The organism is Cupriavidus sp. 05L411, assembly GCF_056398045.1.
In genome coordinates this window covers 1-56,121 of sequence record NZ_JBFTOQ010000037.1, presented here as the reverse complement: position 1 = coordinate 56,121, position 56,121 = coordinate 1, and the positions used below count along the sequence as shown (strand labels likewise).

The 56,121-nt window shown below is 64.0% G+C and carries 54 protein-coding genes, 1 tRNA gene and 1 pseudogene (1 of these 56 only partly in view); 31 read left to right on the top strand and 25 right to left on the bottom strand.

Annotated features, from left to right (window positions below; all coding sequences use genetic code 11):
- From AC1DQR_RS30870 to AC1DQR_RS30850, 5 genes are all read left to right on the top strand, one after another.
- Positions 1-529, top strand: the 3' portion of a protein-coding gene (locus tag AC1DQR_RS30870) for an SDR family NAD(P)-dependent oxidoreductase (protein WP_416049510.1). 233 nt of this gene lie to the left of the window's left edge; the window shows 529 of its 762 coding nt (coding positions 234-762); its start codon lies off the left edge, out of view; its stop codon occupies positions 527-529.
- Positions 526-1,293, top strand: a complete 768-nt coding sequence (locus AC1DQR_RS30865) for an SDR family NAD(P)-dependent oxidoreductase (RefSeq protein WP_416049511.1) — start codon at positions 526-528, stop codon at positions 1,291-1,293. Before AC1DQR_RS30870 ends, AC1DQR_RS30865 begins: the two co-directional genes overlap by 4 nt.
- Before the next feature lie 33 nt (positions 1,294-1,326).
- Positions 1,327-2,460: a DUF5938 domain-containing protein gene (locus AC1DQR_RS30860; RefSeq protein ID WP_416049512.1), complete on the top strand. Its 1,134-nt coding sequence runs from the start codon at positions 1,327-1,329 to the stop codon at positions 2,458-2,460.
- Between the two features lie 15 nt (positions 2,461-2,475).
- Positions 2,476-4,362 (top strand): acyl-CoA synthetase, encoded by a 1,887-nt coding sequence (locus tag AC1DQR_RS30855; protein ID WP_416049513.1) that lies wholly within the window; start codon positions 2,476-2,478, stop codon positions 4,360-4,362.
- A 61-nt stretch (positions 4,363-4,423) separates the two neighbouring features.
- On the top strand, positions 4,424-7,201 hold the full coding sequence (locus AC1DQR_RS30850; protein ID WP_477134381.1) for a winged helix-turn-helix domain-containing protein: 2,778 nt from the start codon (positions 4,424-4,426) through the stop codon (positions 7,199-7,201).
- A 23-nt stretch (positions 7,202-7,224) separates the two neighbouring features.
- Here the strand turns inward: AC1DQR_RS30850 and AC1DQR_RS30845 are convergent, their stop codons facing one another.
- Positions 7,225-8,160, bottom strand: coding sequence for a LysR substrate-binding domain-containing protein (locus tag AC1DQR_RS30845; protein ID WP_416049515.1), 936 nt, complete (start codon positions 8,158-8,160; stop codon positions 7,225-7,227).
- 152 nt (positions 8,161-8,312) lie between these two features.
- Between AC1DQR_RS30845 and AC1DQR_RS30840 the strand changes: the two genes are divergently transcribed.
- Positions 8,313-9,134: an aminotransferase class IV family protein gene (locus AC1DQR_RS30840; RefSeq protein WP_416049516.1), complete on the top strand. Its 822-nt coding sequence runs from the start codon at positions 8,313-8,315 to the stop codon at positions 9,132-9,134.
- A gap of 107 nt (positions 9,135-9,241) precedes the next feature.
- Positions 9,242-9,934: a cytochrome b/b6 domain-containing protein gene (locus tag AC1DQR_RS30835; protein WP_416050377.1), complete on the top strand. Its 693-nt coding sequence runs from the start codon at positions 9,242-9,244 to the stop codon at positions 9,932-9,934.
- 29 nt (positions 9,935-9,963) lie between these two features.
- Here AC1DQR_RS30835 and AC1DQR_RS30830 read toward each other — a convergent pair whose 3' ends face one another.
- From AC1DQR_RS30830 to AC1DQR_RS30815, 4 genes are all read right to left on the bottom strand, one after another.
- On the bottom strand, positions 9,964-10,422 hold the full coding sequence (locus AC1DQR_RS30830) for a CHRD domain-containing protein (protein ID WP_477134380.1): 459 nt from the start codon (positions 10,420-10,422) through the stop codon (positions 9,964-9,966).
- A 289-nt stretch (positions 10,423-10,711) separates the two neighbouring features.
- Positions 10,712-11,734: a class I fructose-bisphosphate aldolase gene (locus AC1DQR_RS30825; RefSeq protein WP_477134379.1), complete on the bottom strand. Its 1,023-nt coding sequence runs from the start codon at positions 11,732-11,734 to the stop codon at positions 10,712-10,714.
- Between the two features lie 155 nt (positions 11,735-11,889).
- Positions 11,890-13,587, bottom strand: a complete 1,698-nt coding sequence (locus tag AC1DQR_RS30820; RefSeq protein ID WP_477134378.1) for an adenylate/guanylate cyclase domain-containing protein — start codon at positions 13,585-13,587, stop codon at positions 11,890-11,892.
- Between the two features lie 198 nt (positions 13,588-13,785).
- Positions 13,786-14,004, bottom strand: coding sequence for a hypothetical protein (locus AC1DQR_RS30815; RefSeq protein ID WP_416049520.1), 219 nt, complete (start codon positions 14,002-14,004; stop codon positions 13,786-13,788).
- A 376-nt stretch (positions 14,005-14,380) separates the two neighbouring features.
- Here AC1DQR_RS30815 and AC1DQR_RS30810 point away from each other — a divergent pair, with 376 nt between their 5' ends.
- The 6 genes from AC1DQR_RS30810 to AC1DQR_RS30785 all read left to right on the top strand — a co-directional run bounded on the left by AC1DQR_RS30810 (position 14,381) and on the right by AC1DQR_RS30785 (position 20,119).
- On the top strand, positions 14,381-14,725 hold the full coding sequence (locus AC1DQR_RS30810; protein ID WP_416049521.1) for a DUF4148 domain-containing protein: 345 nt from the start codon (positions 14,381-14,383) through the stop codon (positions 14,723-14,725).
- Between the two features lie 164 nt (positions 14,726-14,889).
- On the top strand, positions 14,890-15,429 hold the full coding sequence (locus tag AC1DQR_RS30805) for a sigma-70 family RNA polymerase sigma factor (protein ID WP_416049522.1): 540 nt from the start codon (positions 14,890-14,892) through the stop codon (positions 15,427-15,429).
- Positions 15,429-16,217, top strand: coding sequence for an anti-sigma factor family protein (locus tag AC1DQR_RS30800; protein ID WP_416049523.1), 789 nt, complete (start codon positions 15,429-15,431; stop codon positions 16,215-16,217). The genes AC1DQR_RS30805 and AC1DQR_RS30800 overlap by 1 nt, the downstream gene beginning before the upstream one ends.
- A 126-nt stretch (positions 16,218-16,343) precedes the next feature.
- Positions 16,344-17,288: a metallophosphoesterase family protein gene (locus AC1DQR_RS30795; protein WP_477134377.1), complete on the top strand. Its 945-nt coding sequence runs from the start codon at positions 16,344-16,346 to the stop codon at positions 17,286-17,288.
- 36 nt (positions 17,289-17,324) lie between these two features.
- Entirely contained in the window at positions 17,325-17,672 is a 348-nt protein-coding gene (locus AC1DQR_RS30790) for a cupredoxin domain-containing protein (protein ID WP_416049525.1), read from the top strand.
- A 239-nt stretch (positions 17,673-17,911) separates the two neighbouring features.
- Positions 17,912-20,119 (top strand): penicillin-binding protein 1A, encoded by a 2,208-nt coding sequence (locus tag AC1DQR_RS30785; protein ID WP_416050378.1) that lies wholly within the window; start codon positions 17,912-17,914, stop codon positions 20,117-20,119.
- A gap of 129 nt (positions 20,120-20,248) precedes the next feature.
- Here the strand turns inward: AC1DQR_RS30785 and AC1DQR_RS30780 are convergent, their stop codons facing one another.
- Positions 20,249-20,722 (bottom strand): aminoacyl-tRNA deacylase, encoded by a 474-nt coding sequence (locus AC1DQR_RS30780; protein ID WP_477134376.1) that lies wholly within the window; start codon positions 20,720-20,722, stop codon positions 20,249-20,251.
- Positions 20,723-21,005: 283 nt separating this feature from the next.
- Between AC1DQR_RS30780 and katG the strand changes: the two genes are divergently transcribed.
- Both katG and AC1DQR_RS30770 read left to right on the top strand, forming a co-directional pair.
- Positions 21,006-23,261, top strand: coding sequence for a catalase/peroxidase HPI (gene katG, locus AC1DQR_RS30775; protein ID WP_477134375.1), 2,256 nt, complete (start codon positions 21,006-21,008; stop codon positions 23,259-23,261).
- 166 nt (positions 23,262-23,427) lie between these two features.
- Positions 23,428-24,030: a cysteine hydrolase family protein gene (locus AC1DQR_RS30770; RefSeq protein WP_477134374.1), complete on the top strand. Its 603-nt coding sequence runs from the start codon at positions 23,428-23,430 to the stop codon at positions 24,028-24,030.
- Between the two features lie 248 nt (positions 24,031-24,278).
- Here AC1DQR_RS30770 and AC1DQR_RS30765 read toward each other — a convergent pair whose 3' ends face one another.
- The 4 genes from AC1DQR_RS30765 to AC1DQR_RS30750 all read right to left on the bottom strand — a co-directional run bounded on the left by AC1DQR_RS30765 (position 24,279) and on the right by AC1DQR_RS30750 (position 29,714).
- Positions 24,279-24,815, bottom strand: a complete 537-nt coding sequence (locus AC1DQR_RS30765) for a dihydrofolate reductase family protein (protein WP_477134373.1) — start codon at positions 24,813-24,815, stop codon at positions 24,279-24,281.
- Positions 24,816-25,414: 599 nt separating this feature from the next.
- Positions 25,415-26,995: an isocitrate lyase gene (locus tag AC1DQR_RS30760; protein WP_416049530.1), complete on the bottom strand. Its 1,581-nt coding sequence runs from the start codon at positions 26,993-26,995 to the stop codon at positions 25,415-25,417.
- A gap of 517 nt (positions 26,996-27,512) precedes the next feature.
- Positions 27,513-29,186, bottom strand: a complete 1,674-nt coding sequence (locus tag AC1DQR_RS30755; protein WP_416049531.1) for an ABC-F family ATP-binding cassette domain-containing protein — start codon at positions 29,184-29,186, stop codon at positions 27,513-27,515.
- Between the two features lie 147 nt (positions 29,187-29,333).
- Positions 29,334-29,714, bottom strand: coding sequence for a tautomerase family protein (locus AC1DQR_RS30750; protein ID WP_477134372.1), 381 nt, complete (start codon positions 29,712-29,714; stop codon positions 29,334-29,336).
- Between the two features lie 70 nt (positions 29,715-29,784).
- On the opposite strand from AC1DQR_RS30750, the pseudogene AC1DQR_RS30745 reads away from it, so the two are divergent.
- A pseudogene (locus tag AC1DQR_RS30745) lies at positions 29,785-30,519 on the top strand (LysR family transcriptional regulator); the annotation flags it as partial.
- A gap of 249 nt (positions 30,520-30,768) precedes the next feature.
- Positions 30,769-31,617: a DUF3626 domain-containing protein gene (locus tag AC1DQR_RS30740; RefSeq protein WP_477134371.1), complete on the top strand. Its 849-nt coding sequence runs from the start codon at positions 30,769-30,771 to the stop codon at positions 31,615-31,617.
- A gap of 34 nt (positions 31,618-31,651) precedes the next feature.
- Here AC1DQR_RS30740 and yfcF read toward each other — a convergent pair whose 3' ends face one another.
- Together yfcF and AC1DQR_RS30730 are read right to left on the bottom strand one after the other, a co-directional pair.
- Positions 31,652-32,284 carry a glutathione transferase gene (gene yfcF / locus AC1DQR_RS30735; protein ID WP_416049534.1) on the bottom strand — a complete coding sequence of 211 codons (633 nt, stop codon included), beginning with the start codon at positions 32,282-32,284 and terminating at the stop codon, positions 31,652-31,654.
- A 162-nt stretch (positions 32,285-32,446) separates the two neighbouring features.
- Positions 32,447-33,331 (bottom strand): LysR family transcriptional regulator, encoded by an 885-nt coding sequence (locus AC1DQR_RS30730; protein ID WP_416049535.1) that lies wholly within the window; start codon positions 33,329-33,331, stop codon positions 32,447-32,449.
- Positions 33,332-33,460: 129 nt separating this feature from the next.
- Here AC1DQR_RS30730 and argC point away from each other — a divergent pair, with 129 nt between their 5' ends.
- Positions 33,461-34,390 carry an N-acetyl-gamma-glutamyl-phosphate reductase gene (gene argC, locus AC1DQR_RS30725; RefSeq protein WP_477134370.1) on the top strand — a complete coding sequence of 310 codons (930 nt, stop codon included), beginning with the start codon at positions 33,461-33,463 and terminating at the stop codon, positions 34,388-34,390.
- Between the two features lie 147 nt (positions 34,391-34,537).
- Here argC and AC1DQR_RS30720 read toward each other — a convergent pair whose 3' ends face one another.
- Positions 34,538-34,825, bottom strand: a complete 288-nt coding sequence (locus AC1DQR_RS30720; RefSeq protein ID WP_477134369.1) for a hypothetical protein — start codon at positions 34,823-34,825, stop codon at positions 34,538-34,540.
- 376 nt (positions 34,826-35,201) lie between these two features.
- Between AC1DQR_RS30720 and AC1DQR_RS30715 the strand changes: the two genes are divergently transcribed.
- Positions 35,202-35,432: a hypothetical protein gene (locus AC1DQR_RS30715; RefSeq protein WP_183036705.1), complete on the top strand. Its 231-nt coding sequence runs from the start codon at positions 35,202-35,204 to the stop codon at positions 35,430-35,432.
- A 105-nt stretch (positions 35,433-35,537) separates the two neighbouring features.
- Here the strand turns inward: AC1DQR_RS30715 and AC1DQR_RS30710 are convergent, their stop codons facing one another.
- The 3 genes from AC1DQR_RS30710 to AC1DQR_RS30700 form a co-directional block, all read right to left on the bottom strand.
- On the bottom strand, positions 35,538-36,029 hold the full coding sequence (locus AC1DQR_RS30710; RefSeq protein WP_416049538.1) for a hypothetical protein: 492 nt from the start codon (positions 36,027-36,029) through the stop codon (positions 35,538-35,540).
- 104 nt (positions 36,030-36,133) lie between these two features.
- Positions 36,134-36,820 carry a Vgb family protein gene (locus AC1DQR_RS30705; RefSeq protein WP_477134368.1) on the bottom strand — a complete coding sequence of 229 codons (687 nt, stop codon included), beginning with the start codon at positions 36,818-36,820 and terminating at the stop codon, positions 36,134-36,136.
- 63 nt (positions 36,821-36,883) lie between these two features.
- Positions 36,884-38,104 carry a helix-turn-helix domain-containing protein gene (locus tag AC1DQR_RS30700; RefSeq protein ID WP_477134367.1) on the bottom strand — a complete coding sequence of 407 codons (1,221 nt, stop codon included), beginning with the start codon at positions 38,102-38,104 and terminating at the stop codon, positions 36,884-36,886.
- 147 nt (positions 38,105-38,251) lie between these two features.
- Here AC1DQR_RS30700 and AC1DQR_RS30695 point away from each other — a divergent pair, with 147 nt between their 5' ends.
- Complete coding sequence (locus AC1DQR_RS30695) at positions 38,252-39,016, top strand: DUF899 domain-containing protein (protein ID WP_477134384.1); 765 nt, start codon at positions 38,252-38,254, stop codon at positions 39,014-39,016.
- 53 nt (positions 39,017-39,069) lie between these two features.
- Positions 39,070-39,855, top strand: a complete 786-nt coding sequence (locus tag AC1DQR_RS30690; RefSeq protein WP_477134366.1) for a copper chaperone — start codon at positions 39,070-39,072, stop codon at positions 39,853-39,855.
- Positions 39,856-39,888: 33 nt separating this feature from the next.
- On the opposite strand, the gene AC1DQR_RS30685 is transcribed toward AC1DQR_RS30690, so the two are convergent.
- The 4 genes from AC1DQR_RS30685 to AC1DQR_RS30670 all read right to left on the bottom strand — a co-directional run bounded on the left by AC1DQR_RS30685 (position 39,889) and on the right by AC1DQR_RS30670 (position 44,354).
- On the bottom strand, positions 39,889-41,133 hold the full coding sequence (locus AC1DQR_RS30685; RefSeq protein WP_477134365.1) for a Bcr/CflA family multidrug efflux MFS transporter: 1,245 nt from the start codon (positions 41,131-41,133) through the stop codon (positions 39,889-39,891).
- 14 nt (positions 41,134-41,147) lie between these two features.
- On the bottom strand, positions 41,148-42,131 hold the full coding sequence (locus AC1DQR_RS30680) for an aldo/keto reductase (protein WP_477134364.1): 984 nt from the start codon (positions 42,129-42,131) through the stop codon (positions 41,148-41,150).
- A 53-nt stretch (positions 42,132-42,184) separates the two neighbouring features.
- On the bottom strand, positions 42,185-43,180 hold the full coding sequence (locus tag AC1DQR_RS30675; RefSeq protein ID WP_477134363.1) for an aldo/keto reductase: 996 nt from the start codon (positions 43,178-43,180) through the stop codon (positions 42,185-42,187).
- A gap of 280 nt (positions 43,181-43,460) precedes the next feature.
- Entirely contained in the window at positions 43,461-44,354 is an 894-nt protein-coding gene (locus tag AC1DQR_RS30670; protein WP_416049544.1) for a LysR family transcriptional regulator, read from the bottom strand.
- 161 nt (positions 44,355-44,515) lie between these two features.
- Between AC1DQR_RS30670 and AC1DQR_RS30665 the strand changes: the two genes are divergently transcribed.
- On the top strand, positions 44,516-44,896 hold the full coding sequence (locus AC1DQR_RS30665; protein ID WP_416049545.1) for a c-type cytochrome: 381 nt from the start codon (positions 44,516-44,518) through the stop codon (positions 44,894-44,896).
- A 97-nt stretch (positions 44,897-44,993) separates the two neighbouring features.
- Positions 44,994-45,368: a hypothetical protein gene (locus AC1DQR_RS30660; RefSeq protein ID WP_416049546.1), complete on the top strand. Its 375-nt coding sequence runs from the start codon at positions 44,994-44,996 to the stop codon at positions 45,366-45,368.
- A 62-nt stretch (positions 45,369-45,430) separates the two neighbouring features.
- On the opposite strand, the gene AC1DQR_RS30655 is transcribed toward AC1DQR_RS30660, so the two are convergent.
- Together AC1DQR_RS30655 and AC1DQR_RS30650 are read right to left on the bottom strand one after the other, a co-directional pair.
- On the bottom strand, positions 45,431-45,838 hold the full coding sequence (locus AC1DQR_RS30655) for a hypothetical protein (protein WP_416049547.1): 408 nt from the start codon (positions 45,836-45,838) through the stop codon (positions 45,431-45,433).
- Between the two features lie 142 nt (positions 45,839-45,980).
- Positions 45,981-46,067: transfer RNA gene (locus AC1DQR_RS30650), tRNA-Leu, on the bottom strand.
- A gap of 340 nt (positions 46,068-46,407) precedes the next feature.
- Here AC1DQR_RS30650 and AC1DQR_RS30645 point away from each other — a divergent pair.
- The 5 genes from AC1DQR_RS30645 to AC1DQR_RS30625 all read left to right on the top strand — a co-directional run bounded on the left by AC1DQR_RS30645 (position 46,408) and on the right by AC1DQR_RS30625 (position 50,942).
- Positions 46,408-46,758: a DUF1428 domain-containing protein gene (locus AC1DQR_RS30645; RefSeq protein WP_253929525.1), complete on the top strand. Its 351-nt coding sequence runs from the start codon at positions 46,408-46,410 to the stop codon at positions 46,756-46,758.
- A gap of 234 nt (positions 46,759-46,992) precedes the next feature.
- A complete protein-coding gene (locus tag AC1DQR_RS30640; RefSeq protein WP_477134362.1) occupies positions 46,993-48,033 on the top strand; it encodes a DUF1254 domain-containing protein in 1,041 nt (346 codons plus the stop codon).
- Positions 48,034-48,168: 135 nt separating this feature from the next.
- A complete protein-coding gene (locus tag AC1DQR_RS30635) occupies positions 48,169-49,467 on the top strand; it encodes a TAXI family TRAP transporter solute-binding subunit (RefSeq protein WP_477134361.1) in 1,299 nt (432 codons plus the stop codon).
- A 103-nt stretch (positions 49,468-49,570) separates the two neighbouring features.
- On the top strand, positions 49,571-50,146 hold the full coding sequence (locus AC1DQR_RS30630) for a TetR/AcrR family transcriptional regulator (RefSeq protein WP_477134360.1): 576 nt from the start codon (positions 49,571-49,573) through the stop codon (positions 50,144-50,146).
- Between the two features lie 100 nt (positions 50,147-50,246).
- The gene (locus AC1DQR_RS30625) at positions 50,247-50,942 is read left to right on the top strand and encodes a pentapeptide repeat-containing protein (protein WP_416049549.1); all 696 of its coding nucleotides are present in this window, start codon (positions 50,247-50,249) and stop codon (positions 50,940-50,942) included.
- A gap of 70 nt (positions 50,943-51,012) precedes the next feature.
- Here the strand turns inward: AC1DQR_RS30625 and AC1DQR_RS30620 are convergent, their stop codons facing one another.
- On the bottom strand, positions 51,013-51,354 hold the full coding sequence (locus AC1DQR_RS30620) for a hypothetical protein (RefSeq protein ID WP_416049550.1): 342 nt from the start codon (positions 51,352-51,354) through the stop codon (positions 51,013-51,015).
- Positions 51,355-51,487: 133 nt separating this feature from the next.
- A complete protein-coding gene (locus AC1DQR_RS30615) occupies positions 51,488-51,925 on the bottom strand; it encodes a YciI family protein (protein ID WP_416049551.1) in 438 nt (145 codons plus the stop codon).
- Between the two features lie 298 nt (positions 51,926-52,223).
- Between AC1DQR_RS30615 and AC1DQR_RS30610 the strand changes: the two genes are divergently transcribed.
- The 3 genes from AC1DQR_RS30610 (at position 52,224) to AC1DQR_RS30600 (ending at position 54,616) form a co-directional block, all read left to right on the top strand.
- A complete protein-coding gene (locus AC1DQR_RS30610; RefSeq protein WP_416049552.1) occupies positions 52,224-52,922 on the top strand; it encodes a DUF2076 domain-containing protein in 699 nt (232 codons plus the stop codon).
- 143 nt (positions 52,923-53,065) lie between these two features.
- The gene (gene pip, locus AC1DQR_RS30605; protein ID WP_416049553.1) at positions 53,066-54,022 is read left to right on the top strand and encodes a prolyl aminopeptidase; all 957 of its coding nucleotides are present in this window, start codon (positions 53,066-53,068) and stop codon (positions 54,020-54,022) included.
- Between the two features lie 213 nt (positions 54,023-54,235).
- Entirely contained in the window at positions 54,236-54,616 is a 381-nt protein-coding gene (locus tag AC1DQR_RS30600; RefSeq protein ID WP_043349146.1) for a RidA family protein, read from the top strand.
- Between the two features lie 89 nt (positions 54,617-54,705).
- On the opposite strand, the gene AC1DQR_RS30595 is transcribed toward AC1DQR_RS30600, so the two are convergent.
- Positions 54,706-55,074, bottom strand: coding sequence for a DUF1484 family protein (locus AC1DQR_RS30595; RefSeq protein ID WP_416049554.1), 369 nt, complete (start codon positions 55,072-55,074; stop codon positions 54,706-54,708).
- Positions 55,075-56,121: the final 1,047 nt, after the last annotated feature.

Here is a 56,121-nt window from a genome sequence, read left to right as displayed (position 1 = left end):
CGGCGGCCTCGACACGCTAGTCAACAACGCAGGCATCGAGATCGTCAAGCCGCTGTTCGAGCAGAGCGAGGAAGAGGTCGGCCGCATCATGGGCATCAACGTAATGGGCGTGTTCCTCGGTATGAAGCACTCGCTGGGCGCGCTCGCCGCCTCGGGCAAGGGTGCGGTGGTCAACATTTCGTCGCTGGCCGGCACCAACGGCGTGCCGCTGTTCGGCTCCTACGCGGCCTCGAAATCCGCCGTGATCCAGCTCACGCGCACGGCCGCGGCCGAGTTGCGCCCCGCCGGCATCCGCGTCAACGCGGTCTGCCCTGGCTTTGTCAGCACCGCGATGGTGGACCGGCTGATCCCCACCGTGGAAGCCATCGTCGGGGTGCCGTTCAGCGCGCTGGTCGCGGTGAAGCAATTGCGCCTCGGCACGCCGCGGGAAGTGGCCGAAATGACCGCGTTCCTTGCGTCCGACGCCGCCAGCTGGACCACCGGCTCCCACTACATCATGGACGGCGGGTTGTCTGCCGGATTGCTATGAGCAAGCGACTTCTCCAGGACAAGGTGGCGATCGTCACCGGCGCCGGCCGCGGGCTCGGCGAAGCCATCGCCCGCGCGTATGCGGCCGAAGGCGCCAAGGTCATCGTGTCGGACCGGGACCGGGCCGCGGCGCAGCGGGTCGCGGCCACGCTGCCTGGTGCCAGCGCCGTGGCCTGCGACGTTCGCGTGCCCGAGCAGGTCGAGGCCCTGGTTGCCGCCTGCGTGCAGCAACACGGCCGGCTCGACATCATGGTGCCCAACGCCGGCATCGCCGTGGTCGCCCCGCTTGCAACGCAAAGCTACGCGCAATGGCGCGAGGTCACCTCGACCAACCTCGACGGCGTCTTTCTCTGCATCCGCTATGCGGCGCCCGCCCTGATTGCGGCCGGCGGCGGCAGCATCATCACAATGGCGTCGGTCACGGCGAAGGCGGCCTGCGCGCTGATCGGCAGCTATGCCGCGGCCAAGGCCGGCGTGGTGTCGCTCACGCAGACGGCGGCGATCGAATTGCGCGAGAAGAATATCCGCGTCAATGCCATCCTGCCGGGCTTTGTCGACACAGAGCTGGTCAGCTCGCACCGGATCGAGTTCGAGCAGCAGTTGAACATCCCCGACTTCAACGCCGTCATCGCGCAGCGCCAGGGCCGCTACGGCACGCCAGAGGAAGTCGCCCAGCTCGCCGTATTCCTGGCCTCGGAGCGCTCGAGCTTCTCCAACGGCAGCGGCTTCGTCCTGGACGGCGGCGTGAGCTCGTCCCTGCTTTGAACGTCATCCCTTCAGGACTTCAGGAGCCATTCCATGAGCAACAACAAGAAACCGGTCGTCGTCTATGGCGCCAGCGGCTACACCGGCCGCCTGGTTTGCGAGTACCTGCGCGAGTACGGGATCCCCTTCATTGCGGCCGGGCGTAGCGCGGAAAAGCTCCACGCTGCCATGCAATCCAATGTGCCCGGTATCGAGACCGCCGACTACGAAGTTGTCGAGGTGCAGCACAACACGGAAGCGCTGACCGAGTTGTTCCGCGGCGCCAGCGTGGTGCTCAACACCGTCGGCCCGTTCGCGAAGTTCGGGCCGGAAGTGGTCCAGGCCTGCCTGGCCGCCAGGTGCCACTACACGGACACCACCGGCGAGCAGGACTGGCTGATCACGCTCGACGAACAGTACGGCGCGAAGTTCGCGCAAGCCGGGCTGCTGCTGTCGCCCGGCCTGGCACAGATGTACACCACCGGCGAGATCGCCGCGCAGCTGTGCCTGGAGATGCCGGGACTGGACACGCTGGACATCGCCGTGTTCTGGGGCGGCAGCCCGACCATCGCCTCGACCCAGACCATCCTGGTCAACGCGGCGACCTCCAAAGCCTTCCACCTGCAGCAGAACCGGTTCGTCGAGTGGCAGCCCGACGCGGGCCTCTACAACCTCGCGATCCCGGGCCAGCACGAGATGGCGCTGGCCCTGCCGTGGGGCGGCACTTCGCACCCGGTGTGGTTCAGGAAGGACCCGCGCGTGGCCAACGTCAAGGTGCTGGGCGGGGTGTTCAACAAGCCGCTGATGCTGGGCGTGCCGAAGATCGTCGAGGCCGCCCTCAAGGCCACCGAAGGCATGAACCCCGACGAGCGCTATGCCGCGCTGGCCCATACCGCGGCCGGCGTGATGAACAGCATGCCGCCGCGCGAGAACCCGCGCCTCAACAAGTCGGTCGACTCGGTGCATGCCTCGGGCCCGCTCGGACGCGCGCACTGCGTGATCTTTGGCAACTGCAACTACAAGCAGACCGGCATGCTGCAGGCGTATGCTGCCCATGCGCTGCTGCAGCAGGCGCCGAAACGGGTCGGCTTTGCCTCGGGCTGCCAGGCCTTCGGGCACCATGAGCTATTGGGCCAGTTGCGCAGCTTTGGCCTGGTGGCGAAGCCCGAACTGACCGTTCACCACTGAGGCGGGCCAGCACCCATGACCAAGGCTGTCTTGCCTCTGCGAAACCTGGCCGATATCGAGGCGTTGGAGCGGCTACCGATCGAGCGCCGGCTAGCGCAGCCGGTGTCGAGCTATGCCGCGCTGCGCCGCGTGGCCGCCGCCACGCCGCGCGCGCCAGCCCTCACCTTCGTGCCCTCGGGCGACCCCGCCGACGGCGAAGTACGTTACGACTACGCCGCGCTTGCCGAGCGCGTCACCCAGGCCGCCAATGCCTTCGCGAGCCTAGGCGTGGGCCGGCGCGACGTGGTCTCGTACCTGCTGCCCAACCTGCCCGAGACGCACTTCACGCTGTGGGGCGCCGAGGCCGTGGGCATCGTCAACCCCGTCAACCCGTTTCTCGAAGTCGACCACATGGCCGGCATCCTCAATGCGGCCGGCACGGTGGTGCTGGTGGCGCAGGGACGCCAGGACCAGGCCGGCATCTGGGAGAAGGTGGAGGCGCTGCGCAGCCAGGTGCCAAGCCTGCGCGCCGTGGCGCGTGTCGGCGGACTGGGCGCCTGCCCGCCCTGGGCGGTGGACTTCGATGCCCTGCTGGCCGCGCAACCCGCCGATGCGCTGATTGGCATGCCGCCGCAGGGCGATCACGTCGCCTCCTATTTCCACACCGGCGGCACCACCGGCACGCCCAAGCTGGCGCGGCGCACCCATTTCAACGAGGCCGCCAATGCCTGGGGCGTGGCCACCGCGGTGGCGATGAGCCCGGCGGATACGCTGCTCTGCGGCCTGCCGCTGTTCCACTCCAACGCGATGATGGTCACGGGCCTGGCGCCATTCAGCGTCGGTGCCCATGTGGTGCTGCTGTCGAGCGCGGGCTACCGCGACCCGCGCACCTTCGCGGCCTTCTGGCGCTCGGTGCAGCGCTACCGTGCGACGCTGTTCAGCGCGGTGCCGACCGTGCTCTCGGCGCTGCTCAATGTGCCGCGCGAGGGTGCCGACCTGAGTTCGCTGCGCTTTGCCATCTGCGGCGCGGCACCGCTCTCGCCCGAGCTGCTCCAGCGTTTCGAGGGCGCAACCGGCCTCAAGCTGCTCGAGGGCTACGGCATGACCGAAGCCACTTGCGTCAGCGCGCTGAACCCTCGCGACGGCGAGCGCGCGGTCGGCTCCATCGGACTGCGCATGCCCTACCAGCAGATGAAAGTCGCGCACCTGGGCGCCGATGGCGAGGTGCGGCGCGACGCCGCTGTCGACGAGATCGGGACCATCCTGCTGCGCGGGCCTTATGTGTTCTCCGGCTACGTAAAGGACAGCGACAACCACGGCGTCTGCCTCGCCGACGGCTGGCTCAACACCGGCGACCTCGGGCGCCAGGACGCACAAGGCTACTTCTGGCTCACGGGCAGGGCCAAGGACCTGATCATCCGCGGCGGCCACAACATCGACCCGGGCATGATAGAAGAAGGCCTGATGCGGCATCCGGCGGTCGAGCTTGCCGCCGCGGTCGGCAAGCCGGACGGCTATGCGGGCGAGCTGCCGATGGCCTATGTGACGCTGCGCAAGGGGCAGGCCTGCGAGGCCGCCGAACTGCTGGCCCATGCCCGCGCCACCATCGCCGAACGCGCCGCGGTGCCGGTCGACGTGGTGATCCTCGATACCATGCCGCTGACGGCCGTCAACAAGATCTTCAAGCCGAAGCTGCGCGAACTGGCGATCGCCAAGGCGCTGGCGGATACGCTGCAAAAGGTCTGCGGCGCCATCGCGGTGCAGGTGGATGTGCAGCCGCACGCGAAACACGGGATTGAATCGCATGTGGTCGCCCATCGCCCTGCCGGCGCGCGTGGCGTGGCCTTGATGCAGCTGGCCGAGGCCGAACTCGGACGCCTGCCACTGCACTGGCGCATCGAATGGCAGGAAGTGCCGGCATGAGCCCAGGTTGACGCCCAATATGGCAAACTGGGCCGCCAAAGATCGACCGGAGACAACCAGCATGGCGCAGCAACAGGCACGTGGAAGGCGGTCAGCCGAAACATCGGCTGCGGTGCTGGTCGAGGCCAAGCTGGCTCCGCCGCAACTCTCACCGCGCCTGCTGGCGCGCCCGCAACTCTCGAGCCTGCTGCATGCGGGCTTGGCACAGCGCCTGCTCAGCGTGACGGCACCGGCCGGCTACGGCAAGACCACGGCGCTGGCCCAGTTCGTCGCGCAGCTGGAGCCGCTCGGCATCACCACGGCCTGGCTCAGCCTCGACGCCGAGGATAACGACCCGCTGCGTTTCATGCGCTACCTCGCTGCGGCGCTGCACCATGCCGACGCGCGCCTGGGGCGCAACACGCTCGCGCAGGCCGATGGCGGCAACATGGCCTCGCTCGATGCGCTGGTGACATCGCTGCTGCACGATCTGCTCGGCCACGATCGCCGGCTGATACTGGTGCTCGACGACTTCCACCTGGTGCAGCACGAAGGCCTGCACCGCAAGCTGGAATGGCTGATCGCCCACCTCCCGCCGAACATCGGCCTGGTGCTGGCCAGCCGCACGCGGCTGCCACTTTCGGTGAGCCAGTTGCGATTGCGCGGCGAGCTGCTCGAACTCGATGCCGTGCATTTCGGTCTCGGCCTGGACGAGGCCGCCGACTTCGTCGGCCGCGTCAGCGGCACGCCGCTCGACCGCGCGCAAGTCCAGACGTTGCATGACCTCACCGAAGGCTGGATCGCCGGGTTGCAACTGGCATCCCTCGCGCTGCGCGGGTCCGACGACCGAAGGGCCTTCCTCGCGGATTTCTCGGGCACCGACCGCGACATCACCGACTACCTCGGCGAACAGGTGCTCGACAGCCTGCGGCCCGACCTGCGCGCGTTCCTCCTGCGCACGTCCGTGCTGGACCGCTTTTGCGCCGAGCTTTGCGACGAGGTGCTGGACCGCGACGACAGCCGCGCGATGCTGGCCGAAGTCCAGAGCCGCAACCTGTTCCTCTCGGGCCTGGACCGCTCGCGCACCTGGTTCCGCTACCACCACTTGTTCGCCGACTACCTGCGCGGCCGGGCGCGCGAGCTGCCTGGCGACGCCATGCTCGCGGTCCACCTGCGCGCCAGCGACTGGTTCCATCGCCACAAGCTGCCGCATGAGGCGGTGCGCCATGCGTTCGAGGCCCACGACCTGGAGCGCGCGGCCGACCTCGTGGCCTCGTTCTCGGGCGAGCTGGTGCAACACCGCGGCGAGCACGCCACCTTGCTGGGTTGGCTGACCCGCCTGCCGCAGGCGCTGGTGCATGCGCGGCCGAAGATCCGCACCGGGCATGCCTGGTCGCTGGTGCTCACGCGGCGCTACCCCGAGGCCGAACAGGAGCTGCGCGCACTCGAAGCCGCCTGCGCGGACAGCGGTGCGGTGGACGCTGCTGTGGACGATGGGGGCGCGCTGCGCAGCGTGATCGAGATGATCCGCTGCGTCTACTGGGCCCATACCGGCGAGCCGCTGCTTGCCAAGTCGCGCAGCGAAGCCTGGCTGCGGAGCTGGCCGCACGCCGACGCCTTCCTGACCGGCGTGGTCGCCAACGTGCTGGCAAGCGGTTGCTGCGAGTCCGATGCCTTCGAGCAGGGTATCCAGGCCCTTGCCGTGGCCAGGCGCGCATTCGAGGAATGCCGCGCCGACTACGGCCTGGCCTGGGCCTCGGCGCTGGCGATGATGATCGCCATGCGCCGCGGCGATCAGCACGAGGCGATGGCACAGGCGAAGGCCGGCATCGCCATCGTCGCGCGCAGCCTCGGTGTCGCGTCGTACGCGGGTTCGATGCTCACGCTGCTGGCCGCCGAAGTCTGCTACGAACAGAACGACCTGGCGCAAGCGCAGCGCTTCATCGACCAGGGCCTGCCCTTCATCGACGAGCACGGGCTGGTCGAGATGACCACGGCTGGCTACCTCACGCGCGCGCGGCTGCTGCGCCTGCGCGGCGAGCAAACGGCGGCCGATGCCTGCCTGCTTGAAGGCGAATCGCTGGGTCACCGGCTCAGGCTGCCGCGACTGTCGCTGATCCTGGCGGCTGAGCGCTGCACGCTGCGGCTGCAGGCTGGGGCGCCGGACGATGCGCTCAAGCTCGCCCAATCGTATGGCCTCGTCGCGCGTGGTGCGCAGACCACGCCGCTGCTGGCGGCCGCCGACGAGGACATCGTCTGCCTGATGCGGCTGCGCCTGCGTTTCGCGCACGGCGCCGGGCCCGGCCCCGGCCCATTCGGCGCGCTCAACGATGCCATCCGCCGCGCGCAGCGCGACGGCCATCAGGGCCAGCTGGCGCGCCTGCTGGCCCTCAAGGCGGTGCAGCAGCACCGCACGGGTGACCGGGCGCAGGCACTGCGTACGCTGGACGAGGCGTTGCAGCTTGCCGCGCAGCTGGGCTTGCTGCGCAGCTTGCTCGATGCCGATGCCACGCTGCTCGCCATGGTGGAGACCATGGCCGCGGGCCGCGATGCACTGCAGGGCGCCATCGATACGCGGGTGCCGCTTGGCTACCTGCAGCAGTTGCTCCAGGCGGCCGGCCGCAGCGTGACGGGCGTGCGAAGCGCGCCGCCCACGCCGGCCGGGACGATGGAGCTGACGGAGCGCGAACTGAAAATCCTGCGCCTGCTCAAGGCTGGCCTTGGCAACCGCGAACTGGCGCAAAGCCTGTTCGTGTCGGAAGCCACGGTCAAATGGCACCTGCACAACATCTTTGCCAAGCTCGGGGTGCGCAACCGCACGAGCGCGCTGGCGCGCGCGCAGGAGAACTCACTGCTCTGATCGGTGCTGCGCGCGCGCCGGCATCAGCCCGCATGACTGCCCTGAACAGGGTTAGCCGTCTCATGGCGCATCCATTGGCTGAACGCGAGGATGCGAGGATCCTGGCTGCTGCGCGCCGGATAGACGAGATGATAGGCATACGCCGGCGCGATGCTCACGCCAATCTCGAATAGCCGCACCAGGCGGCCCTGGGCCAGGTCATTGGCAATCATGGGCAGTTCCACGAGGCCAATGGCGGCGCCGTCGATCACGGCCTGCACGACATGGCTCGAATCGGCAAAGGCAACGCATCGGCTGTCGTCGAAATCGTCGACGCCGGCCGCGGCCATCCACATGCGCCAGTCGGGCCAGGCCATGCCGTCCACCGGGCAGTCGACATAGCACAGCGTGTGGCCAAGCAAGTCCCGCGGTGTTTGCAGCCGGGCACCGGCTTCGCGCAGTTTCGGGCTGCAGATCGGGACGACCAACGTGTCGAACAGCCGGTCCGAGCACGTGTCTTCATAGTGCCCGGCGCCAAAGCGGATCGCGATATCCACGTCGTCCGCGTCGAAGTCCCGTACCTGATCGGAAATATCGAATGTGAGCTCAAACGTCGGGTTGGCGGCCCTGAACCGCGCAAGCCGGGGCAGCAGCCAGTTGGTGGCGAACATCGCGCCTAGCGAGATGCGCAGATGCGCCGGTCCCCGCGCCATTCTCCGGGCCCGGCTGGCGGCCCGCTGCAAGGTGTCGAGCGCGTCGGCAGCCGCCTCGAACAGGACGGCGCCGGCGGGCGTCAGCTGGATGCTGCGGCTGGTGCGCGCGAACAGCGTGATGCCCAGCTGGTCCTCGATCTCCTTGATCTGGTAGCTGACGGCCGCCGGCGTCAACCCCACCTCCTGCGCCGCGCGCGTGAAGTTCAAGTGCCGCCCGGCTGCCTCGAAGGTCCTCAGGGCTCGTGTGCCCGGCAGCATTCGCTTCATTGATCTTCAAGCCCTTTTTAATGATCCGGCAAGAAATACTCGTTTCTCAAAGCTTGGTCAATAGCAGATAGTTGCGGCCAACCCTGCGCATGCAGGTGGGACGCGGCTTTCGCCAAGCCCATTGCACGCAGCTACCGGAGTCACAGCAACCCATGTCAGCTAGCCAGTCTTCTTTTATCGTTCAACGCAACGGCCTGCCGGCAACGCTCGCCGAGTTGGCACCCCTCGCCTTTGCGGGCTACGCGCATTTCACCGCGATGCAGGTACGCGGCGGCCGGGTCCGCGGGCTGGATTTCCATCTCGAGCGGCTCAGGGTTGCCTCGATGGCGTTGTTCGGCCGTGCCTTACCCGACGATCAGGTGCGTGCCTATCTGCGCGCGGCGCTGGCATTCGCGCCGGCGGATGTCTCGCTGGTGGCCACCGTGTACTCGCCGGCGGGTGAGTTCACCGTGGCCGGCGCGGATGTCGAGCCTGACGTGCTGGTGCGTACCGGGCCGCCCGCGTCCGGCCCACACGGCCCGTTGGGGTTGGCCACTGTCCCTCACGAGCGGGTGCTCCCCGCCCTGAAACACGTTGGCGAAGTGGCCAAGACGTATTTCCTGCGCCAGTCCGTGGGCAAGGGCTTCGACGATGCCGCTTTCGTTGACGCTCAGGGGCGGCTTAGCGAGGGGACCATCTGGAACCTGGTCTTTTGGGACAGAGAAGCGGAAACGGTGGTGTGGCCCGAGGCCGAGATGCTGGCAGGCACGACCATGGGTATCGTCCGCCGGCAACTGGATCGCCTCGGTGTGCGTCAACGCGTCCAGCCCGTGACGCTTGCCGATCTGCCTGGCCTGGCTGGCGCGGCGGTGATGAACTCCTGGACGCCGGGGGTGCCGGTGAGCCGGATCGGTTCCGCGCCCATGCCTGAGGCGCCGAGCTTCCTGGCGCTGCTTCACCGGGCTTATCAGATGGAGGAATCTGTCTTGCCGTGAGCCCGTGCCAACGATTGCCCATTGTCGCGGATTGCGGTTGAATGGCTCCAATGTAGCCAGTAGCCACCGTGGCAACAGAAGGAGAAGTCATGCGGGAGGGCTCAACAATGAAACCTGACGGCCAGGTCAAATCTCCGGGGCAAGCTGATCGTCGCCCCGTGCTGGTCTGGGACTTGCCGACGCGGTTGTTCCACTGGCTGGCGGTGGTGCTGGTAGCGGGAGCCTATGCGACCTGGCGGCTGAACTGGATGGACTGGCATGTCCGGATTGGCGAAACACTGCTCGCGCTGGTGCTTTTCCGGTTGCTTTGGGGCTGCTTCGGCAGCGAAACCGCACGCTTTCGCAGCTTTGTGGCCTCGCCCGCCGCTGCGTTCCGCCATCTGCGGCATGGGTTGCACCGCGAGGCCGACGTGCAAGTCGGCCACAACCCGGCGGGCGGGTGGATGGTGCTGCTGCTGCTCGCGTTGATGCTGGGCGAATCGCTCAGCGGGCTCTACATCAACAACGACATCGCGGACAAAGGGCCGCTCACCGAATGGGTGCCCGCATCGGTCGCCAATGCGATCACGGCGCTGCACACCATCCTGTGGGACGCGCTGCTAGCGGCGGTGGCGTTGCACATGCTGGCCATCGCGCTGTACGCGGTGGCCAAGGGCCACAACCTGCTGCTTCCCATGCTGACAGGCCGCAAGCCATTGCCGGCGCGCATCGCCACGCCGCGACTGGCATCCGCGCTGCTGGCGCTGCTTCTGCTGGGCGTTGGCGCCGCCGCGGCGGCGCTTCTCACGGCGTATCTCTGAGCTGCCCAGACCTGAGCGCAAGCGCCGCGTCAGTGGCTTTTAGGTGGCAGCACCTGGCCACGGATCTCGCCGGCGGGATGATCCTTGGTGTGCACGTTGATGTACATCTCGCCGGCAAGAAACTCTTGCGCGTCAGCCGGGGAGAGCGTGGCCTGGCCCTTGAGGGGACTGGTAACCGCAGCGCCCTTCCCGGACAGCCAGATTTTCACGCTCGCGTTCTTGCCGCTTGTGGCGGGCCCGTGGAAATGCGCCATGGTGGCCTCGCTGGGTAGGCCGCTCAGCGTGATTGCCCAGGTGACAACCCGTGTGCCGGGGTCGTAGGTGAGGTCGGCGGAACCGCTGCCCTTGGTCTCGACAGGAGGCACCTCCTGCGCGCCGCTGAGCGGCACGGTAAACGAGATTGGCGCCGCCTGCACCCAGGTCATTGACCCCGCCAAGGCGAGGCCGGAGAGCCACATGAGGTTCCGCCGCGATATTGAAACACGCATTTGATTGTCTCCTGTCCGGTATGGCACCGGTTGAACAGCGGCCGCCTGCTGTCGTTGCGTGGCGGCGAGAGTACCCGATGCCGGCGCTTCCGGCCGCCGGGTAAAGCTGTCAGCCGACCGGTCGCTGGCATGAGTCCGAGAAAAGAATAGACCCGGCTGTCTGCCAAATCCAGAACCGTGGTTGGCAGCCGGGCCTGCATGGCGCCGCGCGGCCGGGCGCTACTCGACTTCCTGCCGGAGCGCTTTTCCACGGTTTGAGCGCCCTGTCCTGGCCGCGCCTGCCGAATGCTCAGCCCCCAGCGGTCTCCAGCGCCGCTTCATATTGTCCCAGGCTGGCCAGGCCATTCAGCCGTGCGCGCTGCAGCAGGGCCCGTTGCGCTTGCGCCGCGTTAGCGGCCTCGCCGCGCCAGGCCAGCAGGGGCGGCTCCTGCAAGGCGCGCCCGTAGGAGAACGCCAGCCGCCAGGGCAACGGGGCGAGCCGGTTCATGGCATCGAGATTGGCGGTGGCCTCAGTGGGCGTTTGGCCGCCGGACAGGAAGAAGATGCCCGGCACCGCCGCGGGCACCGTGCGCTTGAGCACCTGCACGGTCTGCGTGGCAACCTCGGCCGGCGCCGCCTGCCCGGCCTCCTTGCCGGGGAGCACCATGCTGGGTTTCAACAGCATGTGTTCGAGCACTACCGCATGCTGGTGCAAGGCGTGAAAGACTTCATGCAGCACGGCCTCGGTGACCTCGGCGCAACGCGCCATGGCGTGCGCGCCATCCATCAGCACCTCGGGCTCGACGATCGGCACCACGCCCATCTCCTGGCAGATCGCGGCATAACGCGCCAGCGCCTGCGCATTGGCCTGGATGGCAAGCCGGCCGGGCAGTTTGTCGGACACGTTGTACACCGCGCGCCACTTGGCAAAGCGCGCGCCTTGCTGGCGATAGGCGGCAAGCCGCTTGGCCAGCCCGTCGAGGCCCTCGGTGATCTCGTCGCCGGGAGCGTGGGCGAGCGCGAGCTTGCCCTTGTCCACCTTGATGCCGGGCACGATGCCATGGCGCGCGGCGAGTTCCGGCAGCGGCGTGCCATCGCCGGCGCGCTGGCCCAGCGTTTCCTCGTACAGGATCACGCCGCTGATGTATTCACCAAGACCTGGTGTCGACAGGAGCAGGTTGCGCCACGCCCGGCGGCTTTCCTCGCTCGATTCCACACCGATGCGCTCGAACCGCTTGGCGATCGTCGCCCCGCTCTCGTCGGCGGCCAGCAGTCCTTTGCCCGCTTGAACCAGGGCATCCACGGTGGCTTGCAGTTCGCTTCGTGTGTCCATGATGCGGCTCCGTGAAGGTGGCATGGGAACAAGCATTAACGCATAAGCGCGATCGCGCAAGCGAGCCGGGGGGCGTGGCCAGTGCCGATGGTGGCCGACCGAACACTTCGCGCAGCTTGCCCTTGTCCTGCTCGAGCGCGGCGCGCAGGGCGTAGTCAGGCCCGAGGCATCTGTGCCGCCTTGGACAGCACACAAACGGGCACCGGGTCATCGCGGCCTCGCAGGCGTGCGGCAAGCTGCGGCAGGCCCGCGGCCGAAACGCCGGCTTGCTGGAAGACCTGTTCCGAGACGATGGCCTCGCAAGCCATCTCCTTAGTCAACTGCTCTAGTCTCGAGGCCACATTCAACGGGTCACCAATTGCCGTGAACGTAACGTGGTCACGAAAACCAATCTCGCCCATGACGGCCCGGCCGCAATGCAATCCGATGCCAAAGCGGATCGGCGTCTGCAACTGCTGCTTGAGCGCAGCGTTGAGCTCCTCAATATTGGCTGCAACCAGCGGCACTGCGCTGAGCGCCTGGCGACAGGCCTCGGCCGGCTCGCAGCGCAAGCCAAAGATCGCGAGCACCGCGTCCCCCAGGAACTGGTTTGGCAGACCGCCCGCCTGAACCACCGCGGCGCAGACCGCGCTGAGGAAGCGGCTGACCATGAACAGGCTGTCGTACGGCAATTGTGCCGCCGCGAGCTTTGTGGAATCCCGCATATCCACGAACATGAACGCCGCGAATCGCTCTTGCGGCATGACGTCCCGCTGGCGCCGCTGCAGGAAGGCTGCCGATGCGGCCGGCGGCACCAGTGGCCACACGGACAGATCATGGGTCGGCCGCAACTGGCAGGCGAGGCGCACTGTCCGCGGATCCGCGCCCAGCCGCTCCAGAACGCGACGCTCCGCCTCCGCCGGCGCGGGCAGCGGCATGGCACTAAGCACACGCACCCGGCACAACGTGCATCGGGCACGGCCACCGCAGGTGCTGGCATGGGGCACCCCGGCCATGCGGCTAGCCTCCAGCACCGAGAATCCGAGCGGCGCGAATACCTTTCGCCCGTCCGGATACAGAACGCAGAGCCGCCCGGCCCGGCGCTCCCGCACCGTGCGCACCAGCCGCGCTGCGAGCACCAGCAGCAGCGCGCCACCATCGAAGAGCAAAAAGTCGTTGCGCAGCTCGGCGAGCCAGAGGTTTTGCAACCCCGTTCCGATGATCGTGGTCCGGGTCGCCGCGGCGCGCCAGACGGGATCCTGCGCGAGCGCGATCACTTCCCGTCCGCCCTGCAAGAAGCCGAGCAGCGCGAGCACCGGGATCAGCACGGCGACGCTCAGCAGCACGCTCCGCCACGCCCCAAACCATGGTTTCAAGCGCAACCAGAACCAGATGCCGTAACACCCATGCAGCCAGGCGACCACCAATAGCATCAGCTGCACGCGGCCGAAGAACGGTGAGTCGATCCAGAACGCATACAGCAACTGCGCGTAACCCTTGTTCAGGCCGAACGCGGCGAAGGCGATCCGCGTATTCACAACATGGTTGGCCAGCAGCGGCGGTATGCACAAGCCGAGGACGAGTTGCGCTACCTCACCCGGTGTCCAGTGCAACGAGCGCCGTTCGTACAGAGCCCACAGACCCAGGAAGAAATGCGCCACCAGCGCGCTGTACAGCAGGGCCGTTCCAAGCCATCCCTGCCAGATGAACTTCTGCACGAGCAGGCCACGCTCCAGCCAGGCGAGCGAGATATTCCCCAGCGAGTGGTTCAGGAGGTGCGTACCGACATAGGTAAACAACACCAGTCCGGTAGTCAGACGGACCGATCGCACACCCGCCGGCCGCCAACTTTGAAGATAGGGAACGCCTGACATGCTCTACCCTCCACGCCTCTCGATGCGCCAGCGCTTGCCACCAGGCGCCTGCGCTGCCGAGCGCACGCTAGGTTAGCATCACTTCCAATGGGTAGTGCAGGCGCCTGAGGGCCTTGGGAATTTCCGGGCTCTGGCGCGATACGGGCGGGCCGCGGCCCCGCCCTTTCTATTTAAGCCGCCTGTGAATCTGGCAGCGTCTTAACTGTGCGCGCCGTCGGTGAACGGATCGCGCCGATCCGTGATTTTTGCGCCGTCGGAATAGACGTCGAACTTGCCTGCTTTCGCGCCATCCGTGTAGGGATCGCGCGGCCCGACGATATGGGTGCTGCTGTCGGAAGTTGGAGGGGTGCTGGACGACTGGGCCAGGGCAGCGAAGGAAGTCAATGCCGCGACTGCGGCCGAAATCAGGATTTTCATGACGAGCTCCAAATACAGTAGGGATAGCTTCCAAAGCGCATCTCCGTGAAGGCTACGCCTGGGCACGTAACTCGCTTCCGGTTTCCGGGGGTATCGATCCATCCCGAGAACTGGTTCGCCGTGCATTTGTAGAACCGCGCGGCCACCCGTTTTATTCCCGCACAAGCAATGGATGCGGCCAGCAGCCAAGGGAAATTCCTGCGCCCCGGTTCATGTTCCTTGGTCCTCTTATCGTCGATGCCGCGGCTGCGTTTTTTCTGCGAAGCAAATTGGGGAATAAGCAGACCGGCTCCGCGGTTTACCCATGCAGAGCGTCCTGCCGCGCAGTCGGGTCGACCGCGGGTATCGCTCGCTCGGACAACCAAGGAGTACTGACATGAAATCGAATTCGCTGAATCGGCTTTTTGCGCTGCCCATGCGCGGCTCGCTCATCGTGAGCACTGCGTTGATGGCAACTTCCGTTTGTGTCTATGCGCAAACGCCGCCGGCACCCGCCACGCATCAAATCACTCGCGCGGAAGTGCGACATGAACTCGAGGAATTGGAGTCGGTCGGCTACAACCCATCCCAAGGCGACAATGGTGACTATCCCGCCGACATTCAAGCAGCGGAGCAAAGGCTGGAAGCCAAACATCAAGCGCAAAGGAATGCGCTGATGGGTGGAAACCAGGCAGCACAGGCCGGTGACAGCCAGACCGCACAGACGAAGCCCGCGCCTTGATTGCGGATGCAGGCGGCACACCGATCACATGATCGGCGCTTGCCATGCGGAATCCACACGGGCTCCATTTCAGGCGGCGGTTCCGGGAATAAAAATGGCATGCCGGCGGTCTTGCTGTTAACGCACTGCCGGGCACGGATTGCGGTTACAGCAGAGACTTCACGATGGCCGATCCAGACCCCGCGCAGCGCTTCGAGACGCTTTTATTGCCGCATATGAATTCGGCCTTCAATGTTGCGCGATGGCTGACGCATAACGACCAGGATGCCCAGGACGTGGTGCAGGAGGCGTACCTGCGCGCGTTCCGGTTCTTTGGCGGATTCCACGGCGAGGATGCCCGTGCATGGTTATTGAGCATTGTGCGCAACACCTTCTACACCTGGCATCAGCAGAACCGGGGGCATGCAGCGCAGACCATGATGTTCGAAGAAGACATGCATAGCCTTGAGACGAGTGTCGCCGACCATGACGACAGTCCTGAGGCGATGCTCATACGCAGCCAGAGCCAGAAGCGTGTGCACAAGGCGTTGCTGGGCTTGCGGCTGGAATACCGGGAGGTTGTCGTGCTGCGGGAGCTGGAGGACTTGTCGTACAAGGAAATCGCCGCCATCGTGGGCATCCCGATCGGCACGGTGATGTCCCGCCTGGGCCGAGGCCGCCAGCAACTCGCGACGCTGCTCGCCCCGACGGATCAGGAGGCGTGATGGATCACCAACAGGCGTTTGAATTACTGCCGGGCTATCTCGACCAGGAGTTGAGCCTGTCCGAAGCGCTCGAATTCGAGCGGCATCTTGCTGACTGCGAGCAGTGCCAACAGGTCTATGCACAACACCGCCAGGTGAGTGCGCAACTGCGCCAGGCGGATTTGCGCGTAGCGGCGCCGCAGGAACTGGTGAAACGCATCAAGGCTGCGCTGCCGGTGCGCCGCCCGCTCTGGCAGCGGCTGGGTGAGCGATTCGGTCAGTGGCGTGGCGGTGGTGGGTCGCTGGCCTGGGCGCCGGCTGGCGCGATGTTGATGAGTGTGGTCGCGTTGACCTGGAGCGTGGGGCTGTACCTCTCGGTGCCATCGAGCGAGACGCGCCTGACCCAGGAACTCGTGGATAACCATATTCGCTCGCTGCAGGTCAATCACCTCTCCGATGTGATTTCAACCGACCGGCATACGGTCAAGCCGTGGTTTGACGGCAAGCTGGACTTTGCGCCACCTGTGGTCGATCTTGTGCAGCAGGGGTATCCGCTGGTCGGCGGCCGGCTGGATTACCTGAACGGGCGGGCGGTAGCCGTGATGGTCTATCGCTACAAGCTGCACCCGATCAATCTTTATGTGTGGCCGGGCAACGACGCGGGCGCCACGCCTCGCATCTACGCGCAGCAGGGCTATCACCTCGCCCACTGGAGCGCCGCGGGGATGAATTACTGGGCGATTACCGATGCCGGCGAAGCTGAGCTGAATGGCTTCATCACGGACCTGCGTGCGCATCCTGCTTCCTAGCCGCCGCAGCGCGGTACACATCGCGGAATAAAACGGATGGCAGGGCGGTTTACCTGGAGAACCCAATCGGGAGGTCCGCCGGATGGTCCGGCGACTCACCTCTCGAACTTTCCTTGTGAGGGCAATATGTCGTCAGATCTTCCGTCCAACCCGTCGCGCCGCGGCGCGTTGAAGTGTCTCGCTTTCGGCGGCGCGGGCACCGTCTTTGTCTTGACAGGCGGCGTTCTCGCGCCCGTGGAACTGGCCCTTGCCGCCTCCGGGAAAGGCCCGTCATCCGCCGCGGGCGTCCCTCTTTTCCTGCAGATCAGCGACACGCATATTGGCTTCAATAAGGAAGCCAATCCCGACGTCGCGGGCACGCTCAGGCAGACCATTGACTTCGTCAATGCCATGCCGGTCAAGCCGGCGCTGACGATCCACACGGGCGACATTACGCATCTATCCAAGGCGGAAGAGTTCGACCACGCGGCCCAATTGATGTCGGGGCTGAATATCACCGAGTTGCATACCGTGCCCGGCGAGCATGACGTGACCGATGGGCCTGGAACGGAGTACTTCAACCGCTTTGGTCAAGCCTCCGGCAACAAGGGCTACTACAGCTTCGACCACAGCGGCGTCCACTTTATCGGCCTGGTCAACGTGATGCATTTCAAGCCAAACGGTTTGGGCAGCTTGGGCGACGACCAACTCGCCTGGCTGAAAGCCGATCTGCGGGGCCGCTCGTCCAGCACGCCGATCGTCGTCTTTGCACACATGCCAATGTGGACGATCTACCAACCATGGGGTTGGGGCACCGGCGACGCCGGCGAGGCGATGAGCTATCTGACGCGCTTTGGTTCGGTCACGGTCTTGAACGGCCATATCCACCAGATCGTGTCGAAGGTGGAAGGCAATATCACCTTCCATACAGCGCGCTCGACGGCCTATCCGCAACCGACGGCCGGCAATGGGCCCGGTCCCATGCCACTGACGGTACCGGGCGATCAGCTTCCCAGGATGCTTGGCGTGACCAGCATCAAGATCATGCGCCACCCGCTCGCAGCGACACTCGCCGACACCACGCTCGCCTGAATTTCCAGGCACCGCTCACCAACCAGGACCCAGATCATGCTAACAACCATCCTTCGCCGCGCCTTCGTCGTCCCCCTCGGAGCCGGGATACTCATGGCAGCATTGGCTTGCGAGTTCTCCTTCGCGCAAGCGCAGGAGAACCATGTCGTCGTTGTGAAGAATTTCATGTTCTCGCCGATGTCGCTCACGATCAAAACTGGCTCGACCGTGACCTGGAAGAACCTCGATGGCGAACCGCACACGGTTGTCAACGACGCCGGCCTGTTCCGCTCCAGCGCGCTCGATCAGAACGACACCTACAAGTTCAAGTTCGACAAGCCGGGGGTCTACAAGATCTTCTGCGGCATACATCCGAATATGATGGCGACAATCACCGTCCAGTAGGGGCCGACGAACCCGCCGTCCAGCCTCCGCTCGCCGAATGGCCGGTGAGCGGAGGCGGCCATCCAGCTCGTTGAGCTCGCGGTTGGCGATCGTCGCTTCCGTGGCCATCGCGAACGTTGTCCACACGAAACAAATGTAAGCTTCTGTAAATGCCACGCGCCGCGGCCCTGTTTTGATAACAGAAGCGCCCTTGCGCTTTGGTACGATCGCGCTCTTTCCGCCAGCGCCCCGCCACCGTGATTCGCCGATATGCATCGTTGTTTTGTGAGCATTGCGCACGGTGGCTCGCCCGTGTCCAACCGCTGGCCGCCGCCGGCAGCACCATCACCCGACTCGCGCTCAACAGCGCGCTGCGCCGCCTGCGCCACCCGACGCGACGCGGCGTCACGCTGACGCTCGCCGCATTGCCGGCGCTCTTCCTGTTGTACGTGCTCGCGCTCGTGCCGTTTACGCCGGGCATCGGCGACATCCGCAAAGCCCGCGTTGATCGGCCAGCATTGATCGTGTCGGCCGACGGCAAACTGCTAGATGCGTTCAAACCGGTCAATCGCGAGTGGGTGTCGCTCAGGCAGGTCTCACCACACATGGTGGATGCATTGATCGCGACCGAAGACCGCCGCTTCTATGCGCATCATGGCATCGACTGGAAGCGTACCGCGTCGGCCGCGCTGCATACGTTCTCCGGCGACCGGCAAGGTGGCTCGACGATCACGCAGCAGCTCGCGCGCAACCTGTATCCCGACGAAATCGGCCGCGCGCCGACCCTCACGCGCAAGCTCAGGGAAGCGATCACAGCATTCAAGATCGAAGCCGTGTACAGCAAGGATCAGATCCTGGAGACGTACCTGAACACGGTGCCGTTCCTGTACAACGCCTACGGCGTGGAAATGGCCGCGCGCACCTACTTCGGCAAATCGGCCAATCAGCTCGGCATTCTTGAAAGCGCGACGCTCGTCGGCATGCTGAAGGCCAACAGCACCTACAACCCCGTGCTCAATCCCGAACGCGCGTTGCAACGGCGAAACACGGTGCTTGGGCAGATGAACAAATACGGGAAGCTCAAGCCCGATGCCTACACCGCGTTGAAGCAACAACCGCTCAACGTCGATTTCGAGTTGCAGACCGCGCAACCGGGCGCCGCGCCGCATTTTTCGGCGCAATTGCGCAAGTGGCTGATCGCATGGGCCGATCGCAACGGCTACAACATCTATGCCGACGGGCTGGTCGTGCGCACGACCCTCGATTCGCGTCTGCAGGCAATGGCGACGCAGGCGTTGGACTGGCAGACGAACCAGTTGCAATGGATCGCGAACGGCGCATGGAACGAACGCACGGGCTGCTGGCCGGGCAACGACCTGTTCCGGACGTTCATCCGGCAGTCGCCCGACTACCGCGCCGCGCGCGATGCGGGTCAATCGGATGAGGCCGCGCTCAGGAAGCTCGGCGCGAACCCCGCGTTCGTGCGCGCGCTCTGCCGGAGCAAGACGCAGATCCAGGCGGGTTTTGTCGCGATCGATCCGCGCAACGGAGATATCAAGGCATGGGTCGGCAGTCGCGATTTCCGTGACGAACCGTTCGATCACGTGCAGCAGGCCCGGCGTCAGCCGGGCTCGACGTTCAAGCCGTTCGTCTACGGCGCGGCCTTCGCGGACGGTGCGCGGCCGAGCGATACGATCGTAGACCGTAACGTGGCCATTGCACTGACCGGGAATGCGATCTGGCGGCCCACCGACGCGGAGCCGCCCACCGGCCGGCCGATGACGCTGCGCGACGCGCTAGCGTATTCGCGCAACCGCGTCACCGCTCAGCTCATGCAAAGGGAACGTCCCGAGAAGGTCGCAGGGCTCGCGCGCGCAATGGGGGTGCGCGCGAGTCCGCTTGAAGCGGTGCCGTCGCTCGCGCTCGGCACAAGCCCGGTCACGCTCAAGGAAATGGTCTCGGCGTACAGCACGATCGCGAACCGCGGCGCCTATATCGAACCGCGCATGGTCACGCGCATCGAGGATCACGACGGCAAGGTGCTGGCCGAATTCGCGAGCGCATTGCCAGAGCAGGCACTGCCCGCCGGCGCGGCGCAAACGCTCGTCGACGTGCTGCGCGACGTCGTTAGCCGGGGCACCGGCGCGGCGATCCGGGCGCGCTTCGGGATTCGCGCCGACGTGGCCGGCAAGACGGGCACGACGCAGGACAACACGGATAGCTGGTTCATCCTGATGCATCCGCAACTGGTCGCGGGGGCGTGGGTGGGTTTCGACGATGGACGTGTGACGCTCGGCAACTACTGGGGCGAAGGCGCGCACAGCGCCCTACCGATGGTGGGCGCGTTCTACGACATGGCGCTGCGCGCGCGGGTGATCGACCCGAATGCGCGGCTCGGCCCCGAAACCCGGCCTCCTCGCCCGGTCCATGAGCGGCGGCATCGACACTTCCTCTTCTGGACGTTCTGACGTCGTCGCTGGCGCACGCGGCATTCGCCGCCTCCGCCGACTACCCGCTCGGCAACCCGATCGCGGTGAGGGGCTTCACGAGCGGGAAGCGGTGCATGCGCACTAGCCGCGCCAACCTTGCGCAGCGCCCTACATCATCCGGTGCGCGAAATGCCCGCGCCGAGCTTCAGCCATGAGCGCGGCGAACTGCTCGGTGCTCATGTGCACCAGTTCCTCATGATCGCCCGCTTCGAAGTAGACGTCGGGATGCGTCAGCAGGCTGTCGTCGAGCCAGGTCAGCGTGCCGTACGCCATGCCGACCGGCGGGAGCGCGCCGATTTCGCAGTCCCTGAACACTTCGCGCACGCCATCCCCATGCGCCAGCGAGAGCTTGCGGCCGGTTTGCTCGCAGATATCCAACAGTTTCAGCTGGTGGCTGGAAGGGATCACCGCTGCGAGGTAGCCTCGGTTGTCCTCCAGCAGGACAGTTCGGGCGAGCCGGTCTCCGGGGACATACGCAGTCTGCGCAGTTGCCGGGCCGCTTGGGCTGCTTGGGCGAGGAACGGTTTCAAACCGGCTCTGCTTCTTGCTCAGGCATCTTGCCAGCGTGGTAGCCATGGTCATGATTGCAACCTCCGAGCGCTGATCGCTGCAGTTGCTTACGTATCGGAACTATAGGTCAAGCACCGGGCGACAATCGGTGGGGCTAACCCCAGCACGGTTGCGGGTGACCAATAGCAATGCGCTATTGAGGCAATTGCAAACCTCTCATTTGGTTGGCGAGCGCTTTCAACTATATTTTGTGTGCGGCAGGCCTGCCGACGCAGGTCCCGAGTGGAAGCATTGACGCGGAAATACTAGAACTCACACTAGAACTCACGTTTGGTACGCCTCCGAAGGAGAGAGCATGTCTAACGAAAAGTGCCCCTTCAATCACGCCGCCGGTGACGGCACCACCAACCGGGACTGGTGGCCGAAACAGTTGCGGCTAGAGTTGCTCAGCCAGCACTCCGACAAGTCCAATCCATTGGACAAGAGCTTTAACTATGCCGAGGCGTTCAAGAGCCTCGACCTCGCCGCAGTCAAGAAAGACCTCGCGGCGCTGATGACTGACTCGCAGGACTGGTGGCCGGCGGACTTCGGCCATTACGGTGGTTTGTTTATCCGTATGGCCTGGCACAGCGCCGGCACATACCGCATCGGTGACGGCCGTGGCGGTGGTGGCCGGGGCCAGCAGCGTTTCGCACCGCTCAACAGCTGGCCGGACAATGTCAGCCTGGACAAGGCTCGCCGGCTGCTCTGGCCCATCAAGCAGAAATATGGCCAGAAGATTTCCTGGGGCGACCTGATGATCCTCGCCGGTAACGTTGCCCTTGAAACCATGGGCTTCAAGACATTCGGCTTTGGTGGCGGCCGTGAAGACACCTGGGAACCGGACCAGGATGTCTATTGGGGGAACGAAAAGACCTGGCTGGGCGGCGACGTCCGCTACGGCAAGGGCGCCGCCGGCAAGGACGGCAACGAAGGTGTAATCGTCGCCGACGAGGAATTGCACGGCGGTGAAGTCAGCCGTACCGACCCCGGCCGCAACCTCGAGAATCCCCTGGGTGCCGTGCAGATGGGCCTGATCTACGTGAATCCGGAAGGCCCCGATGGCAATCCGGACCCGCTCGCCGCGGCGTACGACATCCGGGATACGTTCGGCCGCATGGCCATGGACGATGAGGAGACCGTCGCGCTGATTGCCGGCGGCCACACCTTCGGCAAGACGCACGGTGCCGGTCCCGCTGATCACGTAGGCCCTGCGCCCGAAGCCGCCGACCTTGAAAACCAGGGTCTGGGATGGAAGAGCAGCTTCGGCACAGGCAAGGGTGCGGATTCGATCACCAGCGGCCTGGAAGTCACCTGGACGACCGCGCCGACGAAGTGGGACAGTGGCTTCTTTGAAAACCTGTTCGGCTATGAATACGAGCTGACCAAGAGCCCTGCAGGAGCCAACCAGTGGGTGGCCAAGAATGCCGGCGAAACGGTTCCGCACGCTCACGATCCGTCGAAGAAGCTCAAGCCGACCATGCTGACCACGGACCTGTCGCTGCGCTTTGACCCCATCTACGAGAAAATCTCGCGGCGCTTCATGGCGAACCCCGAGGAATTCGCGGATGCATTCGCCCGTGCCTGGTTCAAACTGACCCACCGGGACATGGGACCGCGCGCCCGCTACCTCGGCCCGGAAGTCCCGGCCGAAGAGTTGCTCTGGCAAGATCCCATCCCGGCGCCGGACCATCCGCTGGTCAATGACCAGGACGTGGCGGCGCTCAAGCAGAGGATCCTGGCATCGGGGCTGTCGGTCTCGGAACTGGTGAAGACTGCCTGGGCATCGGCATCGACGTTCCGCGGTTCGGACAAGCGCGGCGGCGCCAACGGCGCSCGCATTCGCCTGGCTCCGCAGAAGGACTGGGCGGCCAATGAGCCGGATCAGCTGGGCAAGCTGCTGAAGACCCTGGAAGGTATCCAGAGCGAGTTCAACAGTGCCCAGTCAGGTGGCAAGAAGATCTCGATGGCTGATCTGATCGTGCTGGCGGGCGGCGCCGGGATCGAGAAGGCAGCGGAGAAGGCCGGGCAGAAGCTGACCGTACCATTCTCACCGGGCCGCATGGACGCTTCGCAGGAAAAGACCGACGTGCAATCGGTTGGCGCCCTCGAACCGACGGCCGATGCCTTCCGCAACTACCTCAACCCGAGCGTTCGTGTTCCGGCAGAAGCGATGATGCTGGACAAGGCGCAGTTGCTGACTCTGACCGCGCCCGAAATGACCGTGTTGATCGGCGGCCTGCGCGTGCTGAATGTCCATACCGGAAAAGATGCGCACGGCGTCTTCACCGACCGCCCGGAGACGCTGACCAACGACTTCTTTCGCAACCTGCTCGACATGGGCGTGGAATGGAAGGCGCTCACCCGGGATGTGTTCGAGGGACGTGACCGTAAGACGGGGCAGGTCAAGTGGACCGGATCGCGAGTGGATCTGGTGTTCGGCTCACACTCTCAGCTCCGGGCCTTGAGCGAAGTCTACGCAAGCGAGGACGGGGCGGATAAGTTCGTCAAGGACTTCGTCGCTGCCTGGGTCAAGGTGATGAACCTCGACCGCTTCGATCTGCGTACATAGCGTTAAGTCAGGGGCAAATAAGGGGCAAACAAGGGCGCCGGGCCACGTTCGGCGCCCGTCCGGGCCGATTGATCGTGGTAGAGTCGATCATCATTCTCTATCGCGTAGCCTTATGTCGCCACCCGTAGAACGTGGGCCCGCCGATTCATCAGACCATCAACGGGGCATGGAAAGCGCCGCTGATGCGCACAGTGTGACCATGCGGATTCCGGCAATTGTTCCAACGCAAACCGCGCTGGTGGTCATGCATTATCAGACCGACATCCTGGCGTTATTTCCATCGGTCGCGCCCACTTTGCTCTCCAATACGCGCACGCTGTGTGACGCCGCGCGGGCCAAGGGCGTCAGCGTCTATTTCGCCAAGATCCACTTTGGTCCAGGCTATCCGGAAGTCAGTCCGTTGAACAGGAACGGGCAGGGAATCAAGCAACTTGGTCTTTTCGTCGACGACCAGATCTCGCCGGAACTCGGCCAACAGGCCACTGAGCCGCTCATCATCGCGCATCGTGCCAGCGTGTTCTTTGGTACCGACCTGCAAGTGCGGCTTTCCGCGCAGGGCATCGATACCCTGCTCATGGTGGGCATTGCGTCGACCGGTGTGGTGCTGTCGTCGGTCGCATATGCGAGCGATGCGGACTTCCGTTTATTCACGGTCAAGGATTGCTGCTACGACCCGGATCAGGTCGTGCACGATCATCTTTTTTCAACGGCGTTCGATTCGCGCACAACGGTGCTCTCGCTCGCAGACGCCTTGCTGTTGCTTGCTTAGCGTTTGCTGGGATTGCGGCAGTTTGGGGAGCAAGGCAGTCGCTCCAACGCACGTCGTGCGGCTCGTCCAATGGGCGGTTGTGGGCGGGAAGCGACCTCGGCCCGAATGCGAATCTACGGGCATTGGCGCGACTTGCATAAGCTGACGTCACCAGAAATTGGCCGGTCCAACCGCACAAGATCCTGGCCATCTAGATCGTGCCGTTCACGGTGCCAGACGTAAATCCTCTGACACCGCATAAGAACTCATCAGCGCAGCACGCGGTAGGTCGACTGCACCAGTCCGGACGGAAAACGTCGGCTCGATACGAGGGTCAGGTTCACGTCCTGCGACAGCGCGCCGAACAATGGCCTCCCGGCTCCAATCAGCACGGGCACCGTGGTAACCACGAGGTCGGCGATCAATCCATCGCGCAGAAAAGACTGGACCAACTGGCCGCCATCGACATACACGCGATTCACGCCTTCGGCCGCCAGTTGCGCCATTGCGTCCTTGGGTGTGCGGTCCGAGAAACGCACCTTTCCCTGCAACGCCTCCGGCACCGGCTTGCCGGCCAATTGGCGGGATAGCACCAACACGGGCCTGTCGTAAGCCCATTCGCCCATGGCGACGACTTTCTCAAAGCAGCCTCGCCCCATCACGATCGCGCCCTTGTCTGCGATGAAGTCCAAGTAGCCATGGTCTTCAGCCGGGTTGTCCCGCGCCAGAAGCCAGCCGATGTCACCATTGGGCCGGGCAATAAAGCCATCTAGGCTGGTAGCAATGAAGACGTGTCCTGTAATCATCAATCCTCCATTATTCCGTCGCATTCGCGCGCAAATCTCAACCGGCGCCTCCAGTTCCTGCGAGAACGAGCAGCTCGATCGGGGAGAGGTGTCTATCGGAGATACCGCGTTTTCTGCCGGAGAGCGGACTTTAGCACTATTGCTGCGAGCGTCGGATGCTGGCTGGGAAGGGACCTCGGTCACCAGCCTCCCAGCCGTCCCTTCCCGCCCCTCTTCATACCCTTGGCCGAGTTTTGCGCACGTCTCTACCCAATTCAAAGGCGGCTCCGGATTGCGCGAAGCGGAGCAAACGGCCGGAGTCGAACACTTGTTGGTACCGGCCGTGTTCACCAAGAATCATCCTGCCGCGGACATGTCCGTACGGATGCATCGGCACCGCCAGGTCGTTCCCGATGCGAGCCGGTGTCGCGCAAAGCATCTTCATCGAATCGCCGTCTGCGCATCCGCTGCTCGTCGTTCTCTACCGAGCCACACGTAAAGCTTCTGCATATAAGCCCACTAGAAATCGTTCGATGCCCCCCCGCGAGCTATGTCGCCGGATAAAAAAAAAAGCCAACCCGTTTTGGGTTGGCGCCATGTCTTGGGGCGTACTACTGGTATCAGAACTGGTTCATGGTGTTGTCTTTACCCGCCGCTTTCAGGGCTGCTTCGCCGCTGAAATACTCCTTGTGGTCGTCGCCGATGTCCGAGCCGGACATGTTCTGGTGCTTGACGCAGGCGATGCCCTGACGGATCTCCTTGCGCTGCACGCCAGCCACATAACCCAGCATGCCTTGGTCGCCGAAGTATTCCTTGGCCAGGTTGTCGGTCGACAGTGCGGCGGTGTGGTAGGTCGGCAGCGTAATCAGATGGTGGAAGATACCTGCTTCGCGCGACGAGTCGGCCTGGAAGGTCCGGATCTTTTCGTCGGCGAGCTTCGCCAGTTCGGTCTGATCGTATTCCACGTTCATCAGCTGGGCGCGCTCGTATGCCGACACATCCTTGCCCGCGGCCTTCATCGCGTCATACACCTGCTGGCGGAAATTCAGGGTCCAGTTGAACGATGGGCTGTTGTTGTACACCAGCTTGGCGTTCGGGATGACTTTGCGAATCTCGCTGACCATGCCGCCGATCTGGGCGATATGCGGCTTTTCGGTCTCGATCCACAGCAGGTCGGCGCCGTTTTGCAGTGCGGTGACGCAATCCAGTACGCAGCGCGCTTCGCCCGTGCCGGCACGGAACTGGAACAGGTTGCTAGGCAGGCGCTTAGGGCGCAGCAGCTTGCCGTCGCGCTTGATGATGACGTCACCATTGCCCAGTTCGTCGGCCGACAATTCTTCGCAATCGAGGAAGGAATTGTATTGATCGCCCAGGTCACCCGCCGTGTTGGTCACGGCGATCTGCTTGGTCAGGCCAGCGCCCAGCGAGTCGGTACGGGCCACGATGACGCCGTCGTCCACGCCCAGTTCCAGGAAGGCGTAGCGGATGGCGCGGATCTTGGCCAGGAAGTCCTCGTGGGGCACGGTGACCTTGCCATCCTGGTGGCCGCACTGCTTCTCGTCGGACACCTGGTTTTCGATCTGGATGCAGCACGCGCCCGCTTCGATGAACTGCTTGGCCAGCAGGTACGTTGCTTCGGCGTTGCCGAAACCCGCGTCGATGTCCGCGATGATGGGCACAACGTGGGTGACGTGGTTGTCGATTTTTGCCTGGATGGCGGCCTTGGCAGGTCCTTGGGCAGCATCCAGTTCGCGGAACAGGCCGCCCAGTTCACGGGCGTCGGCCTGGCGCAGGAAGGTGTACAGCTCGCGGATCAGCGCGCTGACGGAGGTTTTTTCGTGCATCGACTGGTCCGGCAGCGGGCCGAACTCGGAGCGCAGCGCGGCCACCATCCAGCCGGACAGGTAAAGGTAGCGGCGCTCGGTGCTGTTGAAGTGCTTCTTGATGGAGATCATTTTCTGCTGGCCGATGAAGCCGTGCCAGCAACCCAGCGACTGGGTGTACTTGGACGAGTCGGCATCATAGGCCGCCATGTCGGCGCGCATGATCTTGGCGGTGTACTTGGCAATGTCCAGGCCCGTTTTGAACTTGTTCTGGGCACGCATGCGGGCAGCATACTCGGGGTTGATGGCATTCCATGCGCTGCCGTGGTTCTCTTTCAAACCGGCAACTGCCTTGATGTCGTCTTGATACTGGGCCATGTCAAATTCCTAAGCGTGTTTGAAGAAAGGGGTGCGTGTGCCGCTACGGATCTATGAATGTCGAAGCAGGCAGCGTGGAATCATTGTATGGCGCTTCTGGTGCACTGCGGTGAAGTCTTATATAAGACATAAGAGTTGGTTTATCCTTATTTTTCAATGAGATAGGCGTTGAATTTCACAATACGGAACGCGTTTTCGAGGAACGAAAACAAAACATAGCGGAAACTCGGCGTGAATTCCGCAATGTGAAAAGCGCTTTCAGTGGCTAGAAGCAGAGGCAAGCACAGATGGCTTGAGCAACGATTGTTGGGGTGATTTTGTAGACGCCTGTCGAACGAACAGGGTCATGATGCGGTGCAGAAACGTGTGGCTGTCTTCGTGTCCGCTGCGGTCATTCGATCTGGGACGAGGATCGTCGCAAACTGGCCGAACCCGGAAGTTCGTCGCCGGCCAGCGCTCGATCGCCCTGACTGAACTACGAACTTCCGTGGTCGACCCAAAGCGGCCGGTGAGTCTCTCAGGAGGCGGCCATTGCGGCGGGCTGCTCGCGCATGCGACGGGCTTCGTCGCGCAGGAACTGCTGGTAATCGTCCAGATCCCCGTCGAAGGGCTCGACGCCGCCCTTGGTGACCAGCCAGAACTCGTCGCATACGGCGCGCAGCAGGGCCCGGTCGTGACTGACCAGCATCACTGTGCCTTCGAATTCGTTGAGCGCCATGCCTAGCGCTTCGCGTGTGGCCAGGTCGAGGTGGTTGGTAGGTTCGTCGAGCAGCAGCAGGTTGGGACGCTGCCACACGATCATGCACAACACGAGCCGCGCCTTTTCGCCGCCGCTCATCGTGCCAACCGCCTGATGGACCATGTCGCCACTGAAACTGAAGGTGCCGAGGAAGGTGCGAAGGGATTGCTCGGTGCCACTCTGGCCGGGGGCGCGCATGTGCGCCGGCGTGTCCTTGGCAAGGCGGATCATGTGTTCCATCGGCGTGTCGAGCGGGCGCAGCACGTCGAGTTCCTGCTGTGCGAAGTAGCCGATATTCAGGCCTTTGCCTTCGCTGATTTCGCCGGAAATCGGTGCCAGCGCGTGCGCCACCGTCTTCACCAGCGTGGACTTGCCTTGGCCGTTGGCACCGAGAATGCCGATGCGCTGCCCGGCCAGCACGGAACGGTTGATGCCCCGCACGATGACCGTGGGCGGTGTGCCCGGCAGTGCGCCGGTCGGCGCCGGGTAGCCGAAGCTCGCGTCCAGCATGGACAACAGCGGGTTCGGGACGTTGAGTGGCTCCTTGAACTCGAAGTTGAACTCTGCGTCGGCAAGCACCGGTGCGATCTTCTCCATGCGTTCGAGCGCCTTGACCCGGCTCTGCGCCTGCTTCGCCTTCGAGGCCTTGGCCTTGAAACGGTCGATGAATTTCTGCAGGTGGGCGATCTTGTCTGCCTGCTTGGCCATCGCGGCCTGCTGCAATAGGAGTTGCTCAGCGCGCATGTCTTCGAACTTGCTGTAGTTCCCGCCATAACGCACCAGCTTGGCGTTGTCGACGTGCACCGTCACCTGCGTCACCGCGTCGAGGAATTCGCGGTCGTGGCTGATCACTACCATGGTTCCTTGATAGCGCTTGAGCCAGGCTTCCAGCCAGACCAGCGCGTCGAGGTCCAGGTGATTGGTCGGTTCGTCGAGCAGCAGCAGGTCGGACGGGCACATGAGCGCGCGCGCCAGTTGCAATCGCATGCGCCAGCCGCCGGAGAAACTGTTGACCGGCTGACTAAGCTGCGCAGCACTGAAGCCAAGGCCCAGGATCAGCGCTTGGGCACGTGAGGGGGCATCGTGCGCACCGGCGTCGTGCAGGGCCATGTAGGCGTGCGCCATGCGCATGCCGTCGTCGCTGGCCTCGGCGGCGGCTACTTCGGCCTGCGCGGCCAACAGCACGGTGTCACCTTCGACGACGAAGTCCGTCGCGCTCTGCTCCGTCTCCGGCATATCCTGCGCGACCTGGCCCATCTTCCATGCGGCGGGAATCGAGAACTCGCCGCTGTCTTCGTGCAGCGTGCCGTTGAGAAGGGCAAAGAAGGACGACTTGCCAGCGCCATTGCGGCCGACAAGACCAATCTTTTCACCGGGGTTGAAGGTGACGGACGCGCGGTCGAGTACGGCATTGACGCCACGACGCAGCGTGACATTACGGACGGAAATCATAGGGAGCCACTTCGGAGAGGAATGGCATGATAGCCGACTGGACGTGCAGGGCTGTCGCTTTTCTGGCCGCACGCCGCAAAGCGCCGCTTGCGCCTTGCGGCGCCCACCGGCCACAAAGCAAGGCGATCAACAGCACCGACCACCGGCTCAAGCGTATTGCGCGAGGCCGTTGCCGAGGGACCAATTCTCTTTTGCGACCTCGACAAGGCTCACGAACACGTCCTCGGGCCGGATGCCGGGACTCTCGCTGAGCAACGCCGCGATCCGCTGGAACAGCACTTTCTTCTGTTCCACGGTGCGGGTGTTGTTCGCGGTGATCTGGATGAACACGAGATCGTCACTCCGGGCGATGCCAAGATAGGACGCGCCGTAACGGTAGTTCGCAGCGTCATGCTCCGTGATGGTCATGAACTGGTCGTCCTCGGGCACGTTGAACGTTTCGTGCATCGCGCGATAAAGGTTGTCGAAGATCGCCTGGCGGTAGGCTTGCGGCTTTCCAGTGCGCAGTGAGACGTGAACGAGTGGCATCTTGGCTCCTTTCCGTTATGGCCTGACTGAACATTAAGAGCCGTCTGTTATATTGACAAGCTATGATCACCGACGCCTCGAAGAGAGACTCGGTTGCCGTCTTGTCGAGCGGACCCCCAGGTACGTGGAGCTTTCGGCGCAGGGCGTAGCCTTTCTCGAACACGCCCGCGAACTCCTGGCAGTACACGATCGCGCGCTCGCTGGATTTGCCGGGGTCCGGCAGCATCTGGTCATTGGTATCAGTGACCATGTTGCGGGACCGGAGCTCCCCGCGCTGATCGCGCGCATGAACGCGCAAAGCCCGCAACTGTTGATCGAGATCCGGATCGGCTCGTCGGGTGACCTGCTTCAGAGTTTCGACCGGCGGGAACTCGACACGGTGATCGTCCGTTTACATGTCGGTCGAAGCGACGGCGAAATTCTTACCGACGAGAAATTCGGCTGGTTCGCAGCGCCAAGCTGGGAGCATCGCGCCGGCGAGCCCCTGCCGCTTGCCACACTTGCTGAACCTTGCGGCGTGCGTGCGATGGCCGGCCAGCTTCTCGATGCGGCAGGCGTGCCTTGGACAGAAGTTTTCGTCGGCGGCGGCGTTGCTGCAGTTGCTGCAGCCGTCGTGGCGGGGCTCGGCGTAGCAGCATTGGCTCCTCGCATGCTGCCATTGGGCGCAGTTGACGTAGGCCCCAAGCTCGGGCTGCCTGACTTGCCACGCTTGCCAGTTCTGCTTCACTCACGGGTCAACGACGGCCGGCCGCGCGATGCGCTTGCCGTGCTTTCAGCCGCCTTCAGGAGCGCGGTGCGAGGCTAGCAACTAGCCGGTCACACGCAAGAATGGCTGCCAGCGGTATTGGTTTGCCGATTGGCAACGATCTGGGCGGCTGTATCGAGCGTCTCAACCCAACTCGGATGTCCACATCTTATGTTTAGCGTGTCCGCTTTAGAATGCGCAAACAAAGGCTGTACCCAAGGCAGCAATAGCCGAATGACTGACTAACAAGTCAGGGCAGCCGTCGGGTCGCCTCCTGCAAATGTTCAGGTTCAGGTTCAGTTTCGACTCATGACAGACACTTCTATCGAACAAGTTGTGCAGCATATCCGGGAACGATCGGTCGGTCTGCCACTGCCCGAATTGACGGGCGTTACGCTGAACTTTCATCCAGACACGGCAGTTGATGGGATAACGACCATCGAGGCAATTGCACGCGACGGCATATACCGGTCGCAGTTCGAAACGGGTTCGAGTAATGGCGGTATGACCGCATATCCGGGCGGCGACCGCTGGAATTGGGAGAGCCGCATATTCGGTGGAGCTTACGATCAGGCAGATGTGGCGCTACGCCCGAAATACGGCGCGCTGAACTACCGAGCCGAACCCGTAGGAGGCTCCCCGCGTTTCGGTTCGTGCCATCTTCGATTACGTTCTCACGTGCTTTCCCGAACGACATTTTGTTACCCTGACAGTGTCCAAAACCCAATGGATTTTGGTGTCAGCGATCGCATGTCGCTGATCGAGTTGGCGAAGGCGAACGTCCCAAATCTGGATGATGTACTCGACAACTATATCGAAGCGCATGTGCACGGGACACTACAGGTCAACACGGATGTCGAGGCAATTGTACTGGACCCCTGCTATCGTGATACCGCCGTCGAGCGAGCGGCTCTCACTCTCGGATGCATACTTGAGTGGCACGACGGATTCCGATTGTCTCTCGACCACCTTGGCAGCTGCGCACGGTTTCGCGGCCCAACTGTCGCCGAAGCGATTTCGAGGATCAGCACCGGTGGCGTTGTCACTCCCCTGGAAATAGGTACCGCCCGGGATGTCGTGCTTGATTATCAAATGGCCAAGTGGGTCTGGCACTGCGTTGCCCGATTTGGCCGGATTGCAAGCGTAAGTGACAGCTGATGGGAATATTCAAAGAGCGGCGAGTTCGAGGGTTTCACAGCGGGGGGCGATTCAGGGCGACCCAACGCTGAACAGACGGCCTTTGCCACTGATGCGCAGCGTAGTCAGCCAACCTTCCCGGCACCGTATCACCATTGAGGACGAGCCGGTTCAGCATCAGAGCAAGGTCGACGTCTGCGATGCACCACTCGCCAAAGAGGTGCGGTGAGCGGTCGGTAAGCAACACCTCGCAAGCGGAAAACAGTTTTCCTGCAGCCGTACGTGCTGCAGCAGACAGGGGCGCCGCGGGAGCGCCATAAAATACCACCTCAGTGGAACGCTCCTGCCGGATGGGCATGAGATCGCTTCGCAGCCACGCTTGGACCTGGCGTGCCCGAGCGCGACTAATCGCGTCTTTTGGGTATAACAAGGTGCCCGGAAAAACCTCGTCGAGATATTCAGTGATTGCTGACGACTCGGACAAAGCGAAACTGCCGTGAATCAGCGTAGGTACGCGCTGCGTGAGTGAGCTCTGCGCATACCCAGGTTCGAGGTTCGCATTGTTGGCCAGGTCAATGGTTACAAGCTCAAACGACAATCCCTTTTCGTGAAGGGCCACGAAGGCCGACATCGCATATGGACTTGCGAATTGAGCGTCGGCATAGAGACGCAGATTCGTTGAAGGCAAAGTGGGCTCCTGTTTGCTTACGCAAGGAAAACGATTGTCAACGATCTAGGCGTCGATGTCGACCGGCCGCACTTGTTCGGCGTGACGTGCAATAAGGCTACTGTCCCAGCGAGAACGAACCGAAGCGGCAAATGGCAAATGGCAATTGGAAAATGGCAACGCCTACGCCAATCGCAGATCCCACAGCACATCAAGTACGTGTTGCGTGGAACGCTCAACGTACCCCGCACGATGTGCGATGCCGAGCCGACGCCACAACGCCGGGCGCAGCGGTCGCATGACGATGCGCCCATCGGGTAATGGCGTAGTGGCCTCATGGGGCAACAGCGCTGCGCCGTAACCTGCCGCTACCAGACTCTTGATCGCGTCGTTGTAGTTGAGCTGAATGCGCGGGGCAGGATGGTGCCCCCCGGTCGCGAACCACTCCGCAGTCAGACGCGAGAGACGCGTGGTCGCGTCATTGAGAATCAGAGGTTGGGCAGCGAGCCATTCAGGCGTGACGCGGGCCGGACACCGCCAATGCGCCGGCAAAAAGGCCATCACGGGGTCGCGGCGCCAAGGCTTTATCACGAGTCCAGCCACCGGGGGCTGAGGCAGTGCGATCAGCCCGACATCCAGCGTTCCATCAGCCAGCCGGGACAGCGTTTCTTGCGAAGTGAGTACTGCAACCTGAATGTCGATCGCGGGATGGTCCTGGCGCAGCACCTCAAGCGCTTGCGGCAACAGGTGCGCGATCACCCCAGTCGACGCACCGAGCCGCGCGCGCCCTTCGAGCCCTTGCACCTGGCGTTGAATATCGTCTAACGCCTGCTCCGCATCGGCCAGCAGTCGACGCGCACGCTCCACCAGTACCTCTCCTATCGCTGACGGCCTGACATGTCCGCGCTTGCGTGACAGGAGCGGCGCCCCAATGCGGTCTTCGAGTTCAGCGATGTGGAGGCTGACCGTTGGCGGCGCCAAGTGCAATGCACGCGCCGCTTCGACAAATGAGCCACGGTCGGCAATGGCGACCAGAGTGCGCAAACGGTCCAGGCTGATCTCTCGCATGTTGGCGTCCAGATTCAGAAAAACTGAATATTCACGTTATGAAATACAACTTTCTCTATTCTACCGGTCCATGGAACATAGGGGCTCGTTCTCCTTGTCAAAACCCACAGTCACCGGAGTATTTCACGTATGAGCTCTGCCCTTGTTTTCATCGACGGCGACCAAGGCACCACCGGGTTGCAAATCCACGAACGGCTGCGCAACCGGACTGACCTTAGACTGATCACGCTTGCCGCTGCGGAACGCAAAGATCCGCGGCGTCGCGCAGAAGCCATCAACGCCTGCGACATCGCCATCCTCTGTTTGCCGGATGCCGCCGCGCGCGAGGCGGTGGACGCCATTGTGAATCCTGCCGTCAGGGTCATCGACGCAAGCTCCGCCCACCGCACACAGCCGGACTGGACATACGGCTTTCCGGAAATGACGCAGGGACAGGCTGAGCGCATTGCCAACGCACATCGGGTCACCAATCCCGGTTGCTATCCGACCGGAGCCATTGGCTTGCTGCGTCCCCTGTTGCAGGCCGGGCTTATACCAGGCGACTACCCTATCAGCATTCATGCGGTGTCGGGCTACTCCGGACGCGGGCGTGCCGGCGTGGAGGAACATGAGGGACAGGGTGCCGTCAACGCGCCTTCATACCAGGTATATGGCCTGGAACTCGCACACAAGCACACCCCGGAGATCCAGCAGCACGCCGGGCTCGCGCAGCGTCCCATCTTCGTCCCTGCGTTGGGTGCGTTCCGCCAGGGCATCGTGCTGACAGTGCCATTGGAGCTGCGGCTGCTGGCACCCGGCGTGGATGGCGCTACGTTACACGCATGCCTCGCACGCCACTATGCCGAGGCGGCCCACGTACATGTCTTGCCGCTGCACGAATCGTGCGCCTTGAAACACCTGGATCCGCAAGTGCTGAACGGTACAAACGACATGCGCTTAAGCGTATTTCCCAACATGGAACACGGGCACGTCCTGCTGTCCGCGGTGTTCGATAATCTTGGCAAAGGCGCATCCGGCGCCGCGGTTCAGAACCTGAACCTGATGCTCACGCAGCAATAGTGGCCGATGGCTTGAGCTAACGTTCGGCCGCGCCCATATGCCAACGATTGTTGGCCAATCTGGTCGCGGCCGTCGAATGTCTCATACTCGCCAGTGAACGTCCGGCGACGGCAACGACCGTGGCCGGCTGACGGCCCGAGGGAGTGGTCAAACGTGTGTAAACGCTGCGCCCAGCAGTTCGTCATGGTCGGCTGCGCTGGTCAGATAGAACTCGAGCCGCGCCTCTTCCACCACGTCGCGCACATAGTCGGCGTAGTGGCTGCGCTCCCTCGTCTCACGGATATCCCAGTTGCGTCCGGCCGCGTCCAGGCGATGCAGTTTGGGCTGCGGCAGGGGCACGGTGACCGGATGGTCGGCCGCCGCCGGGTTCCTCGCTTCGATCCGCTTGCCGAGTTCGAGCAGCACTTGCTCCACGGATAGCACTCGTTTGGACATGGCAGACTCCGGTTTCCTGATGGCTGGTTCGGGAAGCCACTACGACCGGGTGCTTCCCCCTTCCCCCTGCCTCACGCCGCGGCCGCCAGCACTATTGGGCGTTGCCATAGGCCATGTGATGACCTTGCGCGCGAGTTTCCGCAGCCTACGGTGCGCGCAGCCACGCCAGGCGTCGGTACGCTGGCGTACCCGGCGAGGCAAAGCTGGCCCACCTCCAGCAGCCCCGGGGCGCACATTTGACCAATGGGAACTTCCTGGACTATGTTCTATTGTTGGCGGAGAAGAGGGTCGTGGAAGCACCTCAACGGAAACGGGGACCATGTGTCACGACGCTAGCGCCCCGCTATTTGCAACTGCACGGAGGACCGAGGCACCTATGTCAAAGACCACCAAGAAGCAATACCTGAAGGCACTCAACCGGCGCCTGAAGAAGGAATCGGCAGGCAGGTTCGATACGGAGTTTGTGTGCTATCCGGTCGGCTCAAAACCGAAGGACGCGACTGGCGTGACAGCAAGTGCACCCGCCGATGCGCAGGTGCTCGCCGTCATGGATGCTGTCCAGGCTCGGGTGTTTGCCAAGTTCGAGGGCTCGGCAAAACACGGATAGGCCGATGTTTCGGCGACGGCAGGCCGCGCAGGCGCGCTGGGAGCGCCTGGCGTGGACCGAGGCGCTCTGGCCGCGACCGGAACCCGCCGCCCCAGGGCACGACGCTTAAGCCTTCGCGGGACGCCCGGTCTTGATGGCTTCGACTTTTGAGACCGCGGCCAGCAATTGCTCAGGCGAGCTTGCGGCAAGCAGCAGCACGCCAGCGCGCAGGATCTCGCTCTTCTTGATGTGCACGCCCGCGTCCACGCACCGTTGCTTGAGTTCGGCGAGCTTCGCGTAGTCGGACTTCGGCATCGTGAAGCTGTCGCGCAGCACCTTTTCCTTCTTGGCGCCCTGCACCTTTTTCGGCACGGCCACATCGGCGCGAGCTTCCACCTTCGATGGTTTGCTCTTCTGGGGTTTCGTCCCGGCCTTCGTCACAGCCTTCGCAGCAGCCTTGGTCTCGGCCTTCGTTGCGGCCTTGGTCACTGCCTTCTTGCTACCCGAGCCCCTTGGCGTCTTCCCCTTGGGGGCGGCTGCGTTGCTGTCGGCTACTGGCGCGCTCGTCGGAAAATGAAAGACCTCTTTCGTCGGCGGCTTGATGATGGGTGAATTCACGGCGATTCTCAAATCAAAAACAGGCTAAACAGTATATACCGTTTAGCGACGAGCATGAGGCGGCCCCCTCAAGCCGCCACCCTCGCCCGTGAGGGGCGCCTCGGTTATTTGCTAGTGGCGTCGACRGGGATCCCGGCGTCGCTGCCGGCCGCGCCGCCTCGCCCGGGCCGGCGCACGGTTCTTACTTTCCCGCTGCTGCCGCCTCCGCAGAAGAACTGGTCGCCGCCATCGGACTCGAGCCCCGATACGCCGACGCCGCCTGGCATCTCGATGCTCTCCAGGACCTTTCCCGTGCGGGGATCGACTTGCCGCAACTCGCTCTGCTCACCTTCCCAGGTGCCGTGCCAGAGCTCTCCTTCGATCCAGGTGACCCCGGTGACGAAGCGGTTGGACTCGATGGTACGAAGGATCTCCCCGGTTTGAGGATCGACCTGATGGATCTTGCGCTCCCGGTACTGCCCCACCCAGAGCGTCCCTTCGGCCCATGCGAGTCCCGAGTCGTTGCCGCCGCCGGGCGCCGGAATCGTGGCGACCACGCGGCCGGTCTGTGGATCGATCTTCTGGATGCGATCCTCGGCGATCTGGAACAGGTGCTGGCCGTCGAAGGCCGTTCCTGCGTGTGCGGCGACATCCATCGAGCGCAGCGTCTTTCCGCTCGCCGGATCCAGCGCGATCAGCTTGTCGCCGGTGGCAAACCAGACTTGCTGACCGTCATAGGTGACCCCATGCACGCTGTCGACACCCGGAAAGGGACCATATTCACGGATGATTTCTGCCGCTGATCGTTTCATGTTTCCATCCTCGTGACGCCGAAGTGAAGTGCAATCAATGAAGTGCAATCGATGAACTGCATTCTAGTCACCCGGCAGTGACGCGGGGAGTAACAAGGTCGTCGCGAATCCCGGCACGGGCGGCGTCAGCCAGCGGCGCGCCCGCCCGCGGCCAAACGACTGCACCTTGCCTGCTGCCGCAAGCGCGTCGAGCGCCCGCTGCACGGTGCGCTGGCTAGCACCAAGGGCCACTGCCAAGGCCGAGCTCGACCATGACTCACCGTCCGCAACGAAGGCGAGCACCGCCGCATGCGCCTCGTCGACGGGCCTCGCCAGCACGACAACCTCACGGGCGACGCGCGGCACCAGCGCAAACCCGCGCTGGGTCGCGCTCACGCCAGCCAGCGGCCCGAGCACGGCGCGAAGCCGCCCGATTTCAACGCGTAGCCGCGCGCGATGCGACGCATCGGCGTGCCGGGCGCGGAATGCCCGCGCAATGAGCGCGTCCCTCGGCACGTCCGCGGGCCACGCTTCGGCCAGTGCGCGTGCGAGCGCGAACAGCACCGGACGCCTCGCCAGCGAGACCACCGTGCCCGCGTCACGCACGGCATGACGGCACGCGTCCACAACCAGCGCCTTGGATGCCAGCAACGCTTCCACCTCATCGAGCAGCAGGAACCGCTCTTGGCCACGCGCAATCAGGCGCGCCGCGGGCGTTTGCAGGACGAGGAATGCACTCTGGACCTCCGCCGTCAGCGCGGGGATGCGGGCGTGGCGCGCGGCGTGCTCAGCCCGGGCAAGCGCGGCGCGTGCCGCCTTTGTGCGCAGGCGCCGCACCGCGATCCCCGCGACGACCAGCGCATGGACGGCGCTGGACGCGGGCGGAAAGGGCGCGGGGTCGAGCTGGGCCAGCGTAAGCTCGGCCTCGTCGAGGCGCCCGATCAGAAGGAGGCGCCGGGCTTCGAGAAACCGCGCGTGCGCGGCGTTCACCGGGTCGCCGTGCGCCTCCAGGGTGGCGCGCGCTGCGTCGAGCGTCTTCGCCGGCCAGATCAGGTCGCGCGAGGCCAGCGCGATCTCGGCCTCGGCGACGACGCACCGCGCGCGGGCCACGGCCTCTTTCGGGCCGAAGGCGCGCGCCGCGCTTCGCACCAGCGCCTTCGCGCGCACGAGATCGCCAAGTTGCGCCATCGCGATGCCGCGCAGTGCAAGCGCTGGCGCGTCGTCGCGCAAAGCGACCCGGTTCAGCGCGCCAAGCGGGTCACCCGCCGCGAGCGCGCGCGCCGCGGCCGTAATCAGCGAATCCATCTGAATCCCAATCGCGCCACACTTGTCACTCCCCCCGTTCGGATGCCCGGCACTAATCTATCACGACCACCAACCCGCACATCGTACCGAGTGCCTAGTACCTGGTACTGAGCGAACGACGATGGACACCCAACGGAGAAAAGCATGATGACGCAACACATGACCGCGACACGCGAAGAGTGGCTGGCAGCGCGGCTCGCGCTGCTCGAGGCGGAAAAGGACCTGACGCGGCGCAGCGACGAGCTCGCGCGGCGACGCCAGGCGCTGCCATGGGTCCGGGTCGACAAGGCGTACCGGTTCGAGACCGATGAAGGCAGCGCCTCGCTGGCAGACCTCTTCCGGGGGCGTTCGCAGCTCCTTGTCTACCACTTCATGTTCGGGCCCGACTACACAGCGGGGTGCCCGTCCTGCTCGTCGATCGCGGACGGGTTCGACGGCGTCGTGGTTCACCTGGCGAACCACGACGTCACGCTTGCGGCGGTGTCGCGCGCACCGCTCGCGAAACTGCAGGCGTACAAGCAGCGAATGGGTTGGACGTTTCCCTGGGCGTCCTCGCTCGGCAGCGACTTCAACTTCAATGCCAACGTCTCCTTCACCGAGGCGCAACAGCGCGAGGGCGGCATCGAATACAACTACCAGCGCGGCGCCCACGCGATGGACGCAGCACCGGCCCCGGAGCCCGTCGCCCGGTTCGCAGCCACATGCGGCACCGACGCAGCCACGTACTCGCGCGATCGGCCGGGCCTGAGCGCGTTCGTGCTCGAGGATGGCGTGGTCTATCACACCTACTCCACCTATGCGCGCGGGGTGGACGGCCTCTGGGGCATGTACCAATGGCTCGACCGCGCTCCCAAAGGACGCAACGAGACGGGCATCTGGTGGCGCCGTCACGACGAGTACGGCGAGCGCTGAGCCAGGCCATGGGCAACGCAGGCGCCGCCGAGGGAGCCCAGGCTCCGCGAAGCATGGTCTCCGAGCGAGCCTTCCTGGGCGTCTCGGCGCTGCTCTTCTTCGCGGGCACGGCGGGGACGATCGCCTGGTCCGCGTCCATGTCGGCRATGGGCGCGATGCCGATGCCCGGCGGCTGGACGATGTCGATGGCGTGGATGCGGATGTGCGGRCAGASGTGGCCCGGCGTYGCGGCGTCRTTCCTCGGCATGTGGGTCGTGATGATGGCAGCGATGATGCTGCCGTCGCTGGTGCCCATGCTGTGGCGCTACCGCCAGGCCGTCGGCAGGACAGGCGGGACGCGCCTGGGCCGGCAGACCACGCTGGTGGGCGTGGGGTACTTCTTCGCTTGGGCCGCGATCGGCATGGCCACCTTTGCGCTGGGCGCCGCGCTGGCGGCGCTCGAGATGCGGCTGCCGGCGCTGGCGCGCGCGGTTCCGGTCGTGGCGGGCGTAGTCGTGCTGAGCGCCGGCGCACTCCAGTTCACCGCCTGGAAGGCACACCACCTTGCCCGCTGCCGGGAGATGCCTGGACACGGGCGCGGGCTGCGGGGAGATACCGGCACGGCGTGGCGAAATGGGTTGCAACTCGGCCTGCAACTCGGCCTGCACTGCAGCTGCAGCTGTGCGGGACTGATGGCGGTCCTCCTCGTCATCGGGGTCATGGACCTGCGTGCGATGGCTGCCGTGACGGCAGCCATCACCGTCGAGCGTCTGGCACCGGCCGGAGCGTGTGCCGCGCGCGCCATCGGCGCCGTCATCATTGGGGCAGGGTTGATCCTGATCCTGATCGCGCTGGCGTGAGCGCCATGTCCGAGGGCACGCCGATGCCGTGCCTCAGCGCGCTGCCGCTGCCTTGCCAGCTAAGACCCCGGTGGACGGCACCAGAAGCCGTGCGCAAAGCAGGCTGCCGATTCCCATCAGGGCGATGACCCATCCCATCGGCCACGGCGTGCCGTCGGCGAACAGGCCGACCAGCGCCGACCCCAGGATGCCGGTGCCATACTGGATCGCGCCGATCAGCGCGGACACCGCGCCGGCGCCTTGCGGGAAGCTGCCGAGCGCGCCGGCGATCGAATTGGCGACAATCAACCCGGTCGCTGAAACGAACAGAAAGAGCGGCACAACCAGGCCCATCAGCCCGCCCCACCCCGTCCATGCGTCGACCGCCAACAGCATGCCCGCGAGCGCCGCACCAAGGGTGCCGGCCCGCATCAGGCGATCGCTGCCGAGCCGCGCCACCAGCCTGGCGTTGACCTGGTTTGTGAACATGATGCCGATGATGCCCGCGCCGAACAGCAGGCCATAGTGCTGCGGCGATACCTGGTGATAGCTGATGTAGGCAAACGGCGTGCCGGCGATGTACGCATAAAGGCCGCCATAGAAAAAGCCGCCCGCGCCTGCGTAGCCAAGCACCCGGCGATGACGCAGCAGTGCGGCGTAGTCGGCCAGCGCGCAGCGCAGCGGTGTGCGATTGCGGCGCGCCGGCGGCAGGGTTTCTGGGAGAGCGCCGAGCATGGCGAGCGTCGCCAGGCCAACTCCCACCAGTGTCCAGAAAATCGCCCGCCACGACGCGACATGCAGGATCTGCCCGCCTACGCTTGGCCCCAGCAGCGGCGCGATGGCCATCACCGTCATCAGCGTGGACATCATCTGGGCCGCGCGGTGGCCGCTATAGAGATCGCGCACCATCGCGCGGGCGATCACGACACTGGCGCAGGCACCCACGGCCTGCAGCGCGCGCCAGCCGACCAGCATGCTCGCATTGGTCGACAGCGCGCAGCCCGCAGAACCGAGGATGAACAACACTAGCCCGACGCAGATCGGCAGGCGGCGACCGTACCGGTCGCCGACAGGGCCCCACAACAGCTGGCCCAGGCTGAAGCCGACCAGATAGCCCGAGATCGTCAGCTCGACCGTACCCGCATCCGCATGCAGCGCGACGGCCATGGCAGGCAGCGCAGGCAGGTACAGGTCTGTCGAAATCGATGCAAAGGCCATCAACGTACTCAGGATGGCAAGGATCCGCAGGCTGTGCGCGTTCGCGGCGTGACGTAGGGCAGTGCTGGTTCCGGGCGACATTGCGTGAGTGTGAGTTAGCGGTCGACGCGCTGCTGCAGGTGGGCCGGGTAGCGATCCCCCACGACCGTGATCTGCCGCAGCGCGGCTTCGATGGCGGACAGGTCGTCAGCCGACAATTCGACTGTGGCCGCGCCGATGTTCTCTTCCAGCCGATGAAGCTTGGTGGTGCCCGGAATCGGCACGATCCATGGCTTGCGCGCAAGCAGCCAGGCGAGCGCAACCTGCGCCCGGGTGGCGCCTTTGCCGTCGGCGATGTTGCCAAGCACCTCGACCAGGGCCGCGTTGGCCTTGCGGCTTGCCTCGGAGAAGCGCGGCACGATATTGCGAAAATCGGTCTTGTCGAACGTGGTGTTCGCGTCGATCGCACCGGTCAGGAAGCCCTTGCCCAGCGGGCTGAACGACACAAAGCCGATGCCCAGCTCCTCGAGGGTAGGCAGCACCGTTTCCTCCGGCTCACGCCACCACAGCGAATATTCGCTCTGCAACGCCGCGACCGGCTGCACGGCATGCGCGCGGCGAATCGACTGCGCACCCGCTTCGGACATGCCGAAGTGCTTGACCTTGCCTTCCCGGATCAGATCCCTGACGGTGCCGGCCACGTCCTCGACCGGCACCGCCGGATCGATGCGATGCTGGTAGAACAGGTCGATACGATCCGTCTTCAAACGCTTGAGCGACGCCTCGGCAACCGCGCGGATGCGCTCTGGCCGGCTGTCCAGGCCCTTGCTCGAGTCACCTTCCTTGAAGCCAAACTTGGTCGCGATCACCACCTGGTCGCGAAACGGCGCAAGCGCCTCGCCAAGGAGCGCCTCGTTGGCAAACGGGCCGTAGGCCTCGGCGGTGTCGAAAAACGTGACGCCTCGTTCGAATGCCGCCCGAATCAGCTTGATGCCTTCGGATGTCTCGGTGGCCGGGCCGTAGCCAAAGCTCAAGCCCATGCAGCCCAGGCCGATCGCCGACACTTCGAGGCCACTGTTTCCCAATTTGCGTTTTTGCATGATCCATCTCCTTAAGCACCAAAGCAACCGAAGCAACGCCGGCCTCAAGCAGCTCAACGACCTTCGATCGGGTATCCGGGATCCGTGTAGCCCGGCGTTGACGCGTGGCCGGGAGCCACCAGGCTATCGACGAATCGTTCGTCGTCCGGGCCGAGCTGCAGCTTCAGCGCTTCGACGTAGCTATCCCAATGCGCCTGCGTGCGAGGCCCTGCGATGGTGGCACTGACGAGCCGGTTCTTGAGTACCCAGGCCAACGCGAAGGCGATCGAGGTCGTGCCGCGCGCGGCGGCGTGGGCAGCGAGCTGTTGCGCGATCGCCAGGGACTCCGGCCGCCATTCCGTCTGCTGGATACGCCTGTCGCCGCGGCCTGCGCGCGAGTCAGCCGGCGGCGCGGCATCCGCCGCATACTTCCCGGTCAGCACGCCCCGGGCCAGCGGGCTATACGACACAACGCCGACACCGTAGTGCGCTGCCGCGGGCAATTGCTCGACTTCCGCCGTGCGGTCAACCAGGTTGTAGAGCGGCTCACTGGCGACCGGCCGGTCGATGCCAAGCTGGTCGGCCAGGCGCACGATCTCGGCGATGCGCCACCCGCGGAAATTCGATATGCCGAAGTATCGGATCTTGCCCTGGCGGATCAGATCGCCAATGGCACGCACGCCTTCTTCCAGCGGCGCATCGACCAGGGCACGGTGGAAGTACAGAATGTCGATGTAGTCGGTGCCAAGACGCTTGAGACTGGCCTCCACCGACTGGACAATCCACTTGCGCGATTGCCCCTGTTCGTTCGGGCCCTGCGACGTCGGATACCCGAACTTTGTCGCCACCACCCAGCTGTCGCGCCGCTCGGCGATGGCGCGCCCGACGATCTCTTCCGAACGGCCGCCGTGGTAGACGTCGGCGGTATCGATGAAATTGATGCCCTGCTCGAACGCCTTGTCGATGATGCGCTTCGAGGTGGCCTCATCGGTCTCCCCGCCGAACATCATCGCGCCCAGGCACAGGGGCGAAACCTTCAGGGCACTGCGGCCCAGATATCGATAATCCATCGTATTTCTCCACGCAGGCCGCGCCTGCGGTTTGTCAGGCCTCGGACGCATGTCGCACCGTGTAGCCGCCATCGACGGCGAGCGCGTGTCCGATGACGAAGCTGGCCGCGTGGCCTTGCGCGTTAAGACAGCTGAGATGATAGGGACGTACCGCCTATCGAAAAAGCCCGGAAACCCGCAAGCCTTTATGAACTGGCCTCATGAATGCACGCGCCGCTCCCGAACGGGAGGTGCGTGAGGTGCGGGAGGTGCGTGAGGTACGTGAGCCAGGTTACGTCAGCTACGCACGGTAGCGAAGCGCATCGATGACAAGCGCCATCGCGCGTGAAGACTGGCGCCGGCTGGCGTAATAAGCGTGCAAGCCCGCAAACGTGGGGCACCAGTCTTCAAGTACCCCGACCAGACGGCCCGCTGCCACGTGCGCCTGGGCCAGATCTGCGGGTACATACGCGAGGCCGTACCCGGATAGCGCCGCATCCAGCATCTGATAGGTACCGTTGAAGGCAAGCTGGCCCTCTACCCGCACCTGCACTTCACGCTTGCCCTTCTTCAGCTCCCACGCGTAGAAGCCGCCAAGCGTCGGCAAACGCAGGTTGATGCAATTGTGCGTGGTCAGGTCCTGAGGTGTTTTCGGCAGCGGCCTCTGTTCCAGATAGGCGGGCGAGCCAACGATGGCCATGCGCATGTCGGGTGCGATGCGCACCGCGATCATGTCCTTTGCCACCTGATCGCCGTTGCGCACACCGATGTCATAGCGATCCGCGACGATATCGGAGAGTCCGTAATCCGTGATGATTTCCACCTTGATCTCCGGATACTCCCGAAGCACCTTGGACAACCTCGGCCACAGGACGGTCTTGGTGGCGTAGTCGGTGGCTGTGATGCGAATGGTGCCCGTGGGCTTATCGCCAAGCTCGGTCACCGCGGTCAGCTCGGCTTCGATCTCCTCGAAGCGGGGGGCCACCGTCTGGAGAAGGCGCTCGCCGGCCTCGGTCGGGGAAACGCTGCGCGTGGTGCGCGTCAACAGGCGCAGGCCAAGCCGCGTTTCGAGCGCGCGGACCGTGTGGCTCAATGCCGATTGCGACACGCCCAGCTGCGCCGCCGCGCGGGTGAAGCTGCGCTCGCGCGCAACGGCAATGAAGGCAAGCAGGTCGTTAAAGTTTTCGCGCGGCATTGATGAACCCATCTCATAGGCGTTTGCGGATTCTAGCGCCTGGTCACGCGCCAGCGCGATGGTCGGATTTGCAGGGTGCGGGTTGGCTTACGTTGCAAGCGATGTCCGCGGCGGCCTCGGCGAATATAATGCCAGGCTCCTCCCTTGCCCCGCATCCGCCCATGAAGAAAGCCGCATTGTTGACCCTGGCGCTGGCCTTGCACGCAACCGCGCAAGCCGCCGGCGACGCGCAGGCCGGCAAGGCGGTATTCACCTCGAAGTGTGCCTCCTGCCACAGCGTCGGGCCCTCGGCGCGCGCCGCCTTTGGCCCCCAGCTCAATGGGATCTTCGGCAGGGTCGCCGGCGGCACGACCGACTACAAGTACTCCCCCGAGATGAAGAAATCGGGCGTGGTGTGGTCCGAGAAAACCTTGAGCGCGTTTATCGAGTCGCCCAGCAAGGTTGTGCCCGGCACCAGGATGCGCTTCTGGGGAATCAGCAATGAGCGGCAGATCGCGGACCTCCTGGCCTACCTGCACACATACCAGCAGCAAGGCCGGTAGCAAGCGCTACAGAAAGTTTCAAACGCTCCGTAACCGATAGAATAGGTGCCAGCGCCACAAGGCATGGCGCCCCCAACAGATCTGATCCGGAGTTGGCATGGAACCCCTTTCATTCGAGTTTGTTACCGTCGAGGAAGCGAGGCTGATCCTGGATGGCGCCGTGCCCACGCATGGCAAGCCCGACTGGACTGGCCAGCGGCAACCTGAATCCGCAGAAGCGAAGGCCCTCACGGCCAACGCGCTCAAATGGCTGGCCGTGCTGCCACCGCAGGCGCGGCCCCTGGAGTTGTGCCGCAGCTATCCGCGCATCGGCAACCAGCTGGCAGCGCTGTGGGCCGACCCAGCCGCGCTAACGGCCTACCTGGCCGACCTGCTGATCGACAAGCGCGGCGGCCGCCAGGGGTTCCCCGACGGCATCGCGCTTGAATTATCGCGACTGCAGGAGCACCTTCTGCGCACGATGGAGCCGTAACGGCATAGCGCCATTACCGCTTTGCTGCATTGCGGCGTGCCGGCAAGGATTCTGCGTTGCGCTTAATGCGCTCTTCCCGGCGTGCAGTCTTCCACCATGCCAGAGACGCGGCCGGCGCTCAGCAGGGGGTGCCATTCCCCGGAGCTGCGGATCTCGACGTCGGTGCCTTCGACGCCCTCGGTAGCGCGGCGCAGGCTGACCAGGTGGATGAACTTGTATTCATCCGCGTCCGCACGCCCGACCCGGATATCAACCTTGCCGGGTTCCGGGTACGCGATCACGGTGGCGTCGTCACCCAGCCGCTGCTTCAGGCACAGCACCAGGTCGCCTACGCTGGCCTTGGAGTGCACGCGCTTCGGGTCCATCGCCTGGATGGAATTCGCGGTCACGCCGCCCGAACAGGCTGACAGCAATTGCGCTGCCATCGCGACAACCAGCAATACCCGTACCCGTACCCGACCTTTTGACATTCCCGCTCCTTGGCTAGATGAGTCGGATGATGTTACATCAAGTGAATTCGGATGCTGATGCGCACGCCGCGCGCGAAACACGATGCAGTGGAGACCAAAAAGCAAAAAGCCTGCACGGATGCAGGCCTTTTGCTTTCAATCTTGGTGCCCAGGAGAGGACTCGAACCTCCACAGTGTTGCCACCGCTAGGACCTGAACCTAGTGCGTCTACCAATTTCGCCACCTGGGCTAGGTGAGGTTGCGAATTCTACCCAACGTAACGAAATTTGCAAGTGCTGGCCCCACTGAAATCAGAAGAAAAGTACAACTTTCCCCGGGCACCGCCCGCTGCCGGCCCTGCTGGTGTCCGCTCAGTCCAGGGAAATGGAAAGGCGGCCGGAAAGATTTCCATTGATCACATGGCGCGCAGTGCACGGCCCACGCCGGTTGGCCGCCCTCCCTGCCACGCGTATTTTTTTCTAGCATTCCTCCCATGCCCTGTCGATTTCGGCGGCTCCCGTTCGTCGTCCCAATGACGGCGCGCGCAAGGCTCGCCGCTTCGCAGGCAATCTCAACAAAGGAGATCGGACATGCATTACATCGATGGATTTGTTGTCGCCGTGCCCACGGCCAAGCGCGACATCTACCGCGCGCACGCCGAGGCCGCCGCCGTGGTGTTCAAGGATCATGGCGCGCTGGGGCTGGTCGAGTGCTGGGGCGACGATGTGCCCGAGGGCAAGCTCACCTCGTTCCCGATGGCCGTCAAGCTGGAGAAGGACGAGACCGTGGTCTTCTCCTGGATCACCTGGCCATCGCGCAAGGCCCGGGACGAAGGCATGAAGGCCTCGATGGAAGACCCCAGGCTGCGCAGCCAGGGGCCGATGCCATTCGACGGCAAGCGGATGATCTTTGGCGGCTTCGAGATGATCGTCGACGCTTAGCGGCTTGACGGCGGTACGTGATTGACCTTGCCCGGGGTTCCCGGGCTGGGTTCATTTTGGCCGCAGGGGCATTTTCGCGAGGTGATGGACGCTACCAGGGAGGCTTAAACGGCTTATATCACCGGAGCAATCTTTCTAATTCACTTTCCCCCGCGCATTAGCGAAAGTGGTGTCTGCAGGAATCCCACTCGCCAATGCGCGATGCCAACAGACAATGAAGGATAGAGAGTGAAGATGAAACTGACCACCGCCTGCGTTTGCACCGCCGTCCTGTCGATGGCCAGCGCCGTCCATTCCCAGCCAGCCGCCGCGCCCGCCAGTGGCGCCCCCGTTCCGGTGACCGCCGACAACTTCGTCCGCGCGGAGAGCGACATGTACTTCGCCGGGCTGGCCAAGCAAGGCGGCGTGGGCAAGCTGCTGCATCGGCGCGAGCCCGCATCGATCGATCACCAGACCGTGATCCGCCTGAATCGCGACACGCTCTATACCTCCGGCATCTTCGACCTCGAAGCCGGCCCGGTGACGATCACCATGCCCGACCCGGGCAAGCGCTTCATGGCGCTGCAGGTCATCAATGAAGACCACTACGTGCCAGACGTGTTCTATGGCGCGGGCGCCCATACGCTCACCCGGGAGAACGTCGGCACCCGTTACGTGGCCGTCGCGGTGCGCACCCTGGTCAACCCGAACAGCCCGGACGACATCAAGCAGGTCCACGCATTGCAGGACGCCATCAAGGTCAGCCAGAAGGGGCCCGGAAAACTCGAAACCCCCAACTGGGATCCGGTCAGCCAGAAGAAGATCCGCGATGCCCTGCTGGCGCTGTCCTCGACGCTGCCCGACTTCAAGAAGGCATTCGGCACCCAGGCGGAGGTCGATCCCGTGCGGCACCTGATCGGCTCCGCATCGGCCTGGGGCGGCAACCCGGACAAGGACGCCACCTACCTCAACATCACGCCGGCGAAGAACGACGGCAAGACCGTTTATCGGCTCAACATCAAGGATGTGCCCGTGGATGCCTTCTGGTCCGTGAGCGTCTACAACGCCGAGGGCTATTTCCAGAGGAACCCGGCCAACGCGTACACACTCAACAATCTCACGGCAAAGAAGGCCGGCGACGGATCGATCACGATGCAGTTCGGTGGCTGTGAAGCGCAGGCAGCCAACTGCCTGCCGATCGTCCCGGGCTGGAACTACACCGTGCGGCTGTACCGCCCGCGCGCGGAGATACTGAGCGGCGCCTGGACATTCCCGGAGCCTCAGCCGGTCAATTGAGCGACCTTCCCACAAATGATCATGCTAGCCGCCTGATCCCGCATCCTCCTTGGCCCCGCGTGGGAGGGACCTGACGACGGAGGCCGAATAATGCCCAGGCACAACCCAGCGCTGCATCGTACCCAGAAGGTCCCCATGACACCGGGGCAGCGGCGGCTTCTCATCGTTAGCGCGATACTGCTGCTGGCCGCGCTGGGCTGGGCGCTGGCGATCGTGCTCAAGCCCGCCATCCAGCGCACGATCGTCATCACCACCGGAGCGGACAAGGGCATCTATCGCGGCTTTGCCGAGCGCTATGCCCCCATCCTGAAGCGCGATGGCATCAAGCTGGATATCCGCGGCTCTTCCGGGTCGATCGAAAATTATGAGCGGCTGAAGAATCCAGACAGCGAATACGAAGCAGGCTTCATCCAATCGGGCACCGCCACGCCGCAGGAAACAGACGGCCTGCAAACCATCGCCGCGGTCTCCTGTGAACCGATCTGGGTGTTTTACCGGGGCGAGGCCACCGTGGACCGGCTCGCACAGCTACGCGGCAAGCGGGTCGCCATCGGCGTTCCCGGCAGTGGCCTGCTCAATGTCGCCCGGGTATTGCTCACATACAGCGGCATCACGGCCGGCAATACCGAGCTGCTGGAAATGAATGCCATGAAGGCCTATCAAGGCCTCGAAGAGGGCCAGCTGGATGCGGCCTTCTTTATCGGCAGGCCCGATGCCGAGATGCAGCAAACGTTGCTGAACAGCAATCTGAAGCTGACGAGTTTTGCCCAGGCCGATGCCCTCGTGCAGAAATTCCCGTCTCTGTCCAAGATTGTTTTTCCGCGCGCCTCCACCAGCATCGTCAACGATCTTCCGCAGACCGATGTCACGCTGCTTGCTGCCACGGCCCTGCTCGTATCCAAGGACACCCTGCACCCCGCCCTGGTCTACCTGCTGCTGGAAGCCGCCAGAACCGTCCACGGCGGCGATGATTACTTCACGCCACTCGGCACGTTTCCCAACCTGAATACCAGTGAGTTTCCCGTTTCCGACGAAAGCACGCGCTACTTCAAATCGGGCCGTCCCTTCCTGCAGCGCTACCTTCCGTTCTGGCTTGCCAGCTTTATCGAACGACGCTTGCTGATCCTGCTCCCCTTCATGGCCTTGCTGCTCGGCTTGCTGCAAGCATTGCCACGCATGGCGCAAGCGCGGATAAAAAACCGGCTCGTGGTCTGGTACCGGGAAATCAAGGCGCTGGAAGATGAAATCTGGACGAACACGCAGCCAACCCCCAACCAGATTGCGCAATGGCGCGATGAAATCGAGAACATCGATGCGCATGCCAGCCGGATACGGATTCCGGAGCGCTATTTTGAGGATGTCTACGCGCTCAAGCAGGCGATCGGCGTCGTACGGGACCGGATTGCCCAGGCGGCGGCGAAGGTGAAAGCGTAGCTGCGCAGACGCCAGCGCGTTTTTTGCCGCTGCCTCGGACAGCGTTGTCTTGCCGACGGCTGCGACAATGCTAGAATAATAAATCCATCTGGCTGGATTGATCATGTCCGAAGCGAGCAAGCGCCCCAAGAACCCGGAACTGATCCGAACCCAGTGCCTATCCGTGATGCGGGACCTGCTGGTCTCCCAAGGCCCCGAATCGGTGACGCTCGACCTGGTGGCACAACGCGCCGGCGTGACCAAAGGCGGGTTGCAGTATCACTACCGCAGCAAGAATGCCCTGCTCGAAGCGCTGAGAGACCAGCTCTTCGAGGAATTCGACAAGACCTATCAACGCGCGCTGTCCGCCGAGACCGATCGTCCTGGCAAGCATGCCCGCGCCTACATCAAGACGTGTTTCGACGATACGGCTTCCAATAACGCGATCGGAACGCAGCGTGCCATCGCCATGCTGGCCTTGACGCTCCCCTCGTGCCGCCAGACATGGAGCCAGCGCATGACGGACGCCGTCGCGCATGACCTCGCCGGCACCGCCGCCGAAGACCAGCTCCTCATCTRCAGGCTGGCGGCGGATGGCATGTGGTTTGCGGGGATGTTCGAAGTCTATGACGTCGATGCGCCACGCAAGGCGCGCCTGCTTGCCCTGTTGCTGGACATGTGCGACAGGGCCACCTCCTGATCAGGCTGACCAGGCTGATAGACAAGACTGACAAGACAGACCAAATTGACCTGGAGCGTTCTCCACGCTGCCACGCTGCCACGCTCCCACCGCGAATTCCATGCCCGCCCCCACTCCCCACACCATCAGCAACACCACACTCTCGCGCACTGACATCGCTGAAATTCTTGCGCAACGTCCGGCCCAGCTACGATTCGAGCAATGCGGCCTTGACGATCAAGACCTGAGCGGGCTGGATTTTTCGTCCGTGGAATTCCTGATGTGCACCTTTGCCGGTGCGCAACTGAAAAGGGCGAAGCTCGTCGAGTCGAAGTGGATGCGCTGCAAGGCCGCCGGCGCCGACTTCACGCTGGTGGACGCAGTAGAAGCACGATTCTGCAGCAGCGACCTGAACAACACGCAATGGGACCGCGCGCGGCTGTCCAGCGCCATCTTCACGGAAACCAAGCTGACCGGCGCCCGGTTCCGCGAGGCCGCCACCCTGGGCCTGGTGTTCCACAACACCCTGCTCGTCGGCAGCGACCTGCGCGGCTTGTCATTCCGCAAGCAACACCTGGAGCAGCTCGACTTGTCCGATGCCGACCTCGCCGGCTGCGACTTCCGGGATGCCCTGTTCGACGGCGGCACCCTGCGCGGCGCCAACCTGAAGCAAGCCCGCTTCGATGGCGCGGACCTCCGCCTGGCCGAACTTGGCGGACTGAACCTGATGGCTGCCGCGGCTTCGTTCAAGGGCGCCATCATCTCGGTGGAACAAGCCGCGGAGATTGTCGGGCAAGCCGGTATCCGCGTCGGCTGAATGGCCGCACAAGGCCATGGGGATCGCGCCCGAATCGCGAAGCACGACGCGATTCAGGCCTGGGATGGCCTCACCCGCGGCGTACCGCAGTCACGTTGCCGTCCTTGACGTCCAGCGTGCGCCGCTGCGGGTTGTAGTCCATGGTGCCGGGCATATGCTGGCCTTCCCGCTCACCAAATCGCCAGGCGCAGCCGTTGAGCAAGGCGACGGCATTGGCCTCGCTTTTACCGATCAGGGCTTCATCGCCAAGCTTGTCCGCCTGGCAACCCTCCGGCGTGCCGCGGCCGCCCTGCGGGCCCGGGTTGGGCACGGCACTGGCGGGGGGCTGGGCGGTGCATCCCGCCATGAGCGTTGCGAACACGATCGCGCCCGCCGAGACATGCCGGGCCCACGTGCTTTGCTGTTTTGGCATTCGATTCCCTGATGGTGAGGTGGAAAAAGCCAAGTTTAGAGCAGAAAGGCGCCGCCAGAGCGCCTTGGTGCCCATGCATTAACACGGTCTCAACACTGCCTCAACACTGTCATGACCTGGCCTTGGCTTAGCCTTAGCGCGTCCTCTTCGCAGCGTCTTGCGCCTCCGCCCACAGCCGCTCCTCCTGGGCCCGCAGCTCAGGCGTGAGCTCGGCACCAAAATCGTCGAGCTCGAACAGCGGGCGAATCTCGATCTCGGAGTCGCTCTGCATGGGGTTGGGGCAGCGCTTGACCCATTCGACGGCCTCTTCCATGGACTTGACTTGCCATAGCCAGAACCCAGCGACCACCTCCTTGGTTTCTGCGAACGGTCCGTCGACCACGGACCGCTGGCTGCCAGAGAATTGCACCCGCTTGCCTTTGGCGCTCGGGTGCAAGCCCTCGCCCGCGAGCATCACGCCGGCCTTGACGAGTTCTTCATTGAAGTTGCCCATTGCGGTAAGCAGCTCCGTGCTGGGCATTTCGCCAGCCTCTGACTCTTTCGTTGCCTTCACCATCACCATGACACGCATCGTCGCTCTCCTTGAGTGGATTGAGGGTGCCGCACGTCCTGAGCCCTGATCAGGATTGACGGGCGGCTCTGATACTACGACGAATCGGGATACCGTAAATCGACACCGCCGCCAAAGTATCTGGCGGGAAGCCTGCCCGGCCCGAATCGGCCCAACTCGACCCAACGTGGCCTGATTTGGCCTGAATTGGCCGCGAGGCGCGACAATCACATCCGATCGGGATTTTTAAGCCTCGCTTAAGACTCGGCCCGTAGACTGCGATCACACAAGACAACCCGGATCCCGGATAGGAGCTGCCATGACCCCCCAAGAGATGCAAGCGCTGGAAGGCTTCCTGACCCAACTCACGCAGGCCAGGGCTGGCGCCAAGGACCCCCAGGCGGACGCCCTCATCGCCGACGCGGTCGCCAGGCAGCCGGATGCCGCCTACCTGCTGGTCCAGCGCGCCATGATGCTTGACCATGCCCTGGCGACGGCAAAGGCGCAGATCTCCACGCTGCAGAGCCAGTTGCAGATGGCGCAGGCCAACGGCGCCAATCGCTTCCTCGACCCGGAAAACGCCTGGGGCAACAGTGCCAACCGCGTGGCACCCAGCCCCGTCATGCCGCCGCCGATGGCCGCGCCCGTGGCCGTGCCGCAGGCGGTCCAGGCGGCCCAGCCTGCACCCGCGCAGCCATCCCGGCCCGGTTTCCTGAGTGGTGGCCTGGGCGGCGCGCTAGGCGGCATTGCCACGACGGCAGCCGGTGTGGCCGGCGGCGCGCTCCTGTTCCAAGGCATCGAAAACATGTTCCATCGCAATGGCAATGGCAACAGCGCAAGCGGCTTGCTGGGACAGCCAGGCGCAGGAGCGCAGCCAACGGAGACCGTCGTCAACAACTACTACGGCAATGACGACCGCTCGCCGCTGGGCTCACCGGATGCGGCACTGGACAGCGGCCTTCTGGATGACGCATCGGGCAACGACGACTTCCTGAGCGACGACACCTGGAACGCCTAGCGCGTTCGGGGGCTTGCCAGGCGTGCATGGCAGCGGCCTGACAGGCCCCACCGCTCTGATTGCACTGCGGCACCCCGGGTGGAGATGGCACCGGCAACGGCGATACACTCTTGCACTACGCGCTCACCCTGGGAACCCGATCCATGCCGCAACCTCGCTCGCTCTATCCCGCCATCGAACCCTATGAAACCGGCACGCTCGATGTCGGCGACGGTCACGTGGTCTACTACGAACGCGTCGGCACACCCGGCGCCAAGCCGGCCGTCTTCCTGCATGGCGGCCCTGGTGGCGGCATATCGGCCGACCACCGCCGCCTGTTCGATCCGGCGCGCTACGACGTCATGCTGTTCGACCAGCGCGGCTGCGGCCGCTCCACGCCCCACGCGGGCCTGGAGGCCAATACCACGTGGCACCTGGTGGACGACATCGAGCGCCTGCGCAAGCTCGCCAACGTAGAGCGCTGGTTGGTCTTTGGCGGCTCCTGGGGCTCCACGCTGGCGCTGGCCTATGCGCAAAAACACCCCGAACGGACCAGCGAACTGGTGCTGCGCGGGATCTATACCGCCACCCGGGCGGAACTGGATTGGTACTACCAGTACGGCGTATCCGAGGTATTCCCCGAGAAATGGGCCCGCTTCCAGGCGCCCATCCCGCCAGCCGAACGCGGCAACATGATGGCCGCCTACCGCAAGGTGCTGACCGGCAGCGATACGGCAAAGCAGCTGGAGGCCGCCCGCGCATGGAGCGTATGGGAAGGGGAAACCATCACCCTGCTGCCCGACCCGGCTAACACCGCCAAGCATGATGACGGCCATTTCGCGCTGGCGTTCGCCCGGCTGGAGAACCACTACTTCACGCATCTCGCCTGGCTGGAGGACGGTCAGTTGCTGCGCGACGCGCATCGCCTTGCCGGCATCCCCGGCGTGATCGTGCACGGGCGCTACGACATGCCCTGCCCGGCCCGGTACGCCTACGCGCTGCACCAGGCATGGCCAGGCTCGGATCTGCATCTGATTGAAGGCGCGGGGCATGCCTGGACCGAGCCCGGCATCATGGATCAGCTGATTGCCGCTACCGACCGGTTTGCGGCGGCGCAATGATCGTCCTGGTGCTGCCAGCCCCGGGCGGCACAGCGCCGACAGCGCCGACAGCACCGACAGCACCGACAGCGCCGAAGCGGACTTTTGATGGCCGGCGGTTGGGGTCTTGAACACCCGTGTCCTAGACTTGAAGACCGCATTGCCACCACCCGGCTGCGCATTGGCCGGCGGATGGCAAAGCGGCATTCAAGGCTCTCACCGACAGGGTGCACTATGGAATTCCTGAACTCCGGCAAAGTCCTCCCCGCAGGGCTGCCATTCTCCGAAGCCGTGCGCGTTGGCGATATGTTCTACCTCTCTGGACAGATGGGCATCGTCCAAGGCAGCACCCGCCTGGTGCCCGGCGGCATCCGCGAAGAAGCCAAGCAGGCGCTGATGAACATCCGCATCACACTGGAAGCACACGGCCTGTCGCTCAAGCACGTCGCCAAATGCACCATCTTTCTGGCCGACATCAGCGAATGGCAGGTGTTCAACGAGGTCTACAAGGAGTTCTTCCAAGCGCCCTATCCGGCGCGCAGTGCACTTGGGGCGAATGGGTTGGCGCTCGGGGCCAGGGTGGAGGTGGAGTGTATTGCGGTGTTTAGTGGCTGAGTTGAGTTGCTGAGTGGCTGATACGGCGGCTACGAGCGGCCACTCCCCCGCTTGCGGGAGGGTGGCACAACTCGCCCTGCCGCTCTGGCTTAGAGCATGCCCTGCACGCGGTTCAAAGCCTCGTCCAGCTGCTGCTTCAACGGGGTCAGCAGGCAGTGCAGCCCGTGGCTGTCCTCCACATCATCGCTATCAAAATCCAGCAGCCTGAGAACAGCACCAAGCCCTGCACTGACACGCAGCAGGTCGGCGCAGCTTTCTTGCGCGATGCTTTGCGCGCGGCTACGAAGTTCCTCGAGTTGGTAGGCTAGTTCCTGGACGCTGAGCTTGGTGGGCGTGTCGGCTGGGAAGGTCAGGCGGATTAGTTCGGCGAGGAGGGAGGTTTGCTGGGAGATGGCGAACGAGCGCTCGATTTGCTGCGGGAGGTTTTCTGAAACGTTGTGAGCAATGGAAGTAGGCATAGCGATCCCAAACGAAAATTAGGCCGCAAAGGGCGGCGATCCGTCTGTGACTTTTGCGAGTTCCCACACCCGGTCACCCTTGTTTGGGGTGACTTGGTGGATTCTCGGCCAGCCAACGGCGGAAGTCAATCGATCCGGCGGAACAAGGAATCGCCGATGTGTCGCAGCTTTCGCTTTCGCGCCACTGTCGATCTCCCCTCCTCGAGACTAGTTCGCTTGTAGCCCCGCTGACGCGGGGGGTGTCACTGGTGGGCGGGGTTTTACTGCTTCTAGCTGCTGTCGCGGCTATACGGTGTTGGCCGATTTAGAACGTGTGAGATGTCACTTCTCTTTACTCGTAAAGAGAAGTAACCAAGAGAAAGCGATCCTTGCAGGAGGCTGGCGTGGCGTCATTGGGAATCCCAATGGTTTCGTCGTACGGCCCTGGGTGCTAATGGCCTCGTGCCGTTACCGGTTTGAATGGCCACGATCCTGTCAATGACACCGGTTTCGTGGTGAGGCTGCTCGGTAGCGGCATCCCTGCTCATTCACGCATCTGCCGGTACCGGTGCAAGGTGTCACGATATATCACGCCGTGATGGTTTCGTGGTGGGGTGGGCGCGGTGGAAGAATTCTTCGACCTATCAAGTCGGTGCCACCGCACCCACGACGGAAACGGGACGCTTGCAACTTCGTGGCCGGTCACCCCGCGAGCGACAGACGGCTTGAAATTCGTGGTGGTGGCTACCGGTGGGGGCCACCACGAAACCCTGGGCATTAGCAAGGTCGTGGTGGTCTAAACTGGTAACGGCACGAGTCCATTAGCACCCGGGGCCGTACGACGAAACCATTGGGGTCCCCAATGACGCCACGCCAGCCTCCTGCAAGGATCGCTTTCTTTTGGTTACTTTTCTTTACGAGCCCTCCATGTCAGGATACTTGTCGTCTCCGTCTCCTTGGTGAAGCAAAATGGAGGGCGGTGTGCGAATAGGTGATGACACGATATGCAATCGAGCATCGGGAATGGGTGGTGGAGCAGATGATGCCGCCGCTGAACCGGTCGATAGT

Coding starts and splice junctions, on each gene's coding strand:
- AC1DQR_RS30675 (WP_477134363.1), bottom strand. CDS start 43,180: ATGGATTATCGATATCTGGGCCGCAGTGCCCTGAAGGTTTCGCCCCTG.
- AC1DQR_RS30865 (WP_416049511.1), top strand. CDS start 526: ATGAGCAAGCGACTTCTCCAGGACAAGGTGGCGATCGTCACCGGCGCC.
- AC1DQR_RS30805 (WP_416049522.1), top strand. CDS start 14,890: ATGGCCGATCCAGACCCCGCGCAGCGCTTCGAGACGCTTTTATTGCCG.
- AC1DQR_RS30800 (WP_416049523.1), top strand. CDS start 15,429: ATGGATCACCAACAGGCGTTTGAATTACTGCCGGGCTATCTCGACCAG.
- AC1DQR_RS30660 (WP_416049546.1), top strand. CDS start 44,994: ATGGAACCCCTTTCATTCGAGTTTGTTACCGTCGAGGAAGCGAGGCTG.
- argC (WP_477134370.1), top strand. CDS start 33,461: ATGAGCTCTGCCCTTGTTTTCATCGACGGCGACCAAGGCACCACCGGG.
- AC1DQR_RS30860 (WP_416049512.1), top strand. CDS start 1,327: ATGAGCAACAACAAGAAACCGGTCGTCGTCTATGGCGCCAGCGGCTAC.
- AC1DQR_RS30625 (WP_416049549.1), top strand. CDS start 50,247: ATGCCCGCCCCCACTCCCCACACCATCAGCAACACCACACTCTCGCGC.
- pip (WP_416049553.1), top strand. CDS start 53,066: ATGCCGCAACCTCGCTCGCTCTATCCCGCCATCGAACCCTATGAAACC.
- AC1DQR_RS30820 (WP_477134378.1), bottom strand. CDS start 13,587: ATGTCAGGCGTTCCCTATCTTCAAAGTTGGCGGCCGGCGGGTGTGCGA.
- AC1DQR_RS30755 (WP_416049531.1), bottom strand. CDS start 29,186: ATGATTTCCGTCCGTAATGTCACGCTGCGTCGTGGCGTCAATGCCGTA.
- AC1DQR_RS30665 (WP_416049545.1), top strand. CDS start 44,516: ATGAAGAAAGCCGCATTGTTGACCCTGGCGCTGGCCTTGCACGCAACC.
- AC1DQR_RS30680 (WP_477134364.1), bottom strand. CDS start 42,131: ATGCAAAAACGCAAATTGGGAAACAGTGGCCTCGAAGTGTCGGCGATC.
- AC1DQR_RS30695 (WP_477134384.1), top strand. CDS start 38,252: ATGACGCAACACATGACCGCGACACGCGAAGAGTGGCTGGCAGCGCGG.
- AC1DQR_RS30700 (WP_477134367.1), bottom strand. CDS start 38,104: ATGGATTCGCTGATTACGGCCGCGGCGCGCGCGCTCGCGGCGGGTGAC.
- AC1DQR_RS30635 (WP_477134361.1), top strand. CDS start 48,169: ATGACACCGGGGCAGCGGCGGCTTCTCATCGTTAGCGCGATACTGCTG.
- AC1DQR_RS30655 (WP_416049547.1), bottom strand. CDS start 45,838: ATGTCAAAAGGTCGGGTACGGGTACGGGTATTGCTGGTTGTCGCGATG.
- AC1DQR_RS30670 (WP_416049544.1), bottom strand. CDS start 44,354: ATGCCGCGCGAAAACTTTAACGACCTGCTTGCCTTCATTGCCGTTGCG.
- AC1DQR_RS30850 (WP_477134381.1), top strand. CDS start 4,424: ATGGCGCAGCAACAGGCACGTGGAAGGCGGTCAGCCGAAACATCGGCT.
- AC1DQR_RS30810 (WP_416049521.1), top strand. CDS start 14,381: ATGAAATCGAATTCGCTGAATCGGCTTTTTGCGCTGCCCATGCGCGGC.
- AC1DQR_RS30750 (WP_477134372.1), bottom strand. CDS start 29,714: ATGCCACTCGTTCACGTCTCACTGCGCACTGGAAAGCCGCAAGCCTAC.
- AC1DQR_RS30770 (WP_477134374.1), top strand. CDS start 23,428: ATGGAAAGCGCCGCTGATGCGCACAGTGTGACCATGCGGATTCCGGCA.
- AC1DQR_RS30615 (WP_416049551.1), bottom strand. CDS start 51,925: ATGCGTGTCATGGTGATGGTGAAGGCAACGAAAGAGTCAGAGGCTGGC.
- AC1DQR_RS30790 (WP_416049525.1), top strand. CDS start 17,325: ATGCTAACAACCATCCTTCGCCGCGCCTTCGTCGTCCCCCTCGGAGCC.
- AC1DQR_RS30840 (WP_416049516.1), top strand. CDS start 8,313: ATGTCAGCTAGCCAGTCTTCTTTTATCGTTCAACGCAACGGCCTGCCG.
- AC1DQR_RS30760 (WP_416049530.1), bottom strand. CDS start 26,995: ATGGCCCAGTATCAAGACGACATCAAGGCAGTTGCCGGTTTGAAAGAG.
- AC1DQR_RS30855 (WP_416049513.1), top strand. CDS start 2,476: ATGACCAAGGCTGTCTTGCCTCTGCGAAACCTGGCCGATATCGAGGCG.
- AC1DQR_RS30730 (WP_416049535.1), bottom strand. CDS start 33,331: ATGCGAGAGATCAGCCTGGACCGTTTGCGCACTCTGGTCGCCATTGCC.
- AC1DQR_RS30835 (WP_416050377.1), top strand. CDS start 9,242: ATGAAACCTGACGGCCAGGTCAAATCTCCGGGGCAAGCTGATCGTCGC.
- AC1DQR_RS30765 (WP_477134373.1), bottom strand. CDS start 24,815: ATGATTACAGGACACGTCTTCATTGCTACCAGCCTAGATGGCTTTATT.
- AC1DQR_RS30780 (WP_477134376.1), bottom strand. CDS start 20,722: ATGACCATGGCTACCACGCTGGCAAGATGCCTGAGCAAGAAGCAGAGC.
- AC1DQR_RS30640 (WP_477134362.1), top strand. CDS start 46,993: ATGAAACTGACCACCGCCTGCGTTTGCACCGCCGTCCTGTCGATGGCC.
- AC1DQR_RS30845 (WP_416049515.1), bottom strand. CDS start 8,160: ATGAAGCGAATGCTGCCGGGCACACGAGCCCTGAGGACCTTCGAGGCA.
- AC1DQR_RS30815 (WP_416049520.1), bottom strand. CDS start 14,004: ATGAAAATCCTGATTTCGGCCGCAGTCGCGGCATTGACTTCCTTCGCT.
- AC1DQR_RS30685 (WP_477134365.1), bottom strand. CDS start 41,133: ATGTCGCCCGGAACCAGCACTGCCCTACGTCACGCCGCGAACGCGCAC.
- AC1DQR_RS30830 (WP_477134380.1), bottom strand. CDS start 10,422: ATGCGTGTTTCAATATCGCGGCGGAACCTCATGTGGCTCTCCGGCCTC.
- AC1DQR_RS30645 (WP_253929525.1), top strand. CDS start 46,408: ATGCATTACATCGATGGATTTGTTGTCGCCGTGCCCACGGCCAAGCGC.
- AC1DQR_RS30795 (WP_477134377.1), top strand. CDS start 16,344: ATGTCGTCAGATCTTCCGTCCAACCCGTCGCGCCGCGGCGCGTTGAAG.
- AC1DQR_RS30825 (WP_477134379.1), bottom strand. CDS start 11,734: ATGGACACACGAAGCGAACTGCAAGCCACCGTGGATGCCCTGGTTCAA.
- AC1DQR_RS30720 (WP_477134369.1), bottom strand. CDS start 34,825: ATGTCCAAACGAGTGCTATCCGTGGAGCAAGTGCTGCTCGAACTCGGC.
- AC1DQR_RS30610 (WP_416049552.1), top strand. CDS start 52,224: ATGACCCCCCAAGAGATGCAAGCGCTGGAAGGCTTCCTGACCCAACTC.
- AC1DQR_RS30715 (WP_183036705.1), top strand. CDS start 35,202: ATGTCAAAGACCACCAAGAAGCAATACCTGAAGGCACTCAACCGGCGC.
- AC1DQR_RS30740 (WP_477134371.1), top strand. CDS start 30,769: ATGACAGACACTTCTATCGAACAAGTTGTGCAGCATATCCGGGAACGA.
- AC1DQR_RS30600 (WP_043349146.1), top strand. CDS start 54,236: ATGGAATTCCTGAACTCCGGCAAAGTCCTCCCCGCAGGGCTGCCATTC.
- AC1DQR_RS30620 (WP_416049550.1), bottom strand. CDS start 51,354: ATGCCAAAACAGCAAAGCACGTGGGCCCGGCATGTCTCGGCGGGCGCG.
- AC1DQR_RS30595 (WP_416049554.1), bottom strand. CDS start 55,074: ATGCCTACTTCCATTGCTCACAACGTTTCAGAAAACCTCCCGCAGCAA.